General features: G+C 64.6%; 51 protein-coding genes and 2 pseudogenes (2 of these 53 cut by a window edge). 26 read left to right on the top strand and 27 right to left on the bottom strand.

The features are described from left to right. Positions 1-843 carry the 5' portion of an MFS transporter gene (locus tag X268_RS00520; protein ID WP_128923118.1) on the bottom strand. The gene continues 492 nt to the left of window position 1, outside the view, so only the first 843 of its 1335 coding nucleotides appear in the window; the start codon lies at positions 841-843; the stop codon falls past the left edge of the window. Positions 844-1023: 180 nt separating this feature from the next. Between X268_RS00520 and cyoA the strand changes: the two genes are divergently transcribed. From cyoA to X268_RS00485, 7 genes are read left to right on the top strand one after another with little or no spacing between them, the layout of a single operon-like run. Beyond that, positions 1024-2184 (top strand): ubiquinol oxidase subunit II, encoded by a 1161-nt coding sequence (cyoA, locus tag X268_RS00515; protein WP_128923117.1) that lies wholly within the window; start codon positions 1024-1026, stop codon positions 2182-2184. Positions 2185-2209: 25 nt separating this feature from the next. Next, the gene (gene cyoB / locus X268_RS00510; protein WP_128923116.1) at positions 2210-4207 is read left to right on the top strand and encodes a cytochrome o ubiquinol oxidase subunit I; all 1998 of its coding nucleotides are present in this window, start codon (positions 2210-2212) and stop codon (positions 4205-4207) included. Continuing rightward, positions 4208-4837 (top strand): cytochrome o ubiquinol oxidase subunit III, encoded by a 630-nt coding sequence (gene cyoC / locus X268_RS00505; protein WP_128923115.1) that lies wholly within the window; start codon positions 4208-4210, stop codon positions 4835-4837. After that, positions 4834-5214: a cytochrome o ubiquinol oxidase subunit IV gene (gene cyoD / locus X268_RS00500; RefSeq protein ID WP_128923114.1), complete on the top strand. Its 381-nt coding sequence runs from the start codon at positions 4834-4836 to the stop codon at positions 5212-5214. Before cyoC ends, cyoD begins: the two co-directional genes overlap by 4 nt. After that, a complete protein-coding gene (locus X268_RS00495; RefSeq protein ID WP_128923113.1) occupies positions 5211-6062 on the top strand; it encodes an SURF1 family protein in 852 nt (283 codons plus the stop codon). The genes cyoD and X268_RS00495 overlap by 4 nt, the downstream gene beginning before the upstream one ends. Further along, a complete protein-coding gene (locus tag X268_RS00490; RefSeq protein WP_164937450.1) occupies positions 6034-7437 on the top strand; it encodes an ATP-binding protein in 1404 nt (467 codons plus the stop codon). The genes X268_RS00495 and X268_RS00490 overlap by 29 nt, the downstream gene beginning before the upstream one ends. Further along, entirely contained in the window at positions 7427-7960 is a 534-nt protein-coding gene (locus X268_RS00485) for a response regulator transcription factor (protein ID WP_128923111.1), read from the top strand. The genes X268_RS00490 and X268_RS00485 overlap by 11 nt, the downstream gene beginning before the upstream one ends. A gap of 221 nt (positions 7961-8181) precedes the next feature. Here X268_RS00485 and X268_RS00480 read toward each other — a convergent pair whose 3' ends face one another. From X268_RS00480 to X268_RS00460, 5 genes and pseudogenes are all read right to left on the bottom strand, one after another. Beyond that, a complete protein-coding gene (locus X268_RS00480) occupies positions 8182-8982 on the bottom strand; it encodes a CarD family transcriptional regulator (protein WP_164937449.1) in 801 nt (266 codons plus the stop codon). A gap of 343 nt (positions 8983-9325) precedes the next feature. Continuing rightward, positions 9326-9664, bottom strand: coding sequence for a ferredoxin FdxA (gene fdxA / locus X268_RS00475; protein ID WP_128923109.1), 339 nt, complete (start codon positions 9662-9664; stop codon positions 9326-9328). Positions 9665-9796: 132 nt separating this feature from the next. After that, positions 9797-10066: pseudogene (locus X268_RS00470) on the bottom strand (RNA-binding S4 domain-containing protein); the annotation flags it as partial. Positions 10067-10076: 10 nt separating this feature from the next. Then, on the bottom strand, positions 10077-13460 hold the full coding sequence (locus tag X268_RS00465) for a helicase-related protein (RefSeq protein ID WP_128923107.1): 3384 nt from the start codon (positions 13458-13460) through the stop codon (positions 10077-10079). Between the two features lie 734 nt (positions 13461-14194). After that, positions 14195-15079, bottom strand: a complete 885-nt coding sequence (locus X268_RS00460) for a DUF3108 domain-containing protein (protein WP_128923106.1) — start codon at positions 15077-15079, stop codon at positions 14195-14197. 477 nt (positions 15080-15556) lie between these two features. Here X268_RS00460 and rpmB point away from each other — a divergent pair, with 477 nt between their 5' ends. The 3 genes from rpmB to X268_RS00445 all read left to right on the top strand — a co-directional run bounded on the left by rpmB (position 15557) and on the right by X268_RS00445 (position 17406). Further along, entirely contained in the window at positions 15557-15865 is a 309-nt protein-coding gene (rpmB, locus tag X268_RS00455; protein WP_128923105.1) for a 50S ribosomal protein L28, read from the top strand. 207 nt (positions 15866-16072) lie between these two features. After that, positions 16073-16387 (top strand): hypothetical protein, encoded by a 315-nt coding sequence (locus tag X268_RS00450; RefSeq protein WP_128923104.1) that lies wholly within the window; start codon positions 16073-16075, stop codon positions 16385-16387. A 209-nt stretch (positions 16388-16596) separates the two neighbouring features. Further along, entirely contained in the window at positions 16597-17406 is an 810-nt protein-coding gene (locus tag X268_RS00445) for a glycosyltransferase family 2 protein (RefSeq protein ID WP_128923103.1), read from the top strand. A gap of 218 nt (positions 17407-17624) precedes the next feature. On the opposite strand, the gene X268_RS00440 is transcribed toward X268_RS00445, so the two are convergent. The 3 genes from X268_RS00440 to X268_RS00430 all read right to left on the bottom strand — a co-directional run bounded on the left by X268_RS00440 (position 17625) and on the right by X268_RS00430 (position 18644). Beyond that, positions 17625-17903: a DUF1488 family protein gene (locus tag X268_RS00440; protein ID WP_080140577.1), complete on the bottom strand. Its 279-nt coding sequence runs from the start codon at positions 17901-17903 to the stop codon at positions 17625-17627. A gap of 185 nt (positions 17904-18088) precedes the next feature. Next, complete coding sequence (locus X268_RS00435) at positions 18089-18385, bottom strand: hypothetical protein (protein ID WP_128923102.1); 297 nt, start codon at positions 18383-18385, stop codon at positions 18089-18091. Beyond that, on the bottom strand, positions 18378-18644 hold the full coding sequence (locus X268_RS00430) for a hypothetical protein (RefSeq protein ID WP_128923101.1): 267 nt from the start codon (positions 18642-18644) through the stop codon (positions 18378-18380). Before X268_RS00430 ends, X268_RS00435 begins: the two co-directional genes overlap by 8 nt. Before the next feature lie 396 nt (positions 18645-19040). On the opposite strand from X268_RS00430, the gene X268_RS00425 reads away from it, so the two are divergent. From X268_RS00425 to X268_RS00415, 3 genes are all read left to right on the top strand, one after another. Continuing rightward, positions 19041-19382, top strand: a complete 342-nt coding sequence (locus X268_RS00425) for a hypothetical protein (RefSeq protein WP_164937427.1) — start codon at positions 19041-19043, stop codon at positions 19380-19382. A 333-nt stretch (positions 19383-19715) separates the two neighbouring features. After that, entirely contained in the window at positions 19716-21191 is a 1476-nt protein-coding gene (locus X268_RS00420) for a T6SS phospholipase effector Tle1-like catalytic domain-containing protein (protein WP_245477741.1), read from the top strand. Between the two features lie 176 nt (positions 21192-21367). Continuing rightward, complete coding sequence (locus tag X268_RS00415) at positions 21368-21664, top strand: PilZ domain-containing protein (RefSeq protein ID WP_164938080.1); 297 nt, start codon at positions 21368-21370, stop codon at positions 21662-21664. A gap of 245 nt (positions 21665-21909) precedes the next feature. Here the strand turns inward: X268_RS00415 and X268_RS00410 are convergent, their stop codons facing one another. The 5 genes from X268_RS00410 to cobS all read right to left on the bottom strand — a co-directional run bounded on the left by X268_RS00410 (position 21910) and on the right by cobS (position 27893). Further along, entirely contained in the window at positions 21910-22317 is a 408-nt protein-coding gene (locus X268_RS00410; protein ID WP_128923099.1) for a hypothetical protein, read from the bottom strand. A 141-nt stretch (positions 22318-22458) separates the two neighbouring features. Further along, positions 22459-23571 (bottom strand): NADH:flavin oxidoreductase/NADH oxidase, encoded by a 1113-nt coding sequence (locus X268_RS00405; protein WP_128923098.1) that lies wholly within the window; start codon positions 23569-23571, stop codon positions 22459-22461. A 192-nt stretch (positions 23572-23763) separates the two neighbouring features. Continuing rightward, positions 23764-24870, bottom strand: a complete 1107-nt coding sequence (locus X268_RS00400) for an esterase-like activity of phytase family protein (RefSeq protein ID WP_128923097.1) — start codon at positions 24868-24870, stop codon at positions 23764-23766. Then, the gene (gene cobT, locus X268_RS00395) at positions 24867-26768 is read right to left on the bottom strand and encodes a cobaltochelatase subunit CobT (RefSeq protein WP_128923096.1); all 1902 of its coding nucleotides are present in this window, start codon (positions 26766-26768) and stop codon (positions 24867-24869) included. The genes X268_RS00400 and cobT overlap by 4 nt, the downstream gene beginning before the upstream one ends. A gap of 141 nt (positions 26769-26909) precedes the next feature. Then, positions 26910-27893, bottom strand: coding sequence for a cobaltochelatase subunit CobS (gene cobS, locus X268_RS00390; protein ID WP_430648248.1), 984 nt, complete (start codon positions 27891-27893; stop codon positions 26910-26912). Between the two features lie 309 nt (positions 27894-28202). Here cobS and X268_RS00385 point away from each other — a divergent pair, with 309 nt between their 5' ends. Then, positions 28203-28862 (top strand): DedA family protein, encoded by a 660-nt coding sequence (locus tag X268_RS00385; protein WP_128923094.1) that lies wholly within the window; start codon positions 28203-28205, stop codon positions 28860-28862. A gap of 48 nt (positions 28863-28910) precedes the next feature. Here X268_RS00385 and X268_RS00380 read toward each other — a convergent pair whose 3' ends face one another. Then, complete coding sequence (locus X268_RS00380) at positions 28911-30131, bottom strand: citrate/2-methylcitrate synthase (protein WP_128923093.1); 1221 nt, start codon at positions 30129-30131, stop codon at positions 28911-28913. Between the two features lie 76 nt (positions 30132-30207). Here X268_RS00380 and X268_RS00375 point away from each other — a divergent pair. Further along, a pseudogene (locus X268_RS00375) lies at positions 30208-31301 on the top strand (citrate synthase/methylcitrate synthase). 220 nt (positions 31302-31521) lie between these two features. Here X268_RS00375 and X268_RS00370 read toward each other — a convergent pair. Then, positions 31522-32151, bottom strand: a complete 630-nt coding sequence (locus X268_RS00370; protein WP_128923092.1) for a J domain-containing protein — start codon at positions 32149-32151, stop codon at positions 31522-31524. Between the two features lie 106 nt (positions 32152-32257). On the opposite strand from X268_RS00370, the gene X268_RS00365 reads away from it, so the two are divergent. Then, positions 32258-32533 (top strand): BolA family protein, encoded by a 276-nt coding sequence (locus X268_RS00365; RefSeq protein WP_128923091.1) that lies wholly within the window; start codon positions 32258-32260, stop codon positions 32531-32533. A 147-nt stretch (positions 32534-32680) separates the two neighbouring features. Here the strand turns inward: X268_RS00365 and X268_RS00360 are convergent, their stop codons facing one another. From X268_RS00360 to X268_RS00350, 3 genes are read right to left on the bottom strand one after another with little or no spacing between them, the layout of a single operon-like run. Continuing rightward, a complete protein-coding gene (locus X268_RS00360; protein WP_128923090.1) occupies positions 32681-33985 on the bottom strand; it encodes an HlyC/CorC family transporter in 1305 nt (434 codons plus the stop codon). 22 nt (positions 33986-34007) lie between these two features. Further along, entirely contained in the window at positions 34008-35156 is a 1149-nt protein-coding gene (gene aroB / locus X268_RS00355; protein ID WP_128923089.1) for a 3-dehydroquinate synthase, read from the bottom strand. After that, positions 35153-35776 carry a shikimate kinase gene (locus X268_RS00350; RefSeq protein WP_164937448.1) on the bottom strand — a complete coding sequence of 208 codons (624 nt, stop codon included), beginning with the start codon at positions 35774-35776 and terminating at the stop codon, positions 35153-35155. The genes aroB and X268_RS00350 overlap by 4 nt, the downstream gene beginning before the upstream one ends. Positions 35777-35975: 199 nt before the next feature. Between X268_RS00350 and X268_RS00345 the strand changes: the two genes are divergently transcribed. From X268_RS00345 to X268_RS00325, 5 genes are all read left to right on the top strand, one after another. Continuing rightward, positions 35976-36122 carry a hypothetical protein gene (locus tag X268_RS00345; protein WP_014439243.1) on the top strand — a complete coding sequence of 49 codons (147 nt, stop codon included), beginning with the start codon at positions 35976-35978 and terminating at the stop codon, positions 36120-36122. Positions 36123-36139: 17 nt separating this feature from the next. Continuing rightward, the gene (gene xerD / locus X268_RS00340) at positions 36140-37099 is read left to right on the top strand and encodes a site-specific tyrosine recombinase XerD (RefSeq protein WP_128923087.1); all 960 of its coding nucleotides are present in this window, start codon (positions 36140-36142) and stop codon (positions 37097-37099) included. A 324-nt stretch (positions 37100-37423) separates the two neighbouring features. After that, a complete protein-coding gene (locus X268_RS00335) occupies positions 37424-38386 on the top strand; it encodes an acetyl-CoA carboxylase carboxyltransferase subunit alpha (RefSeq protein ID WP_128923086.1) in 963 nt (320 codons plus the stop codon). A gap of 484 nt (positions 38387-38870) precedes the next feature. After that, positions 38871-40397 (top strand): L,D-transpeptidase family protein, encoded by a 1527-nt coding sequence (locus X268_RS00330; protein ID WP_208764411.1) that lies wholly within the window; start codon positions 38871-38873, stop codon positions 40395-40397. A gap of 142 nt (positions 40398-40539) precedes the next feature. After that, positions 40540-41637, top strand: coding sequence for a helix-turn-helix transcriptional regulator (locus tag X268_RS00325; protein WP_128923084.1), 1098 nt, complete (start codon positions 40540-40542; stop codon positions 41635-41637). 522 nt (positions 41638-42159) lie between these two features. On the opposite strand, the gene X268_RS00315 is transcribed toward X268_RS00325, so the two are convergent. From X268_RS00315 to X268_RS00285, 7 genes are all read right to left on the bottom strand, one after another. After that, positions 42160-42855: a branched-chain amino acid ABC transporter ATP-binding protein gene (locus tag X268_RS00315; protein ID WP_128923083.1), complete on the bottom strand. Its 696-nt coding sequence runs from the start codon at positions 42853-42855 to the stop codon at positions 42160-42162. Beyond that, positions 42848-43579, bottom strand: coding sequence for an ABC transporter ATP-binding protein (locus X268_RS00310; RefSeq protein WP_128923082.1), 732 nt, complete (start codon positions 43577-43579; stop codon positions 42848-42850). Before X268_RS00310 ends, X268_RS00315 begins: the two co-directional genes overlap by 8 nt. Further along, entirely contained in the window at positions 43569-44684 is a 1116-nt protein-coding gene (locus tag X268_RS00305) for a branched-chain amino acid ABC transporter permease (protein WP_128923081.1), read from the bottom strand. The genes X268_RS00310 and X268_RS00305 overlap by 11 nt, the downstream gene beginning before the upstream one ends. A gap of 6 nt (positions 44685-44690) precedes the next feature. Then, positions 44691-45908, bottom strand: a complete 1218-nt coding sequence (locus X268_RS00300) for a substrate-binding protein (RefSeq protein WP_128923080.1) — start codon at positions 45906-45908, stop codon at positions 44691-44693. Between the two features lie 2 nt (positions 45909-45910). After that, the gene (locus X268_RS00295) at positions 45911-46768 is read right to left on the bottom strand and encodes a branched-chain amino acid ABC transporter permease (protein WP_128923079.1); all 858 of its coding nucleotides are present in this window, start codon (positions 46766-46768) and stop codon (positions 45911-45913) included. Positions 46769-46804: 36 nt separating this feature from the next. Beyond that, on the bottom strand, positions 46805-48319 hold the full coding sequence (locus X268_RS00290) for an amidase (protein ID WP_128923078.1): 1515 nt from the start codon (positions 48317-48319) through the stop codon (positions 46805-46807). A gap of 189 nt (positions 48320-48508) precedes the next feature. Next, positions 48509-49693, bottom strand: a complete 1185-nt coding sequence (locus X268_RS00285) for a substrate-binding domain-containing protein (protein WP_164937446.1) — start codon at positions 49691-49693, stop codon at positions 48509-48511. A gap of 179 nt (positions 49694-49872) precedes the next feature. Here X268_RS00285 and X268_RS00280 point away from each other — a divergent pair, with 179 nt between their 5' ends. Both X268_RS00280 and X268_RS00275 read left to right on the top strand, forming a co-directional pair. After that, entirely contained in the window at positions 49873-50307 is a 435-nt protein-coding gene (locus X268_RS00280) for a MarR family winged helix-turn-helix transcriptional regulator (RefSeq protein ID WP_128923076.1), read from the top strand. Between the two features lie 664 nt (positions 50308-50971). Then, positions 50972-51910, top strand: a complete 939-nt coding sequence (locus X268_RS00275; RefSeq protein WP_208764410.1) for a LysM peptidoglycan-binding domain-containing protein — start codon at positions 50972-50974, stop codon at positions 51908-51910. 233 nt (positions 51911-52143) lie between these two features. On the opposite strand, the gene secA is transcribed toward X268_RS00275, so the two are convergent. Further along, positions 52144-54984: a preprotein translocase subunit SecA gene (secA, locus tag X268_RS00270; RefSeq protein WP_128923075.1), complete on the bottom strand. Its 2841-nt coding sequence runs from the start codon at positions 54982-54984 to the stop codon at positions 52144-52146. A gap of 353 nt (positions 54985-55337) precedes the next feature. Between secA and X268_RS00265 the strand changes: the two genes are divergently transcribed. The 3 genes from X268_RS00265 to X268_RS00255 form a co-directional block, all read left to right on the top strand. After that, positions 55338-56246 carry a peptidylprolyl isomerase gene (locus tag X268_RS00265; RefSeq protein WP_128923074.1) on the top strand — a complete coding sequence of 303 codons (909 nt, stop codon included), beginning with the start codon at positions 55338-55340 and terminating at the stop codon, positions 56244-56246. Between the two features lie 101 nt (positions 56247-56347). Then, positions 56348-57589, top strand: coding sequence for a bifunctional glutamate N-acetyltransferase/amino-acid acetyltransferase ArgJ (argJ, locus tag X268_RS00260; RefSeq protein WP_128923073.1), 1242 nt, complete (start codon positions 56348-56350; stop codon positions 57587-57589). A 4-nt stretch (positions 57590-57593) separates the two neighbouring features. Continuing rightward, on the top strand, positions 57594-57671 hold the 5' portion of the coding sequence (locus X268_RS00255) for a (deoxy)nucleoside triphosphate pyrophosphohydrolase (protein WP_128923072.1). The gene runs 333 nt beyond the window's last position; the window shows 78 of its 411 coding nt (coding positions 1-78); its start codon is at positions 57594-57596; its stop codon lies off the right edge, out of view.

Genomic DNA, 57671 nt, shown 5'->3' with positions numbered 1-57671 from the left:
CAGGAACACCCAGGACAGCGGAAACACCGTGACCATATGGAACAGCGCGAAGCTCGCCAGTGGCGCGAATGCGCCCAGCATGATGTTCTGGCCTTCGCGCGCGACGGTCTCGGAGATGCGCGAGGGCTGCAATTCGCGGGTCTCGAACAGCGAGGCATATTCCTCCGTCGTCACCATGCGCAGGCGCGCGAACAGCGCCACGACGTTGATGGCAAACGCAACGAAGAACGGATAGCGCCAGCCCCAGTCGAAGAAATCATCGGCCGAGAGGTTGCCGGCGAAATAGGCGAACAGCGCGCTCGCCACGATCAGCCCGAGTGGGGCGCCGAGCTGCGGCACCATCGCGTACCAGCCGCGCTTGGACGGCGGCGCGTTCAGCGCCAGCAGCGAAGCCATGCCGTCCCAGGCGCCGCCCCAGGCCAGACCCTGCGCGATGCGCGCCAGCGCCAGCAGCCAGACCGCCGCGACGCCGATCTCGTGATAGCCGGGCAGGAACGCCAGCGCGACGGTGGCGGTGCCGAGCAGGAACAGCGCCGAGACCAGCTTGGCCGCCTTGCCGTATTCCCGGTCGATCGTCATGAAAATGACGGTGCCGAGCGGCCGGGCCATGAAGGCCAGCGCGAAGACCATGAAGGAATAAAGGGTGCCGGTCAACTCGCTCGCGAAGGGAAACACCAGGCGCGGAAACACGATCACAGAGGCGATCGCGAAGACGAAGAAGTCGAAGAATTCCGAGGTGCGGCCGATGATGACGCCGATGGCAATCTCGCCGGGACTGGCCTGGTCGTGGCCGTGCTCGCCCGAGTGGAGGTCTGCCATTGCGGGGGTCTGTGCCGTCGCCATTCGTGCGCCCTTAACGTCCTGAAAACCAAAGCCGACCGCCCGACGGACGCCAGGCAATCTGGGCCTGTCTGACCCAACATCCCGCACTGCAACATTGGACAAATTGTCCAATGTCCGGATTGCTGCGCCGCAGCTACCCGTTGCCCCGCAAAGGAAACTCATTCTCATAAGGCTCGGCCCGTGTCTCGTCTCAAGATCCTGGCGCTACTACCTCTGGCTGCTGCGCTGAGCGGCTGCGACTATGTCGTGCTGGCGCCAGCCGGCGATATCGCAGCGCAACAGCGCGACCTCGTCGTCATCTCCACCGTCCTGATGCTCCTGATTGTCCTCCCCGTGATGGCGCTGACGGTGCTGTTCGCCTGGCGTTACCGCCAGTCCAACACCGCGGCCCGCTATGAGCCGGAATGGGATCACTCGACCAAGCTCGAGCTGGTGATCTGGTCAGCGCCGCTGCTGATCATCGTTTGCCTGGGCGCGCTGACCTGGATGGGCACGCACCTGCTCGACCCCTATCGCACGCTCGGCCGCATCCATGCCGACCGCGCGCTGGATCAGTCCAAGGCTCCGCTCGAGGTCGATGTCGTCGCGCTCGACTGGAAATGGCTCTTCATTTACCCGGACTACGGCATCGCCACCGTCAACGATCTCGCAGCTCCCGTCGACCGCCCGATCAACTTCCGCATCACGGCGTCCTCGGTGATGAACTCGTTCTACATCCCCGCGCTCGCCGGCCAGATCTACGCGATGCCGGGCATGGAGACCAAGCTCCACGCCGTGGTCAACCACGCCGGTACCTACAAGGGTTTTTCGGCGAATTATAGCGGCGCCGGCTTCTCCGGCATGCACTTCAACTTCCAGGGCCTCGACGAGAAAGGCTTTGACGCCTGGATCGCCAGCGCCAAGTCGGCCGGCGGCACGCTCGGCCGCGCCGAATATCTCCAGCTGGAGAAGCCCAGCCAGAACGAGCCGGTGCGGCGCTGGGGCACCATCGATTCCGATCTCTACCGCCTGATCCTCAACATGTGCGTCGAGACCGGCAAGATGTGCCAGAGCGAGATGATGGCGATCGACGCCAAGGGCGGCAACGGCCATCAGGGCCTGAACAACCCCCTGCCGCTGGCCTACGACAAGTACGCCCGCCGCGGCACCGCATTTGGGCCCGAGCCGAGCTTCGTCGCCGGCAACTGCACGCCGGATGCGCCGCAGGGCAGGACCCCCGCCTCGGTCACGGCCCCCGCCGACACCGCGCCGCTGCTCGGCGCCGGCCTGAAGCGGCCGTCGTTCACGCCGCTGAAGTCCTCGTCCTTCTTCCTCGGACAGCGTCCCAAGTCCGATTCCTGAAGTCAGACTCCTAAAGAGAGTTCGCATGTCTCCTGATCTTCTCAAGCTCATCTTCGGCCGGCTCGGCCTCGAATCGCTGCCGCTGCACGAGCCGATCGTCGTCGGCACCTTCGTGGTGGTCGCGCTTGGCGGCGCGGCACTGCTCGGCGGCCTCACCTATTTCCGCCTCTGGGGCTATCTCTGGCGCGAATGGTTCACCACGGTTGACCACAAGCGCATCGGCATCATGTACATGATCCTCGGCATCGTGATGCTGCTGCGCGGCTTTGCCGACGCGCTGATGATGCGCGGCCAGCAGATGCTCGCCTTTGGCGGCTCCGAAGGCTATCTCAACGCCCATCACTACGACCAGGTCTTCACCGCCCACGGCGTGATCATGATCTTCTTCGTGGCGATGCCGCTGGTCACGGGCCTGATGAACTATGTCGTACCGCTGCAGATCGGCGCCCGCGACGTCTCGTTTCCGTTCCTGAACAATTTCAGCTTCTGGATGACGGTCGGCGGCGCGGTGCTGGTGATGGCCTCGCTGTTCATCGGCGAATTCGCCCGCACCGGCTGGCTGGCTTATCCGCCGCTCTCGAACATCGGCTACAGTCCCGATGTCGGTGTCGACTACTACATCTGGGCGCTGCAGGTCGCCGGCGTTGGAACGACCTTGTCCGGCATCAACCTGATCTGCACCATCGTCAAGCTGCGCTGCCCCGGCATGACCATGATGAAGATGCCGGTGTTCACCTGGACCTCGCTCTGCACCAACGTCCTGATCGTCGCCTCCTTCCCGGTTCTGACCGTGGTGCTCGCGCTGCTGTCGCTCGACCGCTACGTCGGCACCAACTTCTTCACGAACGATTTCGGCGGCAGCCCGATGATGTACGTGAACCTGATCTGGATCTGGGGCCACCCCGAGGTCTACATCCTGGTTCTCCCGGCCTTCGGCATCTTCTCCGAGGTTACCTCGACCTTCTCGGGCAAGCGGCTGTTCGGCTACACCTCGATGGTCTACGCCACGGTCGTCATCACCATCCTGTCCTACCTGGTGTGGCTGCACCACTTCTTCACGATGGGCTCGGGCGCCAGCGTCAACTCGTTCTTCGGCATCACCACGATGATCATCTCGATCCCGACGGGCGCGAAGATGTTCAACTGGCTGTTCACGATGTATCGCGGCCGTATCCGCTACGAGCTGCCGATGATGTGGACGATCGCCTTCATGCTGACCTTCGTGATCGGCGGCATGACCGGCGTGCTGCTCGCGGTGCCGCCGGCCGACTTCGTCCTCCACAACAGCCTGTTCCTGATCGCGCACTTCCACAACGTGATCATCGGCGGCGTGGTGTTCGGCGCGTTCGCCGGCATCAACTACTGGTTCCCGAAGGCGTTCGGCTTCAAGCTCGATCCGTTCTGGGGCAAGATGTCGTTCTGGTTCTGGGTCACCGGCTTCTACCTGGCCTTCATGCCGCTCTACGTGCTCGGCCTGATGGGCGTGACCCGGCGCCTGCGGGTGTTCGACGATCCGTCCCTGCAGATCTGGTTCGTCATCGCCGCGATCGGTGCCGTGTTCGTCTTCATCGGCATCCTCTCGATGCTGATGCAGTTCGCGGTCAGCCTGCTCAAGCGCGAGCAGCTCAAGGACGTCACCGGCGATCCCTGGGATGCGCGGACGCTGGAATGGGCGACCTCCTCGCCGCCGCCGGACTACAACTTCGCCTTCACCCCCGTCGTTCACGACAATGACGCGTGGTGGGACATGAAGAAGCGCGGCTACCAGCGTCCTCTCACCGGCTTCAAACCGATCCACATGCCCAGCAGCACCGGCACCGGCATCATCCTTGCCGGCTTCGCCACCGCGATGGGGTTCGGCCTGATCTGGTACATCTGGTGGCTGGCGGCCGTGAGCTTCGTCGCGATGCTCGCCGTCGGCATCGGTCACACCTTCAACTATCACCGCGACTTCGACATCCCGGCTGACGACGTCATCCGGACCGAGGACGCGCGCACCAAACTGCTCGCCGGAGCCAAGTAAATGACTGTTGCCGTCAATCCCGCGCAGACCGGCGAGCCGGTCTTCTATCTCGCCGACGAGCATCCGCATCCGGAAGGCTACAGCACCTCGCTCGGCTTCTGGATCTACCTGATGAGCGACTGTCTCATCTTCGCGATCCTGTTCGCCACCTTCGGCGTGCTCGGCGGCAACTACGCCGCCGGCCCCGCGCCGAAGGACCTGTTCGACCTCGACCTGGTCGCGGTGAACACGTCCATGCTGCTGCTGTCGTCGATCACCTACGGCTTTGCCATGCTGACGATGCAGCAGAACAAGATCGCTCAGACGCAAATCTGGCTGGCGATTACCGGCCTGTTCGGTCTCGCCTTCATCGGCATCGAGCTCACCGAGTTCGCCCACATGATCCACGAGGGCGCCACCCCTCAGCGCAGCGCCTTCCTGTCCGCCTTCTTCACCCTGGTCGGGACCCACGGCCTGCACGTCTCCTGCGGCCTGATCTGGCTGGTGACGCTGATGGTGCAGGTCCAGAGGTTCGGACTGATCGAGGCCAACCGCCGCCGCCTGATGTGCCTGTCGATGTTCTGGCACTTCCTCGACGTGGTCTGGATCGGCGTCTTCACCTTCGTCTATCTCCTGGGAGTTCTGCGATGAGCACCGATACCCATGCCGCCCACGCGGACGACCATCACCATGAAGGCGGCCACGCCCACGGCACGTTCTCGAGTTACATGCTCGGCTTCGTGCTCTCGGTCGTGCTGACCGCGATCCCGTTCTGGCTGGTGATGAGCGGCACGTTGCCGAGCAAGCAGATCACCGCGCTGGTCATCATGGCCTTCGCTGTCGTGCAGATCGTCGTGCACATGATCTACTTCCTGCACATGAACACGACGTCCGAGAACGGCTGGAGCATGATGGCGCTGATCTTCACCATCGTCATGGTGGTGATCGCGCTGTCGGGTTCGCTGTGGGTGATGAACCACCTCAACAGCAACATGATGCCGATGCACCAGATGAGCGGCATGAAGTGAGCGATATCGGGATCGTGACGGGCAAGGACGCAGATGCGCGCAGCAAGGCTGCGCGGTCCCCGTCCTTGTGGCTCACGGTCCTATCGCTCATTGCTTTTGTGCTTCTGATCGCACTGGGTGTCTGGCAGATCGAGCGCCGCGCCTGGAAGCTGGCGCTGATCGACCGCGTCGAGCAGCGCGTCCACGCCGCGGCCCAGCCGATCCCGGTGCCCGCGTCATGGCCCGCGATCAGTGCCGCCAATGACGAATACAGGCATGTCAGCCTCAAGGGCCGCTTCCTGCATGACCGCGAGACGCTGGTCCAGGCCGTCACCGAGGAGGGCCCGGGCTATTGGGTGCTGACGCCGCTTGCGCGCGGTGACGGCACGCTGGTTCTGATCAACCGGGGCTTCGTGCCGTCGGAACGGCGCGACGCTTCGACGCGCCAGAGCGGCAATCCTGACGGTGAGGTCGAGGTCACCGGGCTGCTGCGCATCACGGAGCCGAAGGGCGGATTCCTGCGTAGCAACGTGCCCCAGCACAACCGCTGGTACTCGCGGGATGTCGCCGCGATTGCGGCGGCACGCGGGCTCCACGACATCGCGCCCTTCTTCGTCGATGCCGACGCCGGATCACAAATTGCGGGCGGGCCGATCGCCGGATTGACCGTGATCCGCTTTCCCAATAACCACCTGATCTACGCGCTGACGTGGTTTGCCCTGGCCTTGATGCTGGCCGGCGGGCTTTTCGTCACATTCGGCGGCGGGCTGTTCCGCCGCGGGCGCTTCGTCCATGAACCGGCCGGCGGCCCAGATGCCGCCGCGCGCAGGACGGGATCAGATGCTGGAACGATCGTCGAGCCGACCTGACGAGGGGAAGACGCTTTCCCAGACACTTGCGCATGGCGGACTGACCGCCACGCTGCAATCGCAGGCTGACGCACGCAGTGAGCTGATCGGTACGGCGCCGACCGATGACGAGACCAACCGCAAGAACATGGCGCTGCTGATCCAGCTGCGCTGGACCGCGGTGGTCGGCCAAATCGTGACCATCGGTGCCGTGCATTTCGGCCTTGGCATCCCCCTGCCGCTGGAGCGGATGGGCGCGGTGATCGGCGCGCTGGTGCTGCTCAACGTCTCCAGCCTGGTCTGGGTACGCCATCGCGCCGCGATCAGCAACAACGAGCTGCTGGTCGCCTTGATGCTGGACGTCGCCGCGCTGACCGCGCAGCTCTACCTCTCCGGCGGCGCCACCAATCCCTTCACCTCGCTGTTCCTGCTGCAGGTAACGCTGGGTGCGGTGCTGCTCGATGCCCGCTCGACCTGGTCGCTGGTCGCGCTGACCTGCGCGAGTTTCGTCTGGCTGACCTTGGCGTACCGGCCGCTAGACCTGCCGCCGAACCCGATCAGCGAGACCTACAGTCTCACGGTGGCCGGCATGCTCTTGGGCTTCGTGCTCAACGCCGTCCTGCTGGTCGTGTTCGTCACCCGTATCAACAGGAATCTGCGCGAGCGCGACGCGCATCTGGCGGCGTTGCGCCAGCATGCCGCCGAGCAGGACCACATCGTGCGCATGGGCCTGCTCGCCTCGGGCGCGGCCCATGAGCTCGGTACGCCGCTCGCCTCGCTCTCGGTGATCCTGAGCGATTGGCGCCGCATGCCGGACCTCGCCGCCGATCAGGAGCTCGCCGAGGACCTCGCGGAGATGGAAACCTCGCTGCAACGCTGCAAGTCGATCGTCACGGGCATTCTGGTGTCGGCGGGCGAAGCGCGCGGCGAAGGCTCGTCGCCGACCACGGTGACGGCGTTCGTGACCGCCCTGGTCGACGAATGGCGCGACGCGCGCTCCGCGCGCACGCTCTATTTCGTCAATACGTTCGGTGCGGATGTTGCGATCGTCTCCGACATCGCGCTGAAGCAGGTCATCTTCAACGTGCTCGACAACGCCTATGAGGTCTCGCGCGATTGGGTCGAACTCGTGGCCGAGCGGGAGAGCGACAACCTCGTGCTGTCGATCAGCGACCGCGGACCGGGCTTTGCGCCGGAGATGCTGGCGCAGCTCGGGAAGCCCTATCAATCGAGCAAGGGCCGCGCCGGCGGTGGGCTCGGGTTGTTCCTGGTGGTGAACGTGGTGCGCAAGCTGGGCGGCACCGTCACTGCGGAAAATCACAGGAAGCGCGGCGCCACGGTACGCCTCACGCTGCCGCTCGCAACATTGGCGATCGGAGGGAATTTTGACGCCTGACCGTTCGCTCATCGTCGTCGAGGACGATGCCGGCTTTGCACGCACGCTGAAGCGCTCGTTCGAGCGCCGCGGCTATGATGTCGTGCTGGCCGCCTCGATCGAGGAGGTGCGCAAGGTGCTGGAGGACCGCTCCTTCGGCCATGCGGTCGTCGATCTCAAGCTCGGCGGCGCCTCCGGCCTCGCCTGCGTCGAGCTCTTGCACAGCCACGATCCGGACATGCTGATCGTGGTGCTGACCGGCTTTGCCAGCATCTCGACCGCCGTGGAGGCGATCAAGCTCGGCCCCTGCCACTATCTGGCAAAGCCCTCGAACACCGACGACATCGAAGCCGCCTTCACCAAGGCCGAAGGGAACGCCGAGGTCGCACTCGACGCACGGCCGACCTCAATCAAGACCTTGGAATGGGAGCGCATCCACCAGACCCTGATCGAGACGGAGTTCAACATTTCGGAAGCGGCACGGCGGTTGGGCATGCACCGCCGCACGCTGGCACGGAAGCTCGAGAAACGACCGGTGAAGTGAGCCGTCCGCAACTCTTGCGCCTGTCCTTCCGGGGCGTGCGGAGCACGAGCCCGGAATCCATCCAGCGACAGAGACGGAGGACGAATGGATTCCGGGCTCTCGCTTCGCGAGCCCCGGAATGACGGCGGTGTCATACGGCTGACCCACCCTGCATTCCCCAACAAAAAAGCCCGGCCGAACGGCCGGGCTCTTGATCTGTTGCGATCGGCGCAACGAGACGCTTACGCCGCCTCGTCGGCGACGGTGGTATCGTCGCCATCGGTGTCGTCGGTATCGCCCTCGGCATCGGTCTCGCCCTCGGCGGCTTCCGCCTTGGCATTGCGGCGCGGGCTCTTGGCGAGCTGGGCCTCGATCTCCTTGACCGCTTCGGTCTCGGTCGAGTGCTGCACCACCGCGATCTCGCGGGACAGACGATCGAGCGCCGCTTCATAGAGCTGGCGTTCCGAGTAGGACTGCTCCGGCTGCGATTCCGAGCGATAGAGGTCGCGCACGACTTCCGCGATCGCGACGATGTCGCCCGAGTTGATCTTCGCTTCGTATTCCTGGGCGCGGCGCGACCACATGGTGCGCTTGACGCGGGCGCGGCCCTTCAGGGTCTCCAGCGCCTTCTTCACCAGCGCGGGCTCGGACAGCTTGCGCATGCCGACATTGGCGACCTTGGCGGTCGGCACGCGCAGCGTCATCTTGTCCTTGATGAAGTTGATGACGAATAGCTCGAGCTTCGCACCGGCGATCTCCTGCTCCTCGATGGCCAGGATCTGGCCGACGCCGTGAGCGGGATAGACCACGAACTCGTTGGCCTTGAAGCCCTGACGCTGGGTCACGACCTTCTTTTCCTCGACCTTCGGCGCAGCGGCGGGCTTCGCGGCCGGCTTGGCGGCGACGGGAGCCTTGGCGGGAACAGCAGCAACGGGAGCCTTCGGCGCGGCGGGCTTGGCAGCGGGAGCCTTGGCAGTCACAGGCTTGGCAGCAGGCTTAGCAGCGGTCGCTTTCGCGGCCGGTTTGGCGGTCTTGTTAGGCATTGCGCTTCTTTTGTTCTTCGAGGACTTTGCAGCCGGCGCCTTCGTCGCGGTCCGACCCTTGGATGCGCTACGGCTGGCCGCGGCGACTTTTTTGGCCTCCTTATGGGAAGCCCTCGCTGAAGTACTCTTTTTACGCGTTTTCTGTGACACAGCCTGCGCGCGGAAACTGCCACGCCCCTGTTCGACATTTGGTTTCACGGGAACCCAGAGGGGCCAACGGGGCTGACGGGGTTCGGCTCAATGTGCCCAATATAGCACATTTCCCGCAAAAATCAATGATTTAGGGGTCTTGAGGGCTGGTTTTCAGCGAAAGCGCCGCTATTAGGGTTAAGTTTGAGCCGAATTAGTCACCCGAGCCGGGGGTCGGCGAGAAATATTTCTCGAACTTGCCCTCCATGCCGTCGAATTCCTTGGCGTCGGCGGGGGATTCTTTCTTCTGGGTGATGTTCGGCCAGCTCTTGGCGTATTCGGCGTTGCCCTCGAGCCACTTTTCCAGGCCCGGTTCCGTGTCCGGCTTGATGGCGTCGGCGGGGCATTCCGGCTCGCACACGCCGCAATCGATGCACTCGTCGGGATGGATGACGAGCATGTTGTCACCCTCGTAGAAGCAGTCGACCGGGCAGACCTCGACGCAGTCGGTGTACTTGCACTTGATGCAGTTTTCAGTGACGACGTAAGTCATCCAACGCTCCGAAAAGCTCTTTTAAAAGTCGCGGCTTTCGTAGCGCGGATGGCCCGGCGCCGCAAGGTCGGGAAGCCCCGATCATGACGGCTTTGTGTGATTGATCGACCAAGAAATGAATTTGAAACGCAATTAATTGCGCTTCGCCTCATTCAGCTCCTCGTAGAGCACGCGCGCCGAGGCGGCATCGCCGCGGCGTTCGCTGAAGCCGGTCACCTTCAACACCCTCACGGTGCGGTCGAGCGCGACGGTGATGACGTCGCCGAGCTTGATCGCGTGGCCGGGCGATTTTTCTCGCCCACCGTTGACGCGGACGTGGCCGGTCTCGACGAGCTCGGCCGCGGAGGTGCGCGCCTTCACCACCCGCGCGTGCCACAGCCATTTATCGAGGCGCTGCCGCTCGGTCGTGGGATCACTCCTTCCGCCCTGACAGCTGCTCCTTCAGCGCGGCGAGCTTTGCGAAGGGCGAATTCGGATCAGCGGGACGATCGCGCTCGCGCGGATTGGCGCTCGAAGCGTAGGGACGCAGCGAGGGACCGGACTCGCGGTCGCGACGGTCGCGGCCCTTGTCGCGGTCGCGGCCACGGTTGTCGCGATCGCCGCCGAACTTCTTGTTGTCGCGGTTGCGATCGCGATCCTTGTCGCGGTCCTTGCCCTGTTCTCTGCCTTGGAAGCTGCGATTGCGGTCGTCGCGGCGATCGCCGCCCTCGCTGCCATCACGTCCCTTGCGGAAGTCCTTGCGATGCCCGCCATGGCGATGCCTCTCACCCGGCTTGGCGCCGTCGGCCACATCGCCTTCTGCAGGCGCAGCGCCGGCTTCAGCACCGGCCTGCGGACGGTGGTTGTTGTGACGCTGGTGGCGATGGCGCTCGTGGCGCGGCTTGCGATCCTCGTGACGGCCGCCCGGGCGCCAGACCTCGATCAGCTCGGGCTCGGCGGGGGTGGCTGCAGCCTCAGGCGCGGCGGCGTCGGGTGACGCGGCCGCTTCCGTCGCGGCGGTCTCCGCCGGAGCAGCTTCAATCGGTGCAGCAGCCTCTTCGGCCGGCGGCGCGATGCCGGGAGCATCTTCCGGCGTGACGGGCGCCTCTGCAGACGCTTCGAGCGCCGGTTCCTCGTGGGCGGGCTCGTCATGCGGCTCCATGCCGGGCGCGTCTTCGACGGTGACGGCTTCAGCGGCAGCCTCAGCCGACGCCGCTTGCTCCGGCAGGCCGGCCACGGCCTCCGCCGCGGTCTCGGTCGAGGTGTCCGCGGGGCCCTCGGCGGGCGGCGTCTCGGCCGCGACCGTCTCGGCCGCAGGCGCTGTGGGCTTCACCGGCAGCGGCGGACGCTTCTCCATGCGATAGCCGAGCGCGCGCAGCACGGACGCAAAGTCCTCGCCGGCGGAGCCGGTGAGCGAGGTCATCGCCTGCGTCACGACGAAACTGCGGCCGTCGAAGGCGCCGGCCGGCTTTTCGCCGGACGCGTTCTCGCGCCAAGCCAGCGCCGGGCGGATCAGATCGGCAAGGCGCTCCAGGATGTCGACGCGCACGGCGCGCTCGCCGGCCTGCTTGTAGCCGAGCACGCGATAGGCATCGCGCGGCAGCGCCTTGTCGACCGGGAACGAAGTGCGGCCCGATGAGGCCAGATGCTGCGCGCCCGAGAGCGAGGACAGATCGACATTGTCCTGCTTCAGCGCCCAGAGCAGCGCGGCGAGCGCGCGCGCGGCGGGCTTGAGCAGGCCGGGGAAATAGATGTGATAGGCGCCGAAGCGGACGCCGTATTTGCGCAGGGTCGCGCGGGAGGGCTGGTCGAGATCCTTCAGCTCATTGGCGATCTTGGGACGCTCGAGCACGCCGAGCGCCTCGACCAGCTGATAGGCGATGCCGCGGGCAATGCCGGTGACGTCCTCGGCCTTGGACAGCTCGAACATCGGCCCGAGCAGCTTCTCGATATGGGTCTTGAGCCAGAGCTCGAGCCGGGCCTGCACCTTCTCGCGGGGGCCGCCGGTCAGGCGCTCGTCGGAGATGATGCGGATGCGCGGATGCAGCGCGTCCTCTGCGGCCGACAGCCGCGCCACGGCATCGCCGGTCCAGCGGATGATGCCCTCGGCGGTCAGCACGAACTGATCGTCCGGCGCGTTGCCCAGCTTTTCGGCGCGCGTGTTGATCTCGCCGGCGAGCACCGCTTGCGCTGCAGCCTGCAAGGCTTTCGCATCGGAGCCAGCTTCCGCCGCGTCCGGTGCAAAGGTGAAGCCGTCGAGGCGGCCGATGACATGGCCTTCGACGATGACTTCGCCGGTCTTGCCGATTTCAGTATTCAAGCTCGTGTTCTCCCGCAGGCGGCGCATCAATACACTGGTCCGGCGATCAACGAAACGCTCAGTCAAGCGTTCATGGAGCGCATCCGATAATTTATTTTCGACCTCCCGCGTGACCCCCTGCCAGCGATCGGGGTCTTTCAGCCAGTCCGGGCGGTTGGCGACGAAGGTCCAGGTGCGGATCTGCGCGATCCGGGCCGACAGCGTGTCGATGTCGCCGTCGATACGGTCGGCCTGCTCGACCTGGGCGGCGAACCAGGCGTCGGGAATGCATCCCTTGCGCATCAGGAAGCCGTACAGCGTCGTCACCAGCTCGGCATGGGCGGCCGGCGACAGTTTTCGATAATCCGGGACCTGACAGGCCTCCCACAGCCGTTCCACCGCGGCCTTGCCATGCGCGATATCGCGCACCTCGCCGTCGCGGGCGGCATGATCGAGCACGCGCATGTCCTCGGCAACAGGCGCGCGCGTCAGCGCCTCATGGCCGGGCGCGAGGTTGAGTGACACCTGCAGCGCGCCGAGCGAAGCAAAATCCAGCTTCGAATTGCGCCATTGCAGCATCTTCACGGCATCGAAGGTGTGGTTCTGCAGCGCGTTGACGAGCTCGGGTTCGAATGGCGCGCAGCGGCCCGTGGTGCCGAAGGTGCCGTTGCGCGTGGCGCGGCCGGCGCGGCCTGCGATCTGCGCGAATTCGGACGGCGTCAGGCGGCGGAACTGATAGCCGTCGAACTTGCGGTCGGAGGCGAAGGCGACGTGGTCGACGTCGAGATTGAGGCCCATGCCGACGGCGTCGGTGGCGACGAGATAATCGACATCACCGTTCTGGAACATCGCCACCTGCGCATTGCGCGTGCGGGGCGAGAGCGAGCCCAGCACGACGGCGGCGCCGCCATGCTGGCGGCGGATCAGCTCGGCGATGGCGTAGACTTCATCGGCCGAGAACGCGACGATGGCGGTGCGGCGCGGCTGGCGCGTGATCTTGCGGTCGCCGGCGAATTCAAGCTGCGACAGGCGCGGCCGCGTGATCATGGAGACGCCCGGCAACAGGCGCTCGATGATCGGCCGCATCGTGGCAGCCCCGAGCAGCAACGTCTCGTCGCGGCCGCGGCGGTTGAGAATGCGATCGGTGAAGACGTGGCCGCGTTCGAGATCGCTGGCGATCTGGACCTCGTCGACGGCGAGGAAGGAGAGGTCGAGATCCCTCGGCATCGCCTCGACGGTCGAGACCCAATAGCGCGGGTTTTTCGGCTTGATCTTCTCCTCGCCGGTGACGAGCGCGACCGCCTCGCTGCCGACCCTGGCGGCGATCTTGTTGTAGACCTCGCGCGCGAGCAGGCGCAGCGGCAGCCCGATCATCCCCGATGGATGCGCCAGCATCCGCTCGATGGCGAGATGGGTCTTGCCGGTGTTGGTCGGCCCGAGCACCGCGGTGACGCCCGCGCCAGGCACTCGATCGTGAAGGGCGCGCTCGGAGGCGAAGGGGGAGGAAGAAAAAGCCATGTCTGGGGGATTAGGTAGTGCCGATTTAGGCGAATGTCAGTGCCGGATTGGGGCGGGGGCCTGCTCCTCATCCTGAGGAGCGCGTCAGCGCGTCTCGAAGGATGAAGGCCTGGCTGGCGCCATTGAGCAAGCCAAGCCCCTCGCCCTTCGAGACGGCCGCTTGCGCGGCCTCCTCAGGGTGAGGGGCACACCGGGCGTGCGGACATCCGCTCCCCAAATCCCGCGCAACTGTCTCACTTTGCGACGCTTTTCCCTCTGCCTTTAAGCTTCGGAACGACTCTAGAACGAATCGCGGCCGAATCGCTGACTCGCCGCGGAGTCCTGTTACGTTCACGCAACATCTCGCGGGAGGCTTGTAGGCTACAACTAGATGGAGTTTTCGACCGCCGTACAAGTGACGTTTCGATGGCGGAAAGGCTTAAGTTGGGGACGGCGCGGAGTCGAATCAGAATCGGGGCGGAGTCAAATGGATTCCCGGAACCGGCCGCCCAAGCTCATTTTCGCGAAAACAACCCCCTGCACAGTAGAGATGTGATTGATATTGCTGAGTCTTTTTTACCCTCCCCTGGAGGGGGAGGGTCGGCGGCCATCGCGCGTAAGCGAGATGGACGACGGGGTGGGGTGATCTCTCGCCACGGGCAGTCTTCGTATTGAGAGATCACCCCACCCCGCTCGCGCTGCGCGCGATCGACCCTCCCCCTCCAGGGGAGGGGAAACGCCGACCGCCGCGCCTGTTACTGCGTCTTCGCGACCCGGGGCGGCTGGGCGGTGGTGATGAAGCTGGTGGCTTCCAGCATGGCCGGGCCGAGCGGCGTCGGCACTTTCAGCCAGAACGGGACCAGGATGCGGGTGCCGGCGACGGGCGCGAACGCGATCTCGATGTTGCGCTGGGCGGCGAGGTATTTGATCACGGGGCGGTCGGGGATGTAGCCCGAGACCGGCACGAAATAGAGCGCGCAGACCACGACCGGGCCCTTGTATCCCTTCTCCGCCTTCACGGTCTCCATGCGCTTGAAATCGAGCTTCAGGTCGTAGCGCATGCGGCCGTCGAACACGGGGGCTGCGTTGTGGCAGGCCTCCGGCGAAACCGGATCGCCGGTGCCGGGCACGCGCAGCAGCGAGGCCGTCATGGGGTCCCAGACGCCGCGGCGGTGCGCCTCGGTGACGACGATGCGATCAGGATCGACCGGCGGCTCCGGCAGGATCGCAAAATCCTTCACATTGCCCTTGTCGAGCGTGATGCGGATCTCTTCGGTCTTCTTCGAGGTGGTGGTCGAGGCCTGGTAGCCGGTCGCCACCAGCGCGCCGCCGACGACGCGCCCCTGGCTGGCGCGGGTGCCGGACCCGCCGGTGAACGATTTCAGCAGGCCCGAGGTGCCGCCCGAGGCCGCGGCCGCGAACACGTCGTCCTGGATGTCGATGTTCCAGGCGCCCTTGCCGACCGGAATGCCGGCGAGCGAGGCCTCATATTGCGCCTCGAGCTTGCCCTGCGCCGCCGCCGGCGCCGCGCCGAAGGCGATGCCCAAGGGCAGGATCCCGCCGCAAAACGCCGCCAGCCAGCCGGCAACGCGCGGGCGCGGCGGCCGCCGTTCTGGCGCAAAAGGGGACGTTGTGGGCACGAAACAATCCAATCGGGGCGCGATGGCCGTTACTTAAGACAAAAACCGCGGCAAGCAATGTGCCCCCGGCATCTCTGCCGGGGAACTCCACCGGAGTCTTCGGCGGCGAATGCGCCCTTTATGTGATGGTAAGGCGCGACAATCATTGCCGTTTTGGTGATCGGGAGGGTGCCGCGGGCTCCCTTACCTCTCCCGCTTGCGGGAGAGGTCGCGCCGCAGGCGCGGGTGAGGGCTCTCTCCTCTGGGGGACCCTCGCGTCTGCCCCCCAGAGGAGACCCCCTCTCCCCCACCCTCCCCCGCAAGCGGGGAGGGAGCGCACCACCCGGGCGGCCACGAAACCCGCCCCAAAACCTTGACGTCCCGCCCCTTCCCCCCTATACGTCCGCCCGCTCCCTGCAAGGACAGAGAATTTGCCCCTGTGGCGCCCCGGATGGCGGCCGCAACTCGTTTGGGGCTCGAACTATAAGGATTTGTGACATGTCTCGCCGCTGCGAACTGACGGCCAAGGGCCCCCTCGTCGGCCACAAGGTCAGCCACTCCAACATCAAGACCAAGCGCCGCTTCCTGCCGAACCTGGTCAACGTGACCTTCATCTCGGAAGCCCTGGAGCGCAACGTGCGCCTGCGCGTCTCCACCAACGCGGTGAAGAGCGTCGACCACAATGGCGGCCTCGATGCCTTCCTGCTCAAGGCCAACGCCGACACCCTCTCCCCGCGCGCTCTCGAGCTGAAGCGCGCCATCGTCAAGAAGGTCGGCGACACCGCGCCGGCGAAGAAGGCGAGCTGAGATTTTAGGTTAGGGCGGGGGCTAAGTTGCGTCGCGTCGCGTAAGCTTAGCCAGTAGCGTTTCTTGCGTTTGCGGCCGGATCGAAAGATCCGGCCGTTTTTGTTTGGGGAAGACGGTAGGCCGGTAGCTCACTAACGAAAGTGCACTTGCCCGCAAGGGTAGAACCTAGCATCCTGCGGTTGAGACTTCTCAGGCTGGGGTGGGAGGATGGACGCCGCCACCGAATTCAAGTCGAAGATACTTAGCCGGAGCAAAGAGCCCGAAGAATATCGAATTTACCGAGCAGGTCTCGAATGGGATCTAGCCGATCCAACCGTTATTGAACGAGCGGAAGACTTTAAACCGACGCCGAGCTGGAGCGATCGTCTTACTCCGTACTACCACCAAGTAACCAACCTCATAACATTCTGTCGTCGTCTTCCAGTGACTTTGCTCGCGGACGATGTCGGCCTCGGAAAGACGATCGGCGCAGGCCTGATCATCAGCGAACTCGCGTTCGGTCTCGACTGTCTAAAGTCATAATCGTTTGTCCAAAAATTCTCGCTTAGCGATGGAGGGAGGAGCTAGAGCGAAGTTCAATATTCCTGGAATTTTTACTTTGGGAGAGACCCGCTTAAGGCTGAACCGAAGAAGGTTGGTGCAGTAATCACGACATACGCTGATCGCGATCGCTTTCGCAGATCGAGGGAAGAAGCAATATCCCGCGCTAGGAAAGTGCAAGAATAGTTTCAATGAGAGTTTTATTCGCTCCTGACTATCGAGCTGGCAATCCTTACCAGCAAATGCTCGCGGACGCTCTCCGAGATCATGGCATTCAAACTGAATTCCTTTCTGACTACCGCAGGCTCCTCCCACTGTGGCGTGGCGTCAAAGACTTCGATTGCGACCTGCTGCATCTTCATTGGCCAGAAAAGTACTATCAGCGGCGCGGAGATGGCATCGATCTACTTAGGAGGCTGCGCTATCCGACGGACCTCAGGCTAGCCTTCTCCACACCGAACCGAGGAGTCAACGTTGCTCGCAATTCGATCATTGAGCTCGCCCGCGGCGCATGGATTCAATACTTGGATGCGGATGACTACTTGCTTCCTGAGAAGCTGATGTCTCAGCTGACCGAGCTTAACAGCTCGAAGAAGATTGACGTTATCTACAGTCCTGTATTCCTTGAGTATTGGACTTCTTGCGGAGCCCTACCCTTGGCCAAGTCAGTCATCGATTGCTCAATCGACATCTATGCTCAATGGTTTGGTTGGCAATTGCCTCAAACTGGCGGCTCTCTCTGGAGCAAGAACTTTCTTGAAAAGTTAGGAGGATGGAACCCCGATCGCGATCTTATATGCGATGAACACGAACTCTATATGCGCGCGCTCCAGGCCGAAGGCTCTTTTCAATTCGCTCCCATCGCCAATGCAGTGTACCGTATTTGGTCAGATCAGACCCGAGCGCACCGACAGCCCATTTCTCTTATTTCCAACAAATCTCGCTTGATTCAAGAAATGCGAGCATGGCTAGCTGAGCAAAAGAACTCCCGTTGGTGCTGATTATCGCTGCTAAGAGTCTGTTAAGGGATCTACGCGGCCTCGCTTCTATCGATATCTTCGCTACGCTCGCCCGGTAACATCCCTGGAGGCGCATCGTATGGATTATGCGCACACTGCCGGCGCCTCTCGCCCAAAGACCTCGTCAACTGCTAATGACGGCAACGGCCATCGGTATCGGCCCAAGGCGAACAAAGCGCCTCCGCGGCAGCCACCTCCCCCTACCCCCGAAAATCAATGCTCCGCAGCACAATTCCCGGCGGGGTGCCTTCGAACTCGCAGGCGCGGTATTTGCTGGCGGCGCAGGCTTCGATGCGGTCGCGCAGGCGGGTGAACTGGGCTTCGCGGTGCTCGGGCGCGACCTTGGGGCCGCGTTCGAGATCGTCCATTGCCGAGGTCGAGATCGCGCAGCCGATCTCGCGCGGGCCGTCCTGCATCGAGAACAGCACGATCATCCGGTCGTATTCGAGGCCGATGTAGCGGCCGCTGGTGAGGGTCATGACGGGCTCCTGTGCGTGGGTTGGTTCGCAGCCTCGTGCGCCGTCGCCGCAGCTTCGGCGAGACAAGCCCGCCTTCGCCTAGGCTTCGGCGCGACAAGCCGGGATGAGGTGCCCCCCGCGGCCGGCCGCCCGCGTGCCGTCCGCGACTTGCGCGCGTTTACGGCACGCGAGCGGCCGAGCTCGCCTCAGCTCTCCTCCGACAGCCGGGCGAAATCGTCGAACATCGCGGCCACCAGCGCGCGGTGGCGCGTGTCCTCGACGGGGAGGCTGGCGGCATAGAGGTTGAGCAGATAGCGCGCCTTCACCGCGGCCTCGGCCCAGGAGGCGGCGGGCACCGTCATCAGGTGGTTTTCGAGATCGGCCTCGCGCTCGCGCAGCTGCCGGACATTGTTCTCGACCTCGGCCAGCGCGCGGCGCAAATCGGTCGCCTTCTGCGCAGCCATGCCGCGATGCTTGTCGAGATCGACGGGATGATCAGTCATTGGCGACGCTCGCATCGACGGCGATCGCGGAGGCTAGGTCGGCCGCGCGGATCGAGAGCATCTCGACCGAGCCAAGCACGCCTTCCACGGGCACGATGATCGAGGTGCCGACGCGGCGCCAGGCCGAGACGATGTCGCTGTCGATCCTCTCCTCGTCGGCAATCACCTGATAGGCCCCGGCGGGCAGCACGCGCTCGACGCCGTGAATGCGGAACGGATGCCTAAACGTGACGGTTTCCCGCCGCGAACGGATGGTCATGCACGCCTGCCTTGCTGCGACAGCGGCCCCAAACCGACGCCGGTGATTGCAACCATGCGCCTCCTTTGCAGCAATAGCCAGCATTATCATGGCCAGTTGACGCGAACCGGTCCTCACTTCGCTCGACAATGCTGTGGCTGCGCGCGGCGTTTTAGTCCTCGCTATTGCGAAGCGTCAGGCGTAGGCTCGCATCCATCACCGCATCTCCCGCTACGGCATCGACCGGTGACTGAGGGTCACGTGCGCTCCCGCCGTCACATCAGTCGCCAGGGCACGCGCTCGTCGTGCCGATACAGGAGCATGCGATGCCGCGTTTTCGCGCCTCGGAGTGGATCGTGCCGCCGGTCATCGTTCCGCTGTTCCTGCTTCTCCTGGTCTGCGCGGCGGCCCTGCTCAATGGCTAGAGCCACGCGCGTGCCCTACCTCGTCAGCGGAACGAACGAATATGGCAGCGCCAATCTCGGACGCGGCAGCGCCACTGTCGCGTTGCGGCTGGGGCGCAAGCTGCTGCGCGATGGCTACATGGACGTGCGCGTCTGCACGCCGCGCGGGCGCGTGCTGCAGGCGGACGAACTCGGCGAACTCGAACCACAGGAGAGCGACATGGCCAAGGGACAGCAACGCGGCAATCGCGAAGCCAAGAAACCGAAGAAGGACAAGGCCAAGGTGATCGCGGCCGCCCCGAGCCGCAAGGAGGCGGCCTGGCAGCCGAATTTCGGACCGGCGAAGAAGAAGTAGGGGCTTCTTTCGCCTCTCCCCGCTTGCGGGGAGAGGAATCGCGTGTGGCGCTTTGCGCGAGCTGAGCGCGCGCCTCGTCCTTCGAGACGACCGCTTTCAGCGGTCTCCTCAGGATGAGGCTAAGCAGCATCGGAGTCCGTTGGATCAGCGAAACGCATTCGGTCCTCATCCTGAGGGCCCGCCAAGGGCGGGCGTCTCGAAGGATGGCCGCAGGCGATATCACTCCCATCTGCGATAGCCCCACCCTCCAGGGGAGGGTGAGACAGCATCGTCTCCTCGCCGTCGCGCGATTCGGCTATACTCGCCGGGGTAGCATTCGCCGGAGCGCATCCCATGGATCACGCATCCAAACCCGAGCCGAAAAACCTCGTCATCTGCTGTGACGGCACCGGCAACGAGATCAGCGAGAACATCTCCAACGTCCTGAAGCTCTATCGCTGCCTGCGCAAGACGGAGAAGACACAGCCGCGGCAGATGGTGTTTTACGATCCCGGCGTCGGCACGGTGACGAAGCCGACGACGTGGCACCGCTTGAAGGCCAATATCAACCTGGTGCTGGGGCTCGCCACCGGCTACGGGCTCGATGACAACGTGCTGTCGGCCTATTGCTTCCTGGTCGAGCATTACTCAGCCGGCGACAGGATCTATCTGTTCGGCTTTTCGCGCGGGGCCTACACCGTGCGCGTGCTGGCGGGGCTGATCCACAAGATCGGCCTGATCAGGCCGGAGCAGGCGAACCTCGCAGGCTCCGGCCTCGTCGCCTACAAGCAATATTCCGGCACCGGGCGCGGCAACGACATCGAGGACCTCACCGGCGTTGCCTTCGACGACCAGGGGCCGCTGCCGAAGGACCAATACGACCTCGCCGCCCAGTTCGCGCGCATCACCTCGACGCGCTGGCCGACCATCCACTTCATCGGCGTGTGGGACACGGTGGCGAGCGTGATCGTGCCGCGCGCCGACCGGCTGTTCTGGCCGAGCCTGGAGGAGCTGGCCTTCACGCTGCGCAACCCGAGCGTTCGGATCTTCCGGCAGGCGATCGCGATCGACGAGCGGCGCTGCATGTTCCGCCTGAAGCAGTACCGGGAGCCGCAGGAGTTCTGGAGCAACCGCTACGTGCCGGACGAGAAGAAGGTGCCGCAGGACATCCTGCAGGTGTGGTTCGCCGGCGTGCACAGCGACGTCGGCGGCGGCTATCCGGAAGTCGAGAGCGGGGAGTCGAAATATCCGCTGCTGTGGATGATCGCGGAAGCGGAGAAGGCGGGGCTGAACTTCAACCCCGCGACCGTCAAGCAGCTCGCCTGGGGCATCCAGCGCAAGAACTCGCCGTTCAGCTATGTCGCGCCGGCCACCACCGGCAAGACCGGCGTGCTGCACGATTCGATGACGCCGGGCTGGCGGGTGCTGGAATTCCTGCCCAAACGCGCGAAATACAAGGAGTGGCCCGACCGGACGGTGGTGCTCGGCTTCTACATCCCCGATTGCGAGCCGCGCGTCATCCCCGACGGCGCGCATGTGCATGAGAGCGTGCTGAAGCGGATGGCGGTGGAGCCGGATTACCGGCCGGTCAACCTGCCGAAGGACTATGTGACGGTGCCGATGCCGGTGGAGCCGGGGGTGGATCTGGCAGCGGGAGTGGCGGCGGAGGAGATCGTGACGGGGGGATGGGGGGCGGGCTTTGACCCGTGCTGCCGCAGCTTGCGCGCACGCCTCGTCCTTCGAGACGGCGCTTACGCGCCTCCTCAGGATGAGGCTAATCAGCATCAGCGCCCGTTGAAACTGCCGCCGCGCGCTCCGCCCTCATTCTGAGGAGCCCGCCTAGGGCGGGCGTCTCGAAGGATGGCGGGGAGGAAAGATCACAATGCGATAGTCCTACCCTGGAGAGGACGGTGGCATTCCGCTACCACCGCTTTCTGCCTTCGCCGACACTTTTCATTAAAATTCTCCCGCGCGGTTTAGCCGGATCGAATCTTCTGCGCGTCATCATGGCGGTCCGAACACGCCGCGAAACCTGCGCAGCTGGAGGAGACGTGCCACACTATCCGCGCCGATTTGCCCGCGTGAAGCCTTCGGGCCTGGTGTCGCGCCAGGCCAAGATCATCACCGGCCCGCGCGCGCCGGTCATCAACTGCACGCTGATCGACTATTCGCCCGGCGGGGCCTGCGTCGATCTCGGCGGGCAGGTGAGCATTCCCGATCGCTTCGAGCTGCTGCACGTCAACACCAAGAAGCGCTGCCGCATCGCCTGGAAACGCGGCTCGCGGATCGGCGTGGTGTTTTAGAGCGCGATCTTTTTTCGTAACCGGAAGCCGCCGAGCGCTCCGCTCTGCCCCCTCCCCCCTTGCGGGGGAGGGATGGGGAGAGGGGTGGCCCAGCAAATGGTGGGCCTTGCGTTCGAGGTGACGCAACAGAACCTCGTTCGACTCGCCAGAGCGCGTCGTGTGGCTACCCCTCTCCCTAGCCCTCCCCCGCAAGGGGGGAGGGAACGCAGCGGTGCTGGCGGCACGATTGTTCTCCGACAACAAACCTACTTCCGCATCCTAGCCTTGGCGCCGGCCACGATCTGCATGGCGACGCCGGCGAGCCAGCCGATGAAGACGAGCCAGGTCCAGGCCATGTGCGGATCGAGGCGGAGCACGATGACGGCGACGGAGGCGAAGGCGGTGAGCGTGGCGCACAGCGTGCCGGCAGAGCTGAGGAATTCCGCGGCGTCGATCTCGCTATGCGCCTCGTCGAACGGCATCTGCGGCGTGTCGATGCCGAGATAGAAGCCGATGCAGCCGAGCAGCATCATCAGCAGCAGGAAGCCCTGCGTGGTGAGCTGCGGGATCGCCGATCCCACATAGGCGCCGATGAACAGCCCGCAGGCCGCGCCTGCCATCGCAAGTCCCACACGCTCGAACACATGAGCCGTCTTGCGGACACGAAAATGCATGAGCACGCCCTCCCGGCGGAGCTGGATGAGCGCAAGGTTAGGCCAGTTTTGCGGTGCGTGGAAGCTGAGGAGATTTACGGAGGCAGGGCGGGAGGTGAGAGAGGTGCGGCGCAGGCGTCGCGCCGCACATGCAGCACGCCCTCACCGCGCTCCGAACGTGGTCTTGCCGAACAGCGCCTTCTGCGTCGAGGGCTGCGAGCGCCAATATTGCGGCGGGGCTTCGACCTCGCCGCCGAGCTCGGCGGCGGCGTGCCAGGGCCAGCGCGGGTCGTAGAGCATGCCGCGGGCCAGCGCGACCATGTCGGCCTTGCCGGAGGCGACGATCTCCTCGGCCTGCTTCGGCTCCGTGATCAGGCCGACGGCGATGGTGGGCAGACCGGTCTCGCGGCGGATGGCGTCGGCGAACTGCACCTGATAGCCGGGGCCGAGCGGGATTTTTTGCAGCGGCGAGACGCCGCCGGAGGAGGCATCGATCCAGTCGACGCCGCGCGCCTTCAGCGCTTTCGCGAATGCAATCGTCTGGCCCAAGTCCCAGCCGCCTTCGACCCAGTCGGTCGAGGACACCCGCATGCCGACCGGCTTGTCGTGCGGGAAGACGGCGCGTACCGCATCATAGATCTCGAGCGGGAAGCGCATGCGATTCTCGAGCGAGCCGCCATATTCGTCGGTGCGCTTGTTGGAGACCGGCGAGAGGAATTGATGCAGGAGATAGCCGTGGGCGCCGTGCAGCTCGATGGCATCGATGCCGAGCCGATCGGCGCGCTTTGCGGCGTCGACGAAAGCCTCGCGGATGCGCTTCAGGCCGGCGGCATCGAGCGCGAGCGGCGCGGCCTCGCCCTCCTTGTGCGGCAGCGCCGACGGCGCCACCGTCTGCCAGCCGCCTTCGCTGACCGGAATCAGCTGGCCGCCGTCCCAGGGCCGCGCGCTCGAGGCCTTGCGGCCGGCATGGGCGAGCTGCATCGCGATCGCCGTGGAGGAATGCTTGCGCACCGAGGCGAGGATCTGCTTGAGCGCGGCCTCGCCAGCGTCGCTGTAGAGCCCGAGGCAGCCCGGCGTGATGCGGCCGATCGCCTCGACATGGGTCGCCTCGATGCAGAACATCGCCGCGCCCGACAGGCTGAGATTGTTGATGTGGGTGAAGTGCCAGTCATTGGCGACGCCGTCGTCGGCCGAATATTGGCACATCGGCGACACCACGATGCGGTTCTTCAAGGTCAGGCCGCGCAGCTTGATCGGGGAAAACAGGACGCTCATGCGGGGGAGTTCCGGTGGGATGGGGGCGATGGCTGGAGTGTAATGTGCCCACGGGCGATTGCTAGGCGCGCGGCGGAATGGCCGGTAGCCACGGCGTGCATTTCCGCAATGACGGTTTGACGCGAGATGACGCCACACATTCCGCTGTCGCCCCGGTCAAGCGTCAGCGCTGATCCGGGACGACAGTGGTGGCTACTCCGCCAGCGTGAATTGCAGCAGCAGCGTGCGCTGGAGCATCGAAAAATTGTCGTCGGAGATCAGGGTCAGCACGGTCTCGCCCTCGGGCGTGACGTGGGCATCGATGCCTTCCATGTTGTCGATCTCCTGGCCGAGATCGGCGACGAACAGCGCAGGGCCGTCGACCAGCGCGCCCGGCGCGATCGACTTCAGCTGTAGCGAGCGGATGCGGATGTTGACGCCGGTGAACCAGGAGAATTTGCGCTCCAGGATCAGTATCTCGCCGGAGGGCAGCAGCACGGCGTCGCTGATGTCGTATTTCTCGGTGCGGCGCACGCTGAACTGGCCCGGCGTCGGGCCGCCGATCAGGAAGGCTGTGAGGTTGCCGTCGGCATCCAGCCCGCGCTCGGAGAAGGCGATCAGGGTGCCCGCGAGCGGCTGGCCCTGGCCTTTGGATTGTTCCTTGCCCTTGTCCTTTTCTTTGGGCACGACGACGAGTGCCTCCAACCCCTTGTTGGAGGGCAGCCTGCGCACGCCCGGCGGCACCGGGATCACCTCGCCGCGCGCGTGCGTGCCGCCTTTGGAGAAATCGTAGCGCAGGATCTGGTTGACGCGCTCGAGCCCGACATAGACGACATTGCCGTCGCGCGCGATCGATTCCGAATCCCACCACAGGCGCTTGTCCGTGATCGGCCGCCCCTCGGCACCGAGCAGCGGCGCGGCCTCGACGTCGTCGAGGCCGGCCATCTTGCCGCCGGCATAGCGGATGCGGCCGGTGAACCAGCCGCCCTGGTCGGAGACCGCGAGAAACCCCTCGCCCTTGGCATCGAGCCGGATGCCGGACAAGCCGCCGAAGCCGCGATAGCGCGAGGTCAGCACCAGGCCGCTGCGATACTCCAGCGAACCGAAGCGCGTGCGCGTGCGGTCGCGCGGCTCGAAACTGGGAATGGCGCGCGCATTGACCTCGACCCTGACGGGCTCGGTGACGGCGTTCTCGATCGCAAGCGCGCGCGATGGCGGCTCGGCCGCGCCTTGCGCCAGCGCGTGGCGAGAGAGGGCGAGGGTGGAGAATCCCGCCGCCGCGTGCGTAAGGAAGCTGCGGCGGGATGAAAGCGTGCTCACGAATGCAATTTGCGTCGCGGGCGAGCGGGCGCTTGCGTGGGTGCGGTGTTGGTCTCGCTGAACAGCTCGGCGAGCTTCTCGGTGATGGCGCCGCCAAGCTCCTCGGCATCCACGATCGTCACCGCGCGGCGATAGTAGCGCGTTACGTCATGGCCGATGCCGATCGCGATCAGCTCGACCGGCGAGCGGGTCTCGATCTCCTCGATGATGTGACGCAGATGCCGCTCGAGATAATTGCCGGGATTAACCGACAGCGTGGAATCGTCGACCGGCGCGCCGTCCGAGATCATCATCAGGATCTTGCGCTGCTCGGGCCGGCCGAGCAGGCGCTTGTGCGCCCAGTCCAGCGCCTCGCCGTCGATGTTCTCCTTCAGCAGACCCTCGCGCATCATCAGGCCGAGATTTTTTCGCGCACGACGCCACGGAGCATCCGCCGATTTGTAGATGATGTGGCGGAGATCGTTGAGGCGGCCGGGATTGGCCGGCTTGCCGGCCGCAAGCCAGGCCTCGCGCGATTGCCCGCCCTTCCAGGCGCGCGTGGTGAAGCCGAGAATTTCGACCTTGACGCCGCAACGCTCCAACGTGCGCGCGAGGATGTCGGCGCAGGTGGCGGCGACCGTGATCGGGCGTCCGCGCATCGAGCCGGAATTGTCGAGCAGCAGCGTCACCACGGTGTCGCGGAACGTCGCCTCCTTCTCGTGCATGAAGGACAGCGGGTGATAGGGATCGGTGACGACGCGCGACAGCCGCGCGGGGTCGAGGATGCCCTCTTCGAGGTCGAACTCCCAGGCGCGGTTCTGCTGCGCCATCAGCCGGCGCTGCAGCCGGTTGGCGAGGCGGGCGACGATTCCTTGAAGATGCGCCAGCTGCTTGTCGAGATAGGCGCGCAGGCGCTCCAGCTCGTCATGGTCGCAGAGGTCCTCGGCGGCGATGATCTCGTCGAACTTGGGCGCGAAGGCGTGATATTCCGGCCCGCGCGGCTCGTTCTTGCCGTGCTGGTTCGGGCGCGTCGCCTCGCCCGGCGTCTCGTCGTCGCCGAGCTCGCCGTCGTCGAAGGTGTCGGAGGTCGAGGCCTGCGCGCTTTCCATCGCGCTCTCGCTCATCTCCTCGGATGTCGCCTGCGCCTGGTCGGCGCTCATTTCCTGCGCGGCATCGGAATCGGGCGAGCCTTCGGCGCCTGACTGGTCGTTGTCGCCGTCCTGGTTCTCGTCGTTGTCGTCGTTGTCCTCGCTGTCGGCGTTGCGCTCGTCGCCGAGCTCGAGCGCCGAGAGCAGGTCATGCACGGCATCGCCGAACCGGGTCTGGTCCTCGACCAGGCTGTCGAGCCGGTCGAGCCGCTTGCCGATCTTGTCCTCGAGAATCGGCCGCCAGAGGTCGACCATCTTCTTGGCGGCCGTGGGAGGCGCGAGGCCGGTCAGGCGCTCGCGCACCAGCATCGCCAAAGCATCCGCCAGCGGCGCGTCGGCGCGGTCGGTGATCTCGTCGAACTTGCCGCGGTGGAAGTGGTCGTCGAGCATCGCGGTGAGGTTCTTGGCGACGCCCGCCATGCGGCGCGCGCCGATCGCCTCGACCCGTGCCTGCTCCACCGCCTCGAACACGCCGCGTGCCTGCGGATTGCCCGGCATCAGCTTGCGATGCAGCTTGGCGTCATGACAGGCGATCTTGAGCGCGATGGAATCGGCGTGGCCGCGCACGATCGCGGCATCGCGCTTGGTCATCTTTCGCGCGGGCTCGGGCAGCCGCGCCTTGCCCGGCGCAAGACCGGGCCGCTCGGCCGCGAAGGAGACGTCGAGCTCCGGCGACTTGGCGATCGCCTTCAGGCAGGACGCCACCGAGCGCTTGAACGGCTCGGTCGGCGCTTCCTTGTTGCTGCGGAATTTGGAGTTGGAGGTGGTCATCTGACCCTATCTGTCGTCCCGACGAACGCCGGGACCCATAACCACCGGCCGCTCTGTATCAGGAAACTATCAGCGTCGTTCTATTGAGCATCACGCGGCGTGCCGCCCGGCGTTCGCCGGGACGACATACCGCGAGAAAGATCAGCTGAGCGCCACGTTCACCGCCGATTCCGGCAGCTCGGCGTTGAAGCAGCGCTGATAGAACTCGGCGACCAGGGGGCGCTCGAGCTCGTCGCATTTGTTGAGGAAGGTGACGCGGAAGGCGAAGCCGATATCTCCGAAGATGTCCGAGTTTTCCGCCCAGGTGATCACCGTGCGCGGGCTCATCACCGTCGACAGATCGCCATTTGCGAAGGCGTTGCGGGTGAGATCGGCAAGGCGCACCATCTTGTTGACGATGTCGCGACCTTCCTGGGTGCGATAGTGCTTGGCCTTGGCCAGCACGATCTCCACTTCCTCGTCATGGCTGAGATAGTTCAGCGTGGTGACGATCGACCAGCGGTCCATCTGGCCCTGGTTGATCTGCTGGGTGCCGTGATAGAGGCCCGAGGTGTCGCCGAGGCCGACCGTATTCGCGGTCGCGAAAAGGCGGAACGCCGGGTGCGGCTTGATCACCTTGTTCTGGTCGAGCAGCGTCAAGCGGCCGGAGACTTCGAGCACGCGCTGAATCACGAACATCACGTCCGGGCGGCCGGCGTCGTATTCGTCGAACACCAGCGCGACGTTGTGCTGGAGCGCCCAGGGCAGGATGCCGTCGCGGAATTCGGTGACCTGCTTGCCGTCACGGACCACGATGGAGTCCTTGCCGACGAGGTCGATACGGCTGATGTGGCTGTCGAGGGTGACGCGCACGCAGGGCCAGTTCAGGCGGGCGGCGACCTGCTCGATATGGGTGGATTTGCCGGTGCCGTGATAGCCGGTCACCATCACGCGGCGGTTCTTGGCAAAGCCCGCGAGAATGGCGAGCGTGGTGGCGCGGTCGAAGCGGTAATCGGAATCGACTTCGGGCACGTGAGGATCGACTTCGGAATAGGCCGGGACTTCGAGATCGCTGTCGATCCCGAACACCTGGCGCACCGACACCTTCATGTCGGGCAAACCGGAAACTTCCTCAACTTTGGACATGGCGGCGGTCGTCATCAATCCTCCGAGGTCCCGGGCGGTCCCGAAACCGGTTATTCGCACGTTGGCTGCGGCTGGGTGCTGAAAATCAACCTATCAGAGACAAGGAGCCGGCAGAAGCCCGCCCCCCAATCAAAGTTCCGTTGTCTTTTCATCTAGATAGGCAAGGAACGCAGTTTTTGGAGGGCTGCCTTGCGAATCACGCCCAAATTCAGGCGGGTCACGCCCGTCCCGTGCGAATGGCACTTTGGCCGTATGCAGCTACTTATGTAGGGTCCGAAGCCCCCATGCTCCAGCCCTCCAAGAGACGACGTGACATCCTTTCTCGATCCCCTCATCGCCTTCGTTTCCGCCCATCCGTGGCTGGCCTATCTGACCCTGTTTCTGGCTGCGCTGCTCGAAGCCGTTCCGGTGGTGGGATCGGTGATCCCCGGCTCGACCATCATCCTGGCACTGAGCGCGCTGATTCCGGGCGGCGAGCTGGCGCTGCCATGGGTGCTGCTGGCGGCAGCAAGCGGCGCCGTGCTCGGTGACGGCTCGGCCTATTGGACGGGGCACCGGCGCCAGCGCGAGATCCTTAACACCTGGCCGCTGACCAATTATCCGCGCGTGGTCGCCGAGAGCGAGAGCTTCTTCCACCGCTTCGGCACCTGGGCCGTGTTCTTCGCCCGCTTCGTGCCGCCGATCCGCGCCTTCGTCCCGGTCACGGCCGGCGCGCTCGGCATGACGCCCGCGAAGTTCTACGCGGTGAACATCCCGGCGATCCTGGTCTGGGCCCCCGCCCATGTGCTGCCGGGCGTGCTGGCGGTGTCGGCGCTGCACGAATATGCCGGGCTGCACCACCATGCGCATGTCGGCAAGCACATCTGGATGCTGACCGTGGTGGGCGTGGCGATCGTGGGGGGCCTTGGTGTCTGGTACTACCGTCGCCGCCAGAACGGCATCGTCGCAACGGCAAAGCCGCGGGGTTAGGCTGCCGCCACACCAAAGGTGTCGTCGGGCGCCCCGCTCGCAGAGTTTCTAACCAGCGCCCCCCACCCTTCGCCCCGGCGCGGGTCCCACATATCTTGCCCGCGGCCTGATCAGCTTGCCGAACTGCAATTGCTCGCTGGCATGGGCGATCCAGCCAACGCTGCGGGCCATCGCGAACAAGGCGAGCTCGCTGCCTGCGGGCAGGCGCAGCGCGTGCACGAGCACGGCGAGCGCATAGTCGATGTTGACGAACTCGCCGGTGGCTTCCGCGATCCGCTCAGGCACCTCGCGGGTGAATTTGCGCGGTGCGCCGGCGCGCGAGAGCGCGTTGAGCAGCGACTGCGCGCGGGGATCGCCGCGCTTGTAGACGCCGTGGCCGAAGCCGGCAAAGCGCTCGCCGAGCGCGACGCGCTCGCGCACAACAGGCGCGACGTCGCGATCGATCAGCGTCTTGACGAGTTGCGAAGCCAGGACGCCGGCGCCGCCATGCTTCGGGCCTTTCAGCGCCGCGAGGCCGGCGATGACGGCATCATAGAGGTTGAGGCCGGTGGAAGCGGCGCAGCGCGCGGTGAAGGTCGAGGCGTTGAGCTCGTGATCGGCGAGCAGCACCAGCGCGCGGCGGATCAGATCGGGCGCGTGCTTGTTGTCCGCCGCCCAGGCGGTTGCGATCTGCTGATGCAACGGTGCGGGCGAGGGTTCGGCATTGAGCATGGTCGCAACCAGCAGGCGGACGATGCGGCCGCCGACCATGGCGCGGCCATCGGGCGCGCGGGTGAAGGCGCGGGGATCGACGCTCGCGGCCAGTGCGAGCACGGCGATGGCGCGGTCGATCGGGGCCGCCCGGCGTGCGGCCTCCGCAATCACGCGCATTTCTTCGGAGAGCTCAGGCTGATTATCCGGAGCGAACGGGTCGACATCGGCGACATCCCAGAGCAGCGTCGCGGTGTGCTCCAGCGTGTCGTTCTCGGCGAGATCGACGCAATTGACGCCGCGATAGATCGCGCCTTCCTCGGTGATGGTCGAGATCTCCGTGTCCATGACCGGCAGATCGGCGTCGAAGGAGCGCAATCCCCGTGGCTCTGGCGATGGCACACGGCGCTCCTTCAGCGCCCGGACATCCTCGGCCCGGTAGCGGTTCTTCCTGGAGTCCGGGGTCGGCTCGGAGCGGATCAGGCCGCGGCTGACATAGGCGTAGAGCGTGGCCGGCGAGATCGCGAGCTCCGCGGCGGCCTCCCGGGCGGAGAGGTAGAGCCCCTCGGAATTTTTCATATTGATTCATGTAATCAAGATTGATCAATGTGTCGAGAGGCCTGACCTTGTTCTCCGTGAACAGGAGATTTGGGCCATGAACATCCACCTCACCAAAAGCCAGATCGGGTTGGACGGCATTCCCGCGGCCGAGACCGTGCTGAGCCATGTCGACGGCGAACGCGGCGAGCTGATCATTGCCGGCGAGCATGTCGGACGGCTCGCCGCCATCTCGAGCTTCGAGGGCGTCACCGCCCGGCTCTGGAACGGCGCCAGCAAGACCACCCTCACCGAAGCCAATGTGCGCTCACAGCTGGGCGCGGCGCGCGAGCGCGCTTTCGCGCGGCTGCCGGACCTGCGCCGGTGACGCGCGGCATGGGCATCATCGACGGTTTTCGGGCGGCCGTCGCCGGACTGCGCGCCGAGCACGGGCTGGAGCACGAGGCGACGATCGTCGGCGCTTTCCCGGTGATCGCGGGCGCGCTGGTCCGGCGCGCCAAGGGCCTGGAGCCGGTCGCGCCCGATCCCAATGTGAGCCACGCCGCCGACACGCTGCGCATGCTGCACGGGCGCGCGCCTGAAACGCGCGAGGTCACGGCGCTCGACGCCTATCTCGTCACCGCCAGCGATCACGGCATGAACGCCTCCACCTTCACCGCGCGCGTGGTGGCCTCGACGCAGGCCGATCTGTTCGCGGCCGTCACCGCCGGCTATTGCGCGCTGACCGGTCCGCTGCATGGCGGCGCGCCGGAGCCGGTGCTGGAAATGCTCGATGCGATCGGCTCGCGCGAGCGGATCCAGCCCTGGGGGGATTCGGCGCTGGCCCGCGGCGAGCGCATGATGGGGTTCGGCCACCGCGTCTATCGCGTCCGCGATCCGCGCGCCGACGTGCTCAAGACCGCGGTCGAGGCGCTGGCGGCTGATGGCACCGATCTGCCCTTTGCCGGCGAGGTCGAGGCGTATATCCGCAGCGCGCTGCGCAAGAAGAATCCGGAGCGGCCGCTGGAGACGAATGTCGAGTTCTTCACCGCGATCCTGCTCGATGCGCTGGCGATTCCGCGGCAGGCGTTCACGCCCATCTTCGCGGTCGCGCGCGCCGCAGGCTGGACCGCGCATGCCCGCGAGCAGCAGCGGACGGGGCGGTTGATCCGGCCGAGCTCGTCTTATGTCGGGGCGATGCCGGAGGCGTAGGTGCGCAGCAGGGTTGGGTGAGGCGATGGCGGAGCCAATCCTCCGCTGTCGTCCCTGCGAAGGCAGGGACCCATGCCGCGTGATTTATCGATGAATGAAGGTGTCAGTACCAGCGAAGACTTTTTCACTACGAGTCTTCGCCAAACCGCTCCCTGGGGTTGTGGGTCCCGGATCTGCGCTTCGCTTGTCCGGGACGACAACCGAGGATGTGGCGAGAGGCTCAGGCCTCGCGCACCACCGTCTTCAGATAATTATACGCCTTGATGATCTCGATCAGGCGATCCTCGGTGGAGCGGTCGCCGCCGTTGGCATCGGGGTGGTGCTGCTTCACCAGCGCCTTGTACTTGGTCTTGACGTCGGCGAGCGTGGCGCTGGGGCCGAGGCCCATGACCTGGAGCGCCTTGCGCTCGGCGTTCATCACCTTGCGCGTCTCGGCCTTGGGCTCCGCTTCGGGACCCTTGCGCCAGCTGGCGCGGCCGTTGATCTCGCTGAACATGCTGAAAGGATCGGACGCCATGTCGATCTCTTCCGCACCCTTCTTGCCGCCATTGGCGCCCATCTTCCAGGTCGGGCGATGGCCGGTCAGCGCATCCTTCTGGTAGCGCGCAACGGCTTCGGCATTCATGCCGGAGAAGAAATTGTAGTTCTGGTTGTACTCGCGCACGTGGTCGAGGCAGAAGTGCCAGTACTCGCGCTGGTTCTCACGGCCCTTCGGCGCGCGGTGCGCGCCCTTGTTGGCGCAGCCCGCCCACTCGCAATTGACCGCGGTGTCGCGCGGTTTCACTTCCGGCTGCTTGCCCCGCGGCTTGACGCGGATGGAGTCGAAGAATTTTGATGAATCGATCGGCATGGCTGACTTTGACTACGCAATGCAAAAACCTTCAAGTCTTGACATTGCAATTCGCGGCAAACCCGGCAAATAACGGGGTGCGACCTCTGCACCCGAATGGCACAACATGGTTATGCACGAGACTATCAGCAACAAGTTGCAGGAAGCTTTCACGCCGGAAAGCCTGCAAGTCGTCGACGAGTCACATTTGCATGAGGGCCATGCCGGCCATCGGCCCGGCGGCGAGACGCACTTCCGCGTTTATATTGTATCTGATGCCTTCAAAGGGAAGAGCCGGGTCGAGCGCCATCGCATGATAAATTCAGCGCTGACCGCGGAACTTGCCGGCAGCGTGCACGCGCTGGCGATCCAGGCCAAGGCGCCGGGGGAAGGCGGGAGCTAGCTCCGCCAATTCGCAAGGCAAATCACGCCATTCCCCTCATCCTGAGGAGCGCGCTCTTGGGCGCGTCTTGAAGGGTGCAGGCCGCGATGTCGCAGCCGGGCCTTCATGGTTCGAGACGGCGCTGACGCGCCTCCTCACTATGAGGGTCTAGAACGACGTCCCCGCCCGCCTCGGCTTGGCCTCTTCCAGCTCCGCCTCGCGCGGCACCGGCGAAATACGGAGCGCGGTGATGCGGTTGCGCTCGCGGCGGAGGACGCGGAAGCGGAAGCCGTGGAAGGTGAAACTCTGGCCACGGTCGGGGATGGAGCGCGCCTCGTGAATGACGAGGCCGGCGACCGTGGTTGCCTCTTCATCAGGCAGATGCCAGTCCATGGCGCGGTTGAGGTCGCGGATCGGCACCGAGCCGTCGACCACGACCGAGCCGTCCGGCTGGGCGCGCACACCCGCGACCACGACGTCGTGCTCGTCGGAGATATCGCCGACGATCTCTTCCAGAATGTCTTCCAGCGTCACGAGACCTTCAACTTCGCCGTACTCGTCGACGACCAGCGCGAAATGGGTCTTGCGGCGGCGGAATGCCTTCAGCTGATCGGACACGGGCCGCATCTCCGGCACGAACCAGGGCGGCAGCGCGATGGTGGAGACGTCGATGCGCGAGGTGTCGCCATCCGAGGCACGGATCGCGCGCAAGAGATCCTTGGCGTGGAGCACGCCGATGATGTTCTCCGGCTTCTCGCGCCACAGCGGAATGCGGGTGTACTCGGTCGCCAGCACCTCGCGCACCAGCTCTTCCGGCGGCAGGTCGGCGTTGATCATCATCATCTCGGTGCGATGGATCATGACGTCGGAGACCTGGAGCTCGCGCAAGTCCAGGAGACCGCCGAGCATGTCGCGGTCCTGCTTCTCGAACTTGCCCTCGTGATGCAGCAGGTCGACCGCGCCGCGCAGACGCTCGGTCGGTGACAGGATCGCCTGGTGCTCGCCGGCGAGGCCGAACAGGCGCAGCAAGAGGCGCACGACGACTTCGACGATGCGCAGCAGCGGCCCGAGCACGTACATGGTGAGCCGCATCGGGCGGGCCACCGCGAGCGCGACGCGATCGGGCGCGTTGATGGCGATGGTCTTGGGCAGCACTTCCGCGAAGATCACGACCAGCGCGGTCATCACGCCGGTCGCATAGAGCACGCCGACATCGCCGAACCAGGCCGTGAAGATGGCGGTCGCGATCGCCGAGGAGCCGATATTGGCGATGTTGTTGCCGAGCAGCAGCGCGCCGATCAGGCGCTCGCGCATGTCGAGCAGATCGGAGACGACGTCGGCGTCGCGATTACCCTGCTTGGAGAGCCTCAGCATGCTGGCGCGCGAGGCGCCGGTCAGCGCGGTCTCGCTGGCGGCGAAGAACGCCGAGACCAAGAGGCAGAGGACGACGATGGTGAATCCGAGCCAGTCCATGCATCACTCGACAGAGCCAGTATCACGCCTTGAGGGCGAGCTTGTCCTTCAGGAAGTCGCGCACCGGCGCCGGCTCGACATCCTTTGCGATCACCGCGCGCCCGACGGCTTCCAGCAGGATGAAGGTGAGCTTGCCGCGCTTGACCTTCTTGTCCTGCGCCATCAGGGCCATCAGCGCGTCGGCATCGGCGAGCCCTTCCTGGGCAAAGCCCGCGATGTCCTGCAGGCGCGTCGGCAGGCCGGCCTCGATCAGGTGACGCTCGATGCGTGCGGCATCGGCCGCGCCGATCATCCCGAGCCTTGCCGAGAACTGCGCCGCCAGCGTCATGCCGATCGCGACGCCCTCGCCATGGAACAGGCGGTCGGAGAAACCGGTCGCCGCTTCCAGCGCGTGGCCGAAGGTGTGGCCGAGATTGAGCAGCGCGCGCTCGCCGGTCTCGCGCTCGTCGCGCGACACCACGCCGGCCTTGGCGCGGCAGGAGGTTGCAATCGCGTGCTCGCGCGCCGAACCGCCCTTGAAGATGTCGGAATGGTTCTTCTCCAGCCAGCCGAAGAAGGCTTCATCCCCGAGCACGCCATATTTGGCGACCTCGGCATAGCCGGCGCGGAACTGGCGCGGCGACAGCGTGTCGAGCACGGCGGTGTCGGCGACGACAAGCACCGGCTGGTGGAAGGCCCCCAGCAGGTTCTTGCCCTGCGGCGAGTTGATGCCGGTCTTGCCGCCGACGGATGAATCGACCTGCGCCAGGAGCGAGGTCGGCACCTGCACGAAATCGACGCCGCGACGCAGGATCGCCGCGGCAAAGCCGGCGAGATCGCCGACCACGCCGCCACCGAGCGCGATGACGAGATCGTTGCGCTCGATCTTCGCGGCGATCAGGGCTTCGCTAACCTTCTCCAGGCCAGCATAGGTCTTCGAGATCTCGCCTTCCTCGACCACGATGCGCGAGGTCGGAATGCCGGCCGCGGCGAGCGAGGCCTCGGTCGGTTCGAGCCAGTGCTTTGCCACCGTGCGGTCCGTCACGATCGCGGTGCGCACGCCCGGCCGCAATGCTGCGACCCGCTCGCCGAGCGAGGCCAGCACGCCGCGGCCGATGACGATGTCATAGGCGCGGTTCTCCAGCGCGACCTCGACATTGACGGGATCGGCATGTTTCAACGGAGCAGTCATCTCAACGCACTCGCAACGTCGGCAGGTGGTTCGGCGGCCCGTTCGCCGCACAGATGGGCGCGCAGCGCCTCAATGCATTCCTCGACGATCCTGTCGTGCGGCACGTCGCGCGAGGCGATGGTGAGGTCGGCATGGCCGTAGACCGGCTCCCGCTCGGGGAGCAGGCGCGTCACGGTTCCCTCGGGATCGGCGGTCTGCAGCAGTGGACGATCGGCGCGGCGGCGCACCCGGCGCATGATGACGTCGTGGTCCGCCTTGAGCCAGATCGAAACCGCCTTCGCCGCGATGCGCGCGCGCGTCTCCTCCCGCATGAAGGCGCCGCCGCCGGTCGCCAGCACCACCGGCCCGCCGTCGAGCAGCCGCGCGATCACCCGCGCCTCGCCGTCACGGAAATAGGGCTCGCCGTGGCGCTCGAAGATCTCCGGGATGGTCATCTGGGCCGAGGTCTCGATCTCGGTGTCGGCATCGATGAACGGCAGCTTGAGCCGGGCCGCCATGCGACGGCCGATGGTGGATTTGCCCACCCCCATCATACCGACGAGCACGATCGAGCGCGTTCCCAGCGCCGACAAGATGTCGGCTTCGGGCGAAGCTGGTATCGGCAACGCAGCGTCGGACATGTCTCGCTCGATTGGATCTCGATCTGCCGCCCAAGGCGGCAGGCTTGGGCCACCTATACGACCCCAAGGGGGCCCTCGCCAGAGGACTCTTGCCACGAAACGGCGAACATGTTGGATGATTTCATTGGTTAATTTGCCCGCCAAGGGCCTGACGAAAAGCGCCTGACCGAAAAGTCCCTTTAGCTGAGACCCTGCAACGATGCCCAGCCTGTTCCGCTTCCTGACGGTCGTCGCCGTGATTGCCGGCATCGTCTATGGCGTGGTCTTCGCACTGGCCAACTTCGTCAGCCCCAAGTCGCGGGAAATGACGGTGACGATTCCGCCTGACAAGTTTCTCAAGAAATAGGAGCTAGCCTGAAGGGCATGCGCAACCCGCCCTCAGACGCCAAGCTCACCGGCCTGTTCCTCGACATGCTCGCGGCGGAACAGGGCGCCGGGCCTAACACGCTCGACGCCTATCGCCGCGACCTCACCGATTTTTCGGAATTCTTGGGCCGCGTCGGCCACAGCTTTGCGGACGCCGAGACGCAAACGCTGCGTGACTATCTCGCCGATCTCGACAGCCGCGGCTTCAAATCCACCAGCGTCGCGCGACGGCTGTCGGCGATGCGGCATCTCTATCGCTTCCTGCTGAACGAGCGCATCCGAGCTGAGGATCCCGCCGCGATCCTGTCCGGCCCCAAGCGCGGCCGCGGCCTGCCGAAGGTGCTGTCGATATCAGATGTCGACCGCATGCTCCGCCGCGCCAGGGAATTGAGCGAGGCGGAGGATGCCTCGCCCGCAAAGCGGCTGCGCGCTTTGAGGCTCTACTGCCTGCTCGAGGTGCTCTATGCCACGGGCCTGCGCGTCTCCGAGCTGGTGGCGCTGCCGCGCTCGGCGGCCAAGCGCGACGCCCGCATGATCGTGGTGCGCGGCAAGGGCAACAAGGAACGCCTGGTGCCGCTCAACGAGGCCTCACGGCAGGCGATGGCGGATTATCTTGCGGCGACGGAGGCCGCGAAGACCGAGACAAAGAAGGACAGCCTCGCCGCCTCGAAATGGCTGTTCCCCTCGTTCGGCGAGAGCGGGCATCTGACGCGCCAGCACTTTGCCCGCGACCTCAAGGAGCTCGCGGTCGCCTCGGGCCTGCAGGCCCGGCTGGTCTCCCCGCATGTGCTGCGTCACGCCTTTGCCAGCCACCTCCTGCACAATGGTGCCGATTTGCGCATCGTGCAGACCCTGCTCGGCCACACCGACATCTCCACGACCCAGATCTACACCCATGTGGTCGAGGAGCGGCTGAAGAGCCTGGTGCGCGACCTGCACCCGCTGGCGGAGAAGTAATTGGCTGTCGCCCCTGCGAACGCAGGGGCCCATACCGCGTGATCTGTCTGTGACGGGCAGAGTGAATACCTCGGGAAGACCACTTCACCGCCAGTCTTCGCCAAACTTCTCCCTGTGGTTATGGGTCCCTGCGTTCGCAGGGACGACAGCGGGGGAAGGAAACCGCCTTGACTTCGGCGACATCTCCGCAGAAAGAGCCGGGGCCTTTGGACTGGTTTGGCGCGCCGCCAGCAGCACACAGGCCAAGCCATTGAAGAAGCTACACTTCTTATCCAAACCTAAATCCGCTTCGCTCGCTAGCCCCGTCCTCCCTATATTGAGTTGATGCAAGACCAGATGCGCAGCTATCTCGACTTCGAAAAGCCCGTCGCCGAGCTCGACTCCAAGGTCGACGAATTGCGCGCGCTCGCCGCCTCGGGCACCGACATCACCGATGAGATCGGACGGATCGAGGACAAGGCGGCGCAGGCGCTGGCCGACCTCTATCAAAACCTGACGCCGTGGCAGAAGACGCTGGTGGCGCGGCATCCGCAGCGACCGCATTTCAACGACTTCATCAAGGGCCTGATCACCGAATTCACGCCGCTCGCCGGCGACCGCAAGTTCGGCGAGGACGAGGCACTGGTCGCCGGCTTCGGCCGCTTCCGCGGCGAGCCGATCTGCGTGATGGGCCAGGAAAAGGGCGATTCCACCGAGAGCCGGATCCGGCACAATTTCGGCATGGCGCGGCCCGAAGGCTATCGCAAATGCGTGCGGCTGATGGAGATGGCCGAACGGTTCGGCCTGCCGGTGCTGTCGCTGGCCGATTCCGCCGGCGCCTATCCCGGCATCGGCGCCGAGGAGCGCGGCCAGGCCGAGGCGATCGCGCGCTCGACCGATGCGTGCCTGGCGCTGACCGTACCAAATGTCGCGATCATCACCGGCGAGGGCATGTCCGGCGGCGCCATCGCCATCACCACCGCCAACAAGGTCTTGATGCTGGAGCACGCCATCTACAGCGTGATCTCGCCGGAGGCGGCGTCCTCGATCCTCTGGCGCGACGGCACCAAGGCGCAGGAAGCCGCCAACAACATGAAGATCACCGCCCAGGACATGCTCCGCTTCGGCGTGATCGACGCCATCCTGAAGGAGCCGGTCGGCGGTGCCCCCCGCGCCCCCGCCGCCATGATCGCCACCACGGGGGATGCCATCGCCAAGGCCTTCGACGAGCTGCGCGGCCTGGACGGCGATGCCATCCGCAAGCAGCGGCGGCAGAAATTCCTCGATATCGGCCGGAAACTGGGCTGATTTGCCCTTTTCGGGACGTCATTCCGGGGCGCCCGCAGGGCGAACTCGGAGTCTAGAGATTCCGGCTTCGGTGCTTTGCACCGCCCCGGAATGACGGCTGGCCCACCCGGTACCCCCGTATTAACCCTTTTTTTGCCCAAATCAGCGATCTGAGTCCCGATGGGCTGAAAAAGCCCAAGTACGGCCCAAAAATACGGCCCAAAGTCGCGTCCATTCAGTCTTCGTTGACCATGCCAATGGGCCAACGGGCTCGTGATCCCCGCTCGGGTTGCGACCACATGACCCAGAGGTTAGAATTTTAATCAATGGCTTCAGGGCATAAGCGCTGGGGCGTGAGCTGAAAAAGCCCGTCATGACGGGTCCGGTTCGCCGGTCGGATCATGCTCCAAGACAATCGGGGTTTGCGCTCTCTGCCCGGCACGGTGTGGGGTCCATCTTGATTTCTCGTTCGCTTGCTCGCGCGCTCTTGGCGTCGGTTGCGTTGATGACGGCCAGCGTTCTGCTCGCCGGCTGCGACACCGACCAGGTCTCGCTCGCGACCAATGCCAAGGCCAATCAGCCGGTTCCGCCGAAGCTGATCGCCGCGATGGCTGAGAAGGACATGGATCTGCAATCGCCGATCCTGGTCCGCCTGTTCAAGCAGGAGGCCGAGCTCGAGGTCTGGAAGCAGACCCGCTCGGGCCAGTTCGCGCTGCTCAAGACCTACCCGATCTGCCGCTGGTCGGGCGACCTCGGCCCCAAGGTGCGCGAAGGCGACCGCCAGGCGCCGGAAGGATTCTACTCGATCAACCCGAGCCAGATGAATCCGCAATCGGCCTATTACCTGTCGTTCAACACCGGCTATCCGAACGCGTTCGACAAGGCGCTGGGCCGCACCGGCTCGCAGCTGATGGTGCATGGCGACTGTTCTTCGCGCGGCTGCTACGCGATGACGGACGAGCAGATCGCGGAGATCTATTCGCTCGGGCGCGAATCCTTCTTCGGCGGCCAGAAGGCGTTCCAGCTGCAGGCCTATCCGTTCAAGATGACGCCGGTGAACATGGCCAAGCACCGGAACAATCCGAACATGCCGTTCTGGAAGATGATCAAGGAAGGCTATGATCATTTCGAGGTGACGCGGCAGGAGCCGAAGGTCGATTTCTGCGAGAAGAAGTACGTCTTCGATGCCGCCAAACCGGCCGATGCCAAGCGCGATCCGGTGTTCGACGCCTCAGCCAAGTGCCCGGCCTATGTGGTCCCCGAGGAGATCGCGAGCGCCGTCCGCGAGAAGCAGCAGCAGGACGAGACCGCGGTCGCCAGGCTCGTCGCCAAGGGTACGCCGGTGGCGCGCATGAACACCGGCATCGACGGCGGCATGAACAAGGTGTTCGCCGCCAAGATTCCGGAAGGCTCGACCGGCCTGTCCGAGGGCGCCGAAGGCACCACGCTGCAGATGCTGGCGATGGCCAAGGCACCGGGCACGATTCCCGGCCACGTCAATCCGCCCAAGCCCAATCTCGATGCAGTGGCGTCCGCGCCTGCGCCGCAGGAAGAGCCTGTGGTTGCCGTGCCCGCCACCAGCACCCGCGTCGCCTCGGCCCAGCCTGCCGAGAAGTCCCAGGACAAATCCGGCGAGAAATCCGGAGGCTTCTTCTCCAACCTCGGCCGCAAGATGGGCCTCGGCACCGCCGATACCACGGCGACAACCACGCCGCCTCAGGCCACCGCCTCCGTGGCCCCGGCCGCCGCGACGCCGACGCCGACAACCGCGGCGTCCCGACTGAAAGCCGCGGTGACCCGGTTCGTGCCGGGGCACGACAAGCCTAAGGATGCCGCGAAGGACGCGCCCAAGCCGGCAGTTGCGGCGGCCAAGCCCGCCGAGCCGGCAAAGCCCGATACGCGGCTGGCCCAGACGCGTCCGGCGCTGAAGCCGTCGCTAAGCGATGGCGCGGCTGAGAGCGGCCAGATGGCCGGCGCCGCACCGGTGGTGTCGTCGAACTCGTTCGACAGCCGCTTCGGGGCGATGAAGTAGGGACGATGCCGCGCCTTCCGGCATAAGCCAAGCACGACGTCGGGTTGGTTCCCTCCATAAATCCGGAACGCCTCTGGATGTGCCGGATTGCGTCGCCCGGTCACCCGGCTATAGTTGCGGCGTTTGCTCCTACGCGCTGCGCATGAGTGGATTTGGGCATCTCGATCACCTGATCGACCGCATTTACGAGGCCGGGCTGATACCGTCATTGTGGCCCGAGGTCCTCAATGAGATCGGTAACGCCATTGGCGGCAATGGCGGACTGCTTTTCGCGGTACGCGACGGCTATGTCAGCGGGATCAATTCCGTCAATCACGACCAGACCATGCATCTTTTTCTGGAAGATGGATGGAGCGAGCGCGATCCGCTGCTGCCGCGTGCCGCCGCCCTCAACTACGCCGGCTTCCTCAACGATGGAGACCTTGTATCGGAAGAGGAGATCGCGACCAATGACGTGTACTGCAATTTCTACCGCAGGCACGGAATCGGCTACAGAGCCGGGACCATCATTCCGATACCGAGCGGCGATTCCATTGCGATCGTCATGCCGCGACACCAAGACAACGGGCCGGTGCCGCGCGAGATCGTCTCCTTCCTCGATGGCCTGAGGCCTCATCTGGCGCGGGCGTCTCTGACTGCAAACCGGCTTGGCTTCGAGCGCGCACGCGCGAAAGCCGATGCATTGCAGGCCATCGGGCTGCCCGGAGCAATCTTGCGCGAACGGGGCAAATTACTCGCGGCGAACGGGCTGTTCGAAGCGCTGATGCCGTCGCTATTCCAAGACCGCGCAGAGCGGCTGACTCTGACCGATGTCACTGCGGACGGATTGTTCTCGGCGGCGCTGGGGAGCTCGTTCGTCGGCAACAGCCGGGGCGTCAAGTCCCTCGCCATCGCAGCGGCCATGGGTCGCGTACCAATGGTCGTGCATGTCGTCCCGGTGCGCGGATCGGCGCGCGATATCTTCACGCAAGCCACCTTCATGCTCATCGTGACACCCGTCGATCGCGGCGCGGTCCCGAGCGCGGAAGTCCTGCAAGGGCTGTTCGACCTGACGCCGGCAGAGGCCCAGGTCGCACGTGGCGTTGCGCAGGCCGGATCGGTTGATGCCCTCGCGGCAAGAATCGGCGTGACGCGAGAGACGGTGCGCACGCAGCTCAAAGCCGTGCTGTCGAAGACCGGCCTTTCCCGTCAGCAGGAGCTTGTCAGCTTACTCGCTGGCAAGGCGTTGCGCGGCGGCTGACTGCCTATACCTCCCCAAATACATCCCTCATCCCCCTTGCGCCCGACGGTCCAGATCGGACTTGCCTTGGCATCTGCAAACTCCTCTTTCACCCAAATGGGTGAAGACATGGGTCGGCCCTCCGGGTTCAAGTTTGTCCGGCTGGATGCATGGCGAGAAGCGGCGACAATGGTCAGACCGGAGTTTCCGACATTCGAAATGACTTTGGTGCAGCGCAGGCGAAAAAGATGGGCCTGGAACGTCTGCACCCGCGAAGGAGCGGTCATGGCGCAGGGGCGGGAATCAAGTCGATCTGCCGCAAGGTACCAGGCCGAAAGAGCACTTTTCATGCTGCTTCTGACAGCGCCCTATCGGTCGCGGCTGCCCGCGTAGCCAGGCTCTCATTAAGATCGCATCTGGTTTGGCCCGAGCCAGGGCACCATGCGTGACCGCCGGAACGCCCGAGGGGGCTTCTGAGGAGACCGCGAAGCGATCGTCTCGAAGGACGAGGCGCGTGCTCAGCTCGCGCAAAGGGCCATATCCCTACGGCGCCAGATAGCGCATCAACTCCGGATTGCCCCTCCCCTCGCCCGCCTCGCCCTGCAGCGCGACGCGGCCGCGGTCGAGCACGTAGGCGTAGTCGGCGACTCGCAAAGCCAGATCGAGGTGCTGCTCGACGATGATGACGGCGATGGTCTTGGCGAGCTCGATCAGGCGCTCGGTGATCTCCTCGATGACGCCGATCCAGACCCCTTCGGTGGGCTCGTCCAGCAGCAGCAGCTTTGGATCGCCCAGCATGGCGCGGCCGATCGCGAGCATCTTGCGCTCGCCGCCGGACAGCGTGCCGGCGGGCTGGTCGAGACGCTGGCCGAGCTTCGGGAAGATGGCCAGCACGCGGTCGACCGCCGAGGAATCCTTGTTCGCCAGCGAGCCGACCGCGAGATTGTCGCGCACCGACAGGCGTGCGAACACCGAATGCTCCTGCGGCACATAGCCGATGCCGGCGCGGACGCGCTCCTGGGTGGCGCGGCGGCTGATGTCGCGGCCGTCGAAGGCGAGCTCGCCCTTCCACGCCGGCAGCTCGCCGACGATGGTCTTCATCAGCGTGGTCTTGCCGGCGCCGTTGCGGCCGAGCACGGCGACACCGCCGCGCCAGGGAATGCCGAGCGTGACGTCGAACAGGACCTGGCTGCGGCCATAGCCGGCGTCGAGATGCTTGATGTCCAAAAATTCAGGCACGGCGCAGATAGATCTCCTGGACGGATGTGTTGGCCTGGATCTCCGACACCGTGCCTGACGCCAGCACCCTGCCCTGGTCGAGCACGGTAAGGCGATCGCAGATGTCGCGAATGAAATCGAGGTCGTGCTCGACGATGACCAGCGAGCAATGCTGCTTGATCGGCTGGAGCAGCTCGCCGGGGACGCGGCGCTCCTCCAGGCTCATGCCGCCGGTCGGCTCGTCGAGCAGCAGCAATTTCGGCTTGCCCGCGAGCGCCATCGCGATCTCCAGCCATTGCTGCTGGCCGTGCGACAGGGCCGCGGCGGCATCGAAAGCACGATCAGCGAGGCGGAACTGCCTCAGCATGGTCATGACCTGATCGTGCAGCGCGCCTCTGGTGCGCGAGAACACGAGGTCGACCAGCGAGCAATGGGCCTGTAGCGCGAGCAGGATGTTGTCGTAGAGCGTCAGCGAGGGCAGCACGGATGTGATCTGGAATTTCAGGCTCATGCCGGCCCGCGCGCGTTCGGTCGGCGTGAACGCGGTGATGTCGGTGTTGACGAACGACACCTTGCCCTGCGTCGGCACCTCGGCGCCGGCGATGCACTTCATCAGCGTGCTCTTGCCCGAGCCGTTCGGACCGATCAGGCCGTGGAACTCGTTCTCGCCGACGGTGAGCGCCGCGCCGTCGAGCGCGGTGAGCTTGCCGAAGACTTTCTTGATGCCCGCGGCTTCAAGGAGCATTGCGCTTCTCCTTGAAGTTTTCCTTGACCTTGGCGCCGAAGCTGCCGACCCGCTCGCGCTCGCCGAGGACAAAGCTGATCAGGCCGAGCGGCCGGAACAGGATCACCAGCAGCAGCAATAGGCCCAGGATGATCGGCCAGATGTCGCGGTAGTTGTCCGACAGCCAGAAGCTGACGCCCTCGACGATCACCGCGCCGATGACGGCGCCGATCAGCGTGCCCGAGCCGCCGAACAGCACGTAGAGCACCACCTGCGTCGAGACCACGACGCCGACCATGTTGGGCCAGACGAAACCTTCGTGGAAGGCATAGAGGCTGCCGGCGAGGCCTGCGATGGCGCCGCCGATGGTGAAGATGATCGCTTTCAGGTGCTGCGCCTTGTAGCCGAAGAAGGCGATGCGCTGCTCGTTCTCGCGGAGCCCCGCGAGCGCGAGGCCGAACTGCGAGCGCACCAGGAAGCGGCAGAGCAGGTAGACCGCGACGAGGATGCCGAGCACGAGATAATAGAACGCGGGACCTTCCGTGAATTCGTAAGTACCGAGCGACATCGGCGCGATCGATGGGATGCCGTTCTGGCCGCCGAGATAATACCAGCCGCGCGCCAGGCGATCGGCGGCGTAGGAGCCGGTCAGCGTGCCCAGCGAGACGAAGATCACGCTGGAGGGATGCCGCCCCAGCAGCAGGAAGCCGCCGAGCAGCAGCGCGAAGGTGAGGCCGATCAACGTGCCGGCCGGCAGCACCAGGAAGATATTGGTGATGTCGAGGTCGCGCGCGAGCAGCGCCACGCCATAGCCGGCCGAGCCGAAGAACAGGGCCTGGCCGAAGCTCATGATGCCGGCATAACCCCAGACCAGGTCGAACGACAGCGCGAACAGCGCCAGGATGATCACGCGCGTCGCGAACACCGTGAGATAGTCCTGCAGCACCAGCGGCGCGAGCAGCGCCGCGAGGAGCACGGCCCCCTCGACGATGGGCAGGATGTTTCGTCCTGCCTTGACGCGGTCATTGGCCTGTTCCGCCACTGCGCCATCAGCCATCGCACCGCCCGCTTCATCGTCCGCGTCGGCGACGATGGCCTGTCTTACCACACTCATCGGCTTCAGCATTCCACCTCAGCATTCCTTGGGATCGACGAGGCCGTTGCTGCGCGCGACGATCTCGTAGTTTCCACCCTTGGCGACCGCGGTGTACATCTTCATCTTGCAATGCCGCTTGCCGGGGACCATCTCCGCAGGTCCGCCCGGACCTTCGGCGATCTTGGCGTGGTCGAGCGCGGCGGCAACCGAGTCGCGGTCGATCTTGCCGGCTTGCTTCACGGCGGCTTCCCACAGCTTGAGGCCGCGATAGGTGCCGGTGGCAGCACTGCCGGCGGCGAACAGGAAGTTGCCGGGGAAATCCTTCTCATAGGCTGCCTGGATCTTTGCGTCGAACGGGTTCTCCTTGGTCAGCACCTTGAAATAATCCAGGCAGCTGGCGAGGCCCTCGATCTCGGCGGCCTGATTGATGTTGAGCGTGTTCTCGTCATAGTAGACGCAGGCGAGCCGCCCGCCGTTCTTGAGGAAACCAGCTTCATAGAGCTGCTTGAAGAACGGCCCGACGCCCGGCGGGATGACGGTGTTGAAGACGACGTCGACCTTGTTGGAGATGATGCGGTTGACGGTTGCGGAGAAGTCGACCTGGTCGAGCGGATAATATTCCTCGAACACCACCTCGCCGCCGTTGGATTCGATCACCTTGCGGGCATAGACATTGAGCGTGTGCGGCCAGACATAGTTGGCGCTCGGCAGCGCGAACTTCTTGCCGCCGTTCTTGATCAGCCAGGGGATGAATTCGTCGCATTGCTGCGCCGGCGTCGGGCCGGTGCAGAACAGATAGGGCGTGCACTCCTTGCCCTCGTAGAGCTGCGGATAGATGTAGAGCGTCTTGCCGCGCGCCACGATCGGATCCTTGATCGCGTTGCGCATCGACGAGGTGATGCCGCCGAGCACCATATCGACCTTGTCGCGCTGGATCAGCTTGCGGACGTTGCCGACGGCGACGGATTCGTTGGAGGCGGTATCCTCGATGTAGAGCTCGAGCGGACGGCCGAGCAGGCCGCCGGCCGCGTTGATCTCCTTGATCACCATCTTCGCGACATTGGCGTCGGCATTGCCGGCATAGGCGATCGGGCCGGTGAGGTCGGTGGCGATGCCGACCTTGATCGGGGCTTCGGCCGCATTGGCCCAGGGTGCCGGGATCACCCAGCTGCCGACCCCGGTCGCGACCGCGCCGGAGGCAAAGGCGAAATTGGAGAGAAAGCGGCGGCGTGAAAGCTGCGTGCGATCGAACATGACTAAACCCCTTTTCCAGCGATGAGGCCCTGCGGGCGGAATTTGATGAAGACAATGGCGAGCACGAAGACGAGCACGTCGGCGACGACGGGCGCCATCACCCAGGGCAGCGCCGCGCTGAGCGTGCCGATGACCCCGGCGCCCGCGACCGGCCCGATGAAGGAGCCGACACCGCCGACCATCACCGCGACGAAGCCTTGGATCAGGAAACGCAGGCCGAGATCGGCGAACAGGCTGAACACCGGCACGATCAGCGCGCCGGCAAGGCCGGCCAGCGCCGCACCGAAGGCGAAGGTCGCGCCGTAGATCAGCGGCGTCGAAATGCCGGAGGCACGTGCCAGCGACGGGTTCTCCAGCGTGGCGCGCACGCGCAGCCCGAAGCTGGTGCGCGACAGCAGCAGATAGCAGAGGCCCATCACCAGCAGCGTGATCACGATGATGGTGAAGCGCCAGGCCGAGATGTGCATGGCGCCGATGTCGATCGAGCCGCCGATCGGCTCGGGCACGGGGAGGTAGAAGCCGCCGATCAGGCCGCGCACGGATTCGCGGATGATCAGACCGAGCGCATAGGTGCCGAGCATCGCCACGATCGGCGCCGCGTAGAAGCGGCGGATGATCAGCGCCTCCAGCACGAAGCCGAGCCCGCCGACCACGAAGGGCGCCGCGACCATGCCGGCCCAGATCGGCAGGCCCTTGGCGTAAGCGAGATAGGTGATGTAGGCCCCGAGCAGGACGAACTCGCCCTGCGCGAAGTTGAAGATGCCCATCATGCTGGCGATGATCCCGAGTCCCAGCACGATCAGGACGATGATCGCGCCAAAGCTCAGGATCTCGAACGCCGCGACGAACGCGTTAGCCATAGGTTGGTTTTCCGTCCGTCTGCATCAACTTCTCTCTCACATCTTCTTCCAGTCGCCGATCTGCTCGAAGGCATGGGCGGCACGGTAGATGGTGGATTCCTCGAACATGCGACCGACCAGCATCAGGCCGACCGGCAAGCCGTCGACCATGCCACAAGGCAACGACATCGCGGGATGATGGGTGATGTCGAACGGCGCGGTGTTGGAGATCATCTCGAGCGCGCGGGCGACATAGTCCTCGCGGCTGGCGTTGGGCTCCGGCAGCTTGGTCGCCTTCATCGGCGTGGTCGGCATCAGCAGCAGATCATAGTCGGCGAACGCCTTGTCGTAGGCCGCGGTCAGCCGGCGGGAGATGTTGAGCGCCTTGCCGTAGAAGCGTGGGCCGAAATTGTTGTTGATGTAGGTGCCGAGCATCATGAACAGCTTCGTCGTCTCGGACAGCGAGTCCGCCTGCCGGCGCCAGCCGCGATGGAAATCCATCAGCGAGGTCGAATAAAGATCGCCGCGGCTGAGGCCGTAGCCGTCGCCGAACATCATGGTCTGGGTCAGGCCTTCAGTGCCGATCGGGGTCCAGATCGCGCCGCCGAGCAGATGCATCGGGATCGAGACGGTCTCCACAGTAGCGCCGAGATCTTTGAAGCGCTTTGCGGCCTCGCGCACGCTTTCATTCACCGCGGCCTCGGCGACCGGCTGCTCGAAGCCTTCCTTGAGGATGCCGATCTTCATGCCCTTGACGCCCTGGCCGAGGGCCTTGGTGTATTCCTCGACCTTCGGCGCCTTGATGCGCGAATCGTAGCCGTCGTCGCCGGCGAGCACTTCGAGCAGCAGCGCGTTGTCGGCGACCGTCGCCGTCATCGGACCGGTATGGTCGACATAGATCTCGATCGGCATGATTCCGGTGTAGGGCACGAGGCCCCAGGTCGGTTTCATGCCGTAGATGCCGCAGAACGAGGACGGCATGCGGATCGAGCCGCCCTGGTCGCCGCCGATCGCCATGTCGACCTCACCGAGCGCAACCACCACGCCCGAGCCCGACGACGACCCGCCGGCCGAGTAACCCATCTTGTGCGGATTGTGCACCGGCCCGTAGGAGCCGGTGTGGCTGCCGCCGGACAGGCAGAAGTGCTCGCAATGGGTCTTGCCGGCGATCTCGGCGCCGGCATCCAGCATGCGCGTGACGATGGTGGCATCGAAATCGGGCACATAGCCTTCCAGCGTCGACGAGCCGTTGGTCATGGGCACGCCGGCCAGCATGATGTTGTCCTTCAGCGCGACGGTCTTGCCCTTGAGCTTGCCGCTGGCAGCGCCTTTCACGGTCGATTTGCGATACCAGGCATTGCGCGGGTTCTCTTCGGCCGAGGGCCGGTGGCCAGGCGTGCGCGGGTATTTCACCTCGGGCAGCTCGTCCGGCATCGCGGCGACGAGATTGTAGGCCTCGATCGAGCCCTGCATCAGGCCGCGGAACGAGGCGACGTCCTCGTCGGTGAGCGAAAGGCCGCATTGCTCGGCAACACTGCGAAGCTGGGCTGGCGTGGGAAGGACAACTGTCACGGCGCTCTCCTGAAGTTTCTTGAAACGATCCCTTGAACGATCCTTGGAACGGTCCTTGGAACGAACCTTGGGCGTGGCCGCCCAGGTGCGACGCACGTACCACCGGCCTCGCCAAAACATTCAAAACGGAAATATTTTCCTTTTCAAGTATTATTTTGGAATGGCGCCAGCGCTGATCGCCGCGTCGTGTCAGATCGGCTTGATCAGCTTGAAGTCGAGACCGTCGGCCTCGGCAAGATGCATCGGCATTCGCGCGTGTCCGTTGCGAACGGCGACCGGACCGCGCGCGCCGCTGTAGACGATGTTGCGGCCGGCCGCGAGCATCGGCACCCTCGCCAACGAGCCGGCCTTGTTCGCGACCGCTTCGAGAAAACGCAGCCCTTCGTAGCTGGACTGTCCGACCGAGCCGATCGGCGGTGCATTCGGTCCGAACATCGCGTGATAGCGGCTCTGGAAGTCGTCATTGGCGCGCGCGCCGGTGCCGGTGAAATAGCCCGAGGCGCAGAACATGTTCTCGCTGTTGTCGGCGCCGATGCCGAGCAGCACGGTCTCGTCCATCGCCCCCGCCAGGCGCAGCGTCGTGGCGCCGAGACCGCATTCGCCGAAGGCACGATTGAAGGTAATGCTGTCGGTTCCGATCAGCGAGATCAGCACGACGTCGGGCTTGGCGGCGCGGATGCGCGCCAGATGCGGCTCGTGATCGTCCTCGCCGAGCGGAACGAACTCTTCGCCGACGACGTGGCCTCCGGTTTCCCTGATGTAATTCTTCACCGCCCGGTGCGATTGCCAGGGCCAGACATAGTCGCTGCCGATCAAGTACCAGCGCGTCGCCTTCTTGACGTCGGGGAGCCAGTGGATCGAGGGCCGGCTCTGCCAGCGCGGCGTCTCGCCGATCGCCATCACGCCGGGCGTGCGCTCGCCGCCCTCGTAGACCGGCGTGTAAATATAGGGGACTCGATGACGCGTGGTGACGTCGCGCAAGGCCACGCGGACCGCGCTGGTGTGCAGGCCCACGATCAGATCGACCTCGTCGAACGCGATTGCCTGCTGGGCGCGGCTCAGGACCTCATCGAGCGGCCCGCCGGCATCGTAGATCGAAAGCTCGATCTCGCGGCCGAGGATGCCGCCGCGCTTGTTGATCTCGGCGACGGCGAGCCTTGCGCTGTTGGTGGCGCAGGGGCCCCAGACGCCGGGCGAGCCGGTGCAGCAGATGAAGCCGCCGACGCGGAGCTTATTGGTGCCGCGCCGCTTGAACAAGGCATGATCGTACGGCGACAACGCGCCGTCAGCTGCCGGTGACGACAGATTCCTGAACAGCAAGGACGGCGGCAACGCCGGACCGCCGTGAGCCGGGAAGTTTACCGTCGCGCGCACGCCAACTCCTGTCTGGGACCAGACCTGAAAGCACATTCTTCGGGCGGCCGCGGCTTTCGCCCTTTTGTTGGGCAATGATCCTATTTTGAAAATATTGAATATTCAACAATTGAAGTGCATATAGATGCAGCATTGATTGCAAGACATTCACTCATTTGGGTCAAGACGAAGTCTTAGCCGTGGCAAAATCGAACGCTCCCATCACCGAACACCTCGCTTATCTGCTCGCGCAAGCCAACCGGGAGATCAACCGGCAGCTCGAACTGCGGTTGAGCAAGGAAGGTGTTCCCGTCGAGCAGTGGCGCATCTTGAAGGTGCTGTCGGACGGCGACGGCCATTCGATGGGCGAGCTCGCCGACGCCGTGCTGCTCAACCATCCGACGCTGACCAAGATGATCGACCGGATGGTCTCCGACACACTGGTCTATCGCGTGCAGGATCCGAACGACCGCCGCAAGGTGCTGATGTTCATCTCCGAGCGCGGCAAGGTGCTGAGCAAGAAGCTCAACTCGCTCGCGGTCGACCAGGAGGAGCACATCCTGGAGAGCTACGGCGACAAGTCGACGAGCGAGCTCAAGCGGCTGCTGGAGAGCTTGATCGACAGCTCGAATTGAGAGGGACGCACTCTCTCAACCCGTCGTCCCGGACAAGCGAAGCGCCGATCTACCGTCTTGCGTGTCAAGGTGTCGATCTCGTGCGCAAGTGCGCACCGGAACTTTGTTAAATTCCCCCGACTGTTCCTACACCGGGAACGTCTGCTCGCATCGTGATCACATTCGATGTGACCTCAAACCAGGACATCGGGGGTTCTCTTGATGCCTTCACTCGCATTTATGACTTGGCTCGGCCTGATAATTCGACGCCCTGTTACGTCTGGCGTGAGACGGAATACAGAATGTTCGGCGAGAACAGAAACCTAAGCAACAAGCTCAAAGCGAAGGCCCTTGGCCCAAGCACGATGAGGGCAACGCTACACTGCGACCCTCGGAGAATGCAGAGGTCGACCAATTAGCTCTACAGACCAAGCGTTGAAGAACTGAACGTCAACGGGAGATCGCTCAACCGCTCCTACCAGCAATGGTGATTCAAATTGGTGTATGTGACGGGGCGGCCGGCACGGGCTCAAGACCCTTTCTCGGTCAATAAAGGAAATTCCAAAATAGCGCACTACCGGCGCCTCGTTCCCGGCCGCTCCGCCTGGTCGAAGAAATGTGCGTGCGTGCAGTACCGCAAGCCATTGCGGAAGATCGGAGAACCTCATCAAATTGAACGTTTCGCGTGAATTGGCGACGTATCAACTGGCAGGTCTTGACAGCGTTTTCCGATGCCATCTCCTTCTTCGAGGGAATGCAGATGTCAGCAAATTACACGGTGAAGCCTGGTGACAATTTGACAAAGATTGCTTTGAGCCATGGATTCAAGAGCTACCGGGACATCTACGACCATCCGCTGAACGCTGCTTTCAAGGCGAAAAGACCGAATCCAAACCTTATCTTTGCTGGCGACGTCATTGTCATACCTGACCGGGGTGGGCCCGGACCGTTACCCCCTCCCTCACCCGTCCCCCCCACACCGCCGACGCCGCCGACGCCGCCGGCCGCAAAGAATCCCAGGGAGGAGGCGCTCGATCAGAGGCCTCTTGCTATATTCTGGGTAGATCGAGCGATTTTCTCGCTCGAGGCATTGAAGATGTTCATTCCTCTTGGTGTTCCAGATGCTCTCAATGTGCACGCACCAACACGAGAGGCGCTTAGAGTCCATTTCCACATGAACAAAGCGGACGATAATCCGGTCGAACTCAATTTCATCTTGGGTCGCTTCAAGGATATTCGGATACTTCTCAACTCCGAGGCTGAAGCCCAATTTCATACAGCCACGCCCGAGCAGGAGGCCACCCTCAAACGGCAATTCAAGGGAGGCCTACCTATGGCGTTCACCGACAACCGATTTCTTGGGAAAGGAGGCATAACATTTACCCAATCCTATTTGGGCAAATCGGATAATTGTAAAAAGCTCATACTGATCCATGAAGGACTACACTTCGTGGATCCCAAACCGCTTGGTCCGAACATCGTCGATATTGGAGAAGGTGATCCCAGATACGACGATCCGAATGTCCTGCCTTTGGAGAAGGCGATCCACAATCCGTCCAGCTACGCAGCGAGCGCCTGGCAGCTCGCCAACGGATCGGATGGAGCACGACACTTCTGCAGTTAGAAGGGAGAGAGTAGTTACCCGGCTTATTCATCGGCGTGAAAGTTGAAGGCGGGCGTAGCAGGTGCCGTTGCGCCGAAAAATCGTGAGCCGCCGTCCTCAAGATAGCGAGCGCAGTCCATTCGTGGTGCCGCTGAAATTCGGCAAGCACCACCAGGATCATAATGCTTTCAACGGTTAGACAAAAACGACCGAGTTTTGAACAGTCATATTATCTAACCAATTGAAATCACGGACTAAGCATACCGCCCGTGGCAGTGCTTGTACTTCTTGCCCGAGCCGCAGGGGCAGTCCTCGTTGCGGCCGACCTTGCCCCAGCTCGCCGGGTTCTTGGGATCGCGCAGAGCTGCGTCGGTGGCCTGCGCGCCGAGGGTGACGCTCGCAAGCGCCATCTCGTCCTCGCCGGTGTTAGGATCGAACTTGTGCGCTTCCATCGCCGGCAGCACCGGGGCTTCCTGCTCCGGCGGGACGATCTCGACACGCATCAGCTGCGCCGTGACGGCCTCGCGCAGATGGGCGCTCATCTCCTGGAAGAGATTGAAGGCCTCGGTCTTGTACTCCTGCAACGGATCGCGCTGGCCGTAGCCGCGCAGGCCGATGACCTGACGCAGATGGTCCAGCATGATCAGATGCTCGCGCCAGAGATGGTCGAGCGTCTGCAGCAGGATGGTCTTCTCGACGTAGCGCATCACGTCGGGACCCCATTGCGCGACCTTGGCCGCCATGTGCTCGTCGGCCTTGGTCTCGATGCGCGTGAGCAGTTCCTCGTCAGCGATGCCCTCTTCCTTGGCCCAGTCGTCGACCGGCAGGTCGAGGTCGAGCACGCGCTTCAGTTCGTCCTTCAGGCCGGCGACGTCCCACTGCTCGGCATAGGCATGCTCGGGCACGTGCTTGGCGACGAGGTCGTCGATGAAGGCGTGGCGCATGTCGGTGACGGTCTCGGCGACGCTTTCGTCCTTCATCAGGTCGACACGCTGGTCGAAGATCACCTTGCGCTGGTCGTTCTGGACGTTGTCGAACTTGAGCAGGTTCTTGCGGATGTCGAAGTTGCGCGCCTCGACCTTCTGCTGCGCCTTCTCGAGCGCCTTGTTGATCCAGGGATGGATGATGGCCTCGCCCTCTTGCAGGCCGAGACGCTGCAGCATGCTGTCGAGGCGGTCCGAGCCGAAGATGCGCATCAGATCGTCTTCCAGCGATAGGAAGAATTTCGAGCGGCCGGGGTCGCCCTGACGGCCGGAACGGCCGCGCAGCTGGTTGTCGATGCGGCGGGATTCGTGGCGCTCGGAGCCGATGATGTAGAGGCCGCCGGGCTTCTTCACGGTCTTGGCGGGCTTACTGCCCTTCGCCGGCTCGACCTCGACGGTCTCCTCGGCCTTCAGCACGATGTCGCGGAAGCGCTCGATATCGGCCTTGATCTGCTCGATCTTCCTGGCCTTCTCGGCTTCGTCGGTGATCCCGACCGTTTCCTGCTGGATGCGCATCTCCAGCGAGCCGCCGAGCTTGATGTCGGTGCCACGGCCGGCCATGTTGGTCGCGATCGTGATCGCGCCGGGCACGCCCGCCTCCGCGACGATATAGGCTTCCTGCTCGTGGAAGCGCGCGTTCAGCACCGCGAACAGCTTTGCCGGCTTGCCGGCGCGGGCCGCGGCATAGAGCTTGTCGAGCGCACCCTCCTTGCCGAAGTCGATCTGCTTGTAGCCGTTCGTCTTGAGGAATTCGGCGAGCACTTCCGACTTCTCGATCGAGGCGGTACCGACCAGCACCGGCTGCAGCCGCGCATTGGCGCGCTCGATCTCGGCGAGGATGGCCTGATATTTTTCCTTCTGGGTGCGATAGACCTCGTCGTCCTCGTCGAGGCGCGCGATCGACAGATTGGTCGGGATCTCGACGACCTCGAGCTTGTAGATGTCGAACAATTCGTCCGCTTCGGTCGCGGCGGTGCCGGTCATGCCCGCGAGCTTCTCGTACATGCGGAAGTAGTTCTGGAAGGTGATCGAGGCCAGCGTCTGGTTCTCGGGCTGGACCTGGACGTGCTCCTTGGCCTCCAGCGCTTGGTGCAGGCCTTCCGAATACCGGCGGCCCGGCATCATGCGCCCGGTGAACTCGTCGATGATGACGACTTCGTTGTCGCGGACGATGTAGTCCTTGTCGCGGGTGAACAGCGTGTGGGCGCGCAGCGCCTGGTTGATGTGGTGCACGACGGAGACGTTCTCGACGTCGTAGAGCGACTCGCCCTTGAGCTGGCCTGCATCGCGCAGCAGCGTCTCGATCTTCTCCATGCCGCCTTCGGTGAGCGTCACCGTGCGCTGCTTCTCGTCGACCTCGTAGTCGGACTTGTCGAGCTTGGGCAGGAAGCCGTCGATGGTGTTGTAGAAGTCGGAGCGGTCGTCGAGCGGACCCGAGATGATCAGCGGCGTGCGCGCCTCGTCGATCAGGATCGAGTCGACCTCGTCGACGATGGCGAAGAAGTGCGGCCGCTGGACCATGTCCTGGAGCCGGTACTTCATGTTGTCGCGCAGGTAGTCGAAGCCGTATTCGTTGTTGGTGCCGTAGGTGATGTCGCAGGCATAGGCCGCCTTGCGCTCGGCATCGTCGAGACCGTGCACGATCACGCCGGTGGTCATGCCGAGGAAGCCGTAGATCTGGCCCATCCAGCCGGAGTCGCGGCGGGCGAGATAGTCGTTGACGGTGACGACGTGGACGCCCTTGCCGGCGAGCGCGTTGAGGTAGACCGCGAGGGTGGCGACCAGCGTCTTGCCTTCGCCGGTCTTCATCTCGGCGATGTCGCCCTCGTGCAGCACCATGCCGCCGATCAGCTGGACGTCGAAATGGCGCTGGCCGAGCGTACGCTTGGCGGCCTCGCGTACGGTGGCGAAGGCGGGCACCAGGAGATCGTCGAGGGTCTTGCCCTCGGCGAGTTGCTTCTTGAATTCCGCGGTGCGGGCCTTGAGCGCCTCGTCGGAGAGCTTCGAAACCTCGGGCTCAAGCGCGTTGATCGCGTTGACGCGGGACTGATATCCCTTCCCCCGCCGGTCGTTGGCGGAGCCGAAAAACTTGCGGGCGAGCGCGCCGATCATGCCTGGTTCCTGTGTTCGCGATTCAACCGCGTTGGCCTAAGAAGTTGTCACCCGCCTGCCTATCAACTCACCGTGACGCCTCGCGGCGTCAGAGCCCGGACTGCGGGGGGTCATCCGCCATATGGGTGGGAATTGGGCAAGTCTGGGTTCAACGGCCAAAAACGCAGCAAAATAAACGCCATCGCCATGGTCGCGACCGGGCAGAGATATGGCCCGGTCAGGGCCTTGTCAACGGCGGGTGCATTGCGGCTAATTCATCATTTTGACAGACTTTTCGCGTTGCCAAGCCCCCCTGATTGGGCGAGTGTCCGCCCCGCTTCGAGCAGCCCCCTGCTTCAACATAAGGATTTTCCATGACCACCTCGTTCCCGGTAACCACCGGCCAGCGCTTCCGCCATGCCTCCGCCTTGGCTGGCAGCCTCGCGCTGGCGCTGTCCCTGGCGTTCGCGGGCCCGCTCCGGGCTGCCGACGATCCGGTGCTGGCGAAGGTCAATGGCGCGGAAATCAAGAAGAGCGACGTCGCCATGGCCGAGGAGGAGCTCGGGCCGAGCCTCGCCCAGATGGACCCGGCAACCAAGGACGAGAACGTCCTGTCGTTCCTGATCGATATGAAAATCGTCAGCAAGGCTGCCGAGGACAAGAAGGTCGCCGATAGCGAGGAGTTCAAGAAGCGTCTGGCGTTCGCCCGCAACCGCCTGCTGATGGACAGCCTGCTGGCGGGCGAGGGCAAGGCCGCCACCACCCCGGACGCCATGAAGAAGGTCTATGAGGAGGCCTCCAAGCAGATCACCGGCGAGCAGGAGGTGCGCGCCCGCCACATCCTGGTCGAGACCGAGGACGAGGCCAAGGCGGTGAAGGCCGAGCTCGACAAGGGCGCTGATTTCGGCGAGCTGGCCAAGAAGAAGTCCAAGGATCCCGGCTCGGCCGACGGCGGCGACCTCGGCTTCTTCACCAAGGAGCAGATGGTGCCGGAATTCTCGGCCGTGGCCTTCTCGCTGGAGCCCGGCAAGATCTCCGACCCCGTGAAGTCACAGTTCGGCTGGCACATCATCAAGGTCGAGGAAAAGCGCAGCCGCAAGGCGCCGGACTTCGAGCAGGTCAAGGCCCAGATCGAGCAGTACGTGACCCGCAAGGCCCAGGCCGACTATGTCGCCAAGCTGCGCACCGAAGCCAAGGTCGAGCGGCTGGACCAGCCGGCGGCGGATGCGTCGAAGGACGCCAAGCCGTCCGACAGCAAGATGGCGCCGCCGGCGAAGAAGTAAGAATTCGCTGTCACTTCGCGGACGCCAAGAGTATCTAACGTCGCGATGGCCGGGGCTCCCCCGGCCATCTGCATGTCCAGACCCTATCAAGGCGCCTCGCGATGTCCTCCTCCGTCTCTCCCCTCGCCCCCAAAACCGTCCCCGACATGCCTGTGATCGCGGGCATCCGCCTCGCGACGGCCGAAGCTGGCATCCGCTACAAGAACCGCACCGACGTGCTGCTGGCGGTGATGAACAAGGGCACTGCGGTCGCCGGCGTCTTCACCAAGTCGAAATGCCCCTCCGCACCGGTGGAATGGTGCCGGGCCAAGCTGAAGGGCGGCAAGGCGCGCGCACTGGTGGTCAATTCCGGCAACGCCAATGCGTTCACCGGCAAGACCGGCCGCGCCTCCACCGCGCTGACCGCCAAGATCGCGGCCAAGGCAGTCGGATGCAGCGAAAGCGAGATCTTCCTGGCGTCGACCGGCGTGATCGGCGAGCCGCTGGATGCGACCAAGTTCGACGGCGTGCTGGGCCGCCTGGCTGAAGCCGCCGTACCCGGCGACTACCTCGCCGCGGCCAAAGCGATCATGACCACCGACACCTTCCCGAAGGTCGCGACCGCGACCGTCAAGCTCGGCAAGGCCAAGGTCACTATCAACGGCATGGCCAAGGGCGCCGGCATGATCGCCCCCGACATGGCGACCATGCTGTCCTTCATCTTCACCGACGCGCCGATCGCGCCCGCCGCGCTGCAGGCGCTGCTCAAGAGCGGGGTCGAGGACACCTTCAACGCGGTCACGATCGACGGCGACACCTCGACCTCGGACACGCTGCTGGCCTTCGCCACCGGCGCCGCCGCCGAGCACGGCGCGCCGAAAATCAGCCGCGCCAGCGATCCGCGCCTGAAGGCGTTCGTGAAAGCCTTCAACCAAGTGCTCGCCAATCTTTCCGAGCAGGTTGCCCGCGACGGCGAAGGCGCGCGCAAGCTGGTCGAGATCACGGTCGAGGGCGCCAAGACCAAGGCCTCGGCGCGCAAGATCGCAATGTCGATCGCCAACTCGCCGCTGGTGAAGACCGCGATCGCCGGCGAGGACGCCAATTGGGGCCGCGTGGTGATGGCTGTCGGCAAGGCCGGCGAGCCGGCGGATCGCGACAAGCTCTCGATCTCCTTCAACGGCATCCGCGTCGCCAGGAACGGCGCACGCGATCCATCCTATGACGAGGCCCAGGTGTCGGAGGCGATGAAGGCGCCGGAGATCGCGATTCTGGTCTCGCTCGGCCTCGGCAAGGGCCGCGACCGCGTCATGACCTGCGACCTCACCAAGGAATATGTAGCGATCAACGGGGACTACAGGTCGTAGCTGAATGGCCGATCTCAAGCTGACATTGGTGGTAGCCTGCGCGCTTGTGGACGCCGACAAGCGCGTCCTGATCGCGCAGCGC

Origin of the sequence: Bradyrhizobium guangxiense, from assembly GCF_004114915.1 — a bacterium.
In the GTDB taxonomy this organism is placed as follows: domain Bacteria; phylum Pseudomonadota; class Alphaproteobacteria; order Rhizobiales; family Xanthobacteraceae; genus Bradyrhizobium; species Bradyrhizobium guangxiense.
The sequence above is the reverse complement of the archived record's forward strand: the minus strand, read 5'-3'. Positions and strand labels throughout refer to the sequence as shown.

What these genes read in the sequence shown, in the direction of transcription:
- cyoB (WP_128923116.1), top strand. Translation starts at nt 2,210, where the DNA reads ATGTCTCCTGATCTTCTCAAGCTCATCTTCGGCCGGCTCGGCCTCGAA.
- cyoC (WP_128923115.1), top strand. Translation starts at nt 4,208, where the DNA reads ATGACTGTTGCCGTCAATCCCGCGCAGACCGGCGAGCCGGTCTTCTAT.
- cyoD (WP_128923114.1), top strand. Translation starts at nt 4,834, where the DNA reads ATGAGCACCGATACCCATGCCGCCCACGCGGACGACCATCACCATGAA.
- X268_RS00490 (WP_164937450.1), top strand. Translation starts at nt 6,034, where the DNA reads ATGCTGGAACGATCGTCGAGCCGACCTGACGAGGGGAAGACGCTTTCC.
- X268_RS00480 (WP_164937449.1), bottom strand. Translation starts at nt 8,982, where the DNA reads ATGCCTAACAAGACCGCCAAACCGGCCGCGAAAGCGACCGCTGCTAAG.
- fdxA (WP_128923109.1), bottom strand. Translation starts at nt 9,664, where the DNA reads ATGACTTACGTCGTCACTGAAAACTGCATCAAGTGCAAGTACACCGAC.
- X268_RS00465 (WP_128923107.1), bottom strand. Translation starts at nt 13,460, where the DNA reads ATGGCTTTTTCTTCCTCCCCCTTCGCCTCCGAGCGCGCCCTTCACGAT.
- rpmB (WP_128923105.1), top strand. Translation starts at nt 15,557, where the DNA reads ATGTCTCGCCGCTGCGAACTGACGGCCAAGGGCCCCCTCGTCGGCCAC.
- X268_RS00450 (WP_128923104.1), top strand. Translation starts at nt 16,073, where the DNA reads ATGGACGCCGCCACCGAATTCAAGTCGAAGATACTTAGCCGGAGCAAA.
- X268_RS00445 (WP_128923103.1), top strand. Translation starts at nt 16,597, where the DNA reads ATGAGAGTTTTATTCGCTCCTGACTATCGAGCTGGCAATCCTTACCAG.
- X268_RS00440 (WP_080140577.1), bottom strand. Translation starts at nt 17,903, where the DNA reads ATGACCCTCACCAGCGGCCGCTACATCGGCCTCGAATACGACCGGATG.
- X268_RS00435 (WP_128923102.1), bottom strand. Translation starts at nt 18,385, where the DNA reads ATGACTGATCATCCCGTCGATCTCGACAAGCATCGCGGCATGGCTGCG.
- X268_RS00430 (WP_128923101.1), bottom strand. Translation starts at nt 18,644, where the DNA reads ATGACCATCCGTTCGCGGCGGGAAACCGTCACGTTTAGGCATCCGTTC.
- X268_RS00425 (WP_164937427.1), top strand. Translation starts at nt 19,041, where the DNA reads ATGGCTAGAGCCACGCGCGTGCCCTACCTCGTCAGCGGAACGAACGAA.
- X268_RS00420 (WP_245477741.1), top strand. Translation starts at nt 19,716, where the DNA reads ATGGATCACGCATCCAAACCCGAGCCGAAAAACCTCGTCATCTGCTGT.
- X268_RS00415 (WP_164938080.1), top strand. Translation starts at nt 21,368, where the DNA reads ATGGCGGTCCGAACACGCCGCGAAACCTGCGCAGCTGGAGGAGACGTG.
- X268_RS00410 (WP_128923099.1), bottom strand. Translation starts at nt 22,317, where the DNA reads ATGCATTTTCGTGTCCGCAAGACGGCTCATGTGTTCGAGCGTGTGGGA.
- X268_RS00405 (WP_128923098.1), bottom strand. Translation starts at nt 23,571, where the DNA reads ATGAGCGTCCTGTTTTCCCCGATCAAGCTGCGCGGCCTGACCTTGAAG.
- cobT (WP_128923096.1), bottom strand. Translation starts at nt 26,768, where the DNA reads ATGACCACCTCCAACTCCAAATTCCGCAGCAACAAGGAAGCGCCGACC.
- cobS (WP_430648248.1), bottom strand. Translation starts at nt 27,893, where the DNA reads ATGTCCAAAGTTGAGGAAGTTTCCGGTTTGCCCGACATGAAGGTGTCG.
- X268_RS00380 (WP_128923093.1), bottom strand. Translation starts at nt 30,131, where the DNA reads ATGAAAAATTCCGAGGGGCTCTACCTCTCCGCCCGGGAGGCCGCCGCG.
- X268_RS00370 (WP_128923092.1), bottom strand. Translation starts at nt 32,151, where the DNA reads ATGCCGATCGATTCATCAAAATTCTTCGACTCCATCCGCGTCAAGCCG.
- X268_RS00365 (WP_128923091.1), top strand. Translation starts at nt 32,258, where the DNA reads ATGGTTATGCACGAGACTATCAGCAACAAGTTGCAGGAAGCTTTCACG.
- X268_RS00360 (WP_128923090.1), bottom strand. Translation starts at nt 33,985, where the DNA reads ATGGACTGGCTCGGATTCACCATCGTCGTCCTCTGCCTCTTGGTCTCG.
- aroB (WP_128923089.1), bottom strand. Translation starts at nt 35,156, where the DNA reads ATGACTGCTCCGTTGAAACATGCCGATCCCGTCAATGTCGAGGTCGCG.
- X268_RS00350 (WP_164937448.1), bottom strand. Translation starts at nt 35,776, where the DNA reads ATGTCCGACGCTGCGTTGCCGATACCAGCTTCGCCCGAAGCCGACATC.
- X268_RS00345 (WP_014439243.1), top strand. Translation starts at nt 35,976, where the DNA reads ATGCCCAGCCTGTTCCGCTTCCTGACGGTCGTCGCCGTGATTGCCGGC.
- xerD (WP_128923087.1), top strand. Translation starts at nt 36,140, where the DNA reads ATGCGCAACCCGCCCTCAGACGCCAAGCTCACCGGCCTGTTCCTCGAC.
- X268_RS00335 (WP_128923086.1), top strand. Translation starts at nt 37,424, where the DNA reads ATGCAAGACCAGATGCGCAGCTATCTCGACTTCGAAAAGCCCGTCGCC.
- X268_RS00330 (WP_208764411.1), top strand. Translation starts at nt 38,871, where the DNA reads ATGACGGCCAGCGTTCTGCTCGCCGGCTGCGACACCGACCAGGTCTCG.
- X268_RS00325 (WP_128923084.1), top strand. Translation starts at nt 40,540, where the DNA reads ATGAGTGGATTTGGGCATCTCGATCACCTGATCGACCGCATTTACGAG.
- X268_RS00310 (WP_128923082.1), bottom strand. Translation starts at nt 43,579, where the DNA reads ATGCTCCTTGAAGCCGCGGGCATCAAGAAAGTCTTCGGCAAGCTCACC.
- X268_RS00305 (WP_128923081.1), bottom strand. Translation starts at nt 44,684, where the DNA reads ATGCTGAAGCCGATGAGTGTGGTAAGACAGGCCATCGTCGCCGACGCG.
- X268_RS00300 (WP_128923080.1), bottom strand. Translation starts at nt 45,908, where the DNA reads ATGTTCGATCGCACGCAGCTTTCACGCCGCCGCTTTCTCTCCAATTTC.
- X268_RS00295 (WP_128923079.1), bottom strand. Translation starts at nt 46,768, where the DNA reads ATGGCTAACGCGTTCGTCGCGGCGTTCGAGATCCTGAGCTTTGGCGCG.
- secA (WP_128923075.1), bottom strand. Translation starts at nt 54,984, where the DNA reads ATGATCGGCGCGCTCGCCCGCAAGTTTTTCGGCTCCGCCAACGACCGG.
- X268_RS00265 (WP_128923074.1), top strand. Translation starts at nt 55,338, where the DNA reads ATGACCACCTCGTTCCCGGTAACCACCGGCCAGCGCTTCCGCCATGCC.
- argJ (WP_128923073.1), top strand. Translation starts at nt 56,348, where the DNA reads ATGTCCTCCTCCGTCTCTCCCCTCGCCCCCAAAACCGTCCCCGACATG.